Origin of the sequence: Pseudoalteromonas sp. SG45-3 (assembly GCF_014164075.1) — a bacterium.
Taxonomy (GTDB): Bacteria; Pseudomonadota; Gammaproteobacteria; order Enterobacterales; family Alteromonadaceae; genus Pseudoalteromonas; species Pseudoalteromonas distincta.
Genome location: NZ_JACJEN010000027.1, coordinates 1 through 41,998, shown reverse-complemented (window position 1 = coordinate 41,998; position 41,998 = coordinate 1). Strand labels below are relative to the sequence as shown.

Below are 41,998 nucleotides of genomic sequence, written 5' to 3'. Positions count from 1 at the left end.
TTGCTTTTGCTTTTCGGCTTGCTTAGCTTTAGCACGCTCTTTTTGCTCAATGGCACGTGCTTTTTTAGCTTCTGCCTCGGCTTGCGCTTTTTCTTTCTCTTTAGCTTTACGCTCTTGCTCTAGCTTTTTAATATTACGTGCTTCTGATTCACGTTGTTTGCGTGCATTGGCCGCTCTGCGTTCTAAATCACGGATACGTTTATCTTCAGCACTTTTTTTATCTTTTTCTTTCTTTTGAAGTTCAGCAATTTTTTGCTCAACTTGTTTTTGATCAACTGTAACGGCTGATACCGCTTTATCTGGCGTAGGTATAGCCGAATTAAGCGTTACTTCCATTACTTTAGGTGTTGGCGGATGAATATTTGCAGAAGCATACAAAAATCCACCAATCCCTAAATGAAGTACTATTGATTTTACTACTGAACTATTCATACAGCTACTTCCCCTCAAAGGATTCAGTCATTAATCCTACTGATGGTACGCCTGCATTTTTCAAAAAATCCATTAGTAATAATACTTCTTGATACGACACCTTACCCGAGCCTTTAATCATTACCGGCACGTCAGGGTTTTTCATTAGCTGTAATTTTATAACCGCAGCCACATCAAGTGCTTCCATAGGCTCTTCTGGATCAGTACCTACACTCACGTAATATTTACCTTGTGCATCTATTGAGGCAATAATAGGCGGAGTATCTTTAGTATCAACTAAATCAGACTCTTCCATTTTAGGTAAATCAACTTTTACACCATGCGTAATAAGCGGTGCTGTAGCCATAAATATTATAAGTAGTACCAACATTACATCAATGTAAGGTACTACATTAATCTCTGCGACCGGACGGCGCTTTTTACGCTGATACATTCGCTTGTGCCTCTATTTGTGTAGCTGCTTGACGGTGTAAAATATTAGCAAACTCTTCCATAAAGTTAATATAGTGAGACTCAAGCTTTTCAACACTGTTTGAAAAACGGTTATAAGCAATAACAGCAGGGATCGCCGCAAATAAACCCATAGCAGTCGCAATAAGTGCCTCTGCAATACCTGGTGCTACCATTTGTAATGTAGCTTGCTTAACTTCACCTAGTGCAATAAAGGCATTCATTATACCCCACACTGTACCAAACAAACCGATGTACGGACTTATAGAACCTACTGTTGCTAAAAACGATAGGCTAGATTCCATTTTTTCAATTTCACGAGAAAGCGCAACACGCATAGAGCGGTGCGTTCCTTCCATAACAATACTCGCACTTTGAAATGTATTCTTTTTATGGCGAGCAAACTCTTTAAAGCCCGAAGTAAACAAAGCTTCAATGCCTTGAGACTGACCGCTGCGTGACGATATCTCGTTATATAATTTGCTTAAATCGATACCCGACCAAAACTTTTGCTCAAATTTCTTAGCATTTATTAGCGCATCCGATATTGCTTTTTTACGTTGAAATATAATTGTCCACGACATTACAGACATGGCAACTAGCCCTAACATTACTAATTGAACAAGCAAACTTGCTTCTAAAATTAGATCTAAAAAATTAAGCCCTGATCCCACGTTAAACTCCTAAATAATTTCAAAATACGGCAAATTGGTTAATTTGTGTAAATATGACCGCTTACACGGCCAAAAGTTGCATCTAGTGTATCTAGTCCATTTCAAGCTGACAACGGTATTGCTATGAATAGGCAACAAAAAACGTTAAAAAAACAGCTTTAGTTAGCATTTCCCTTTGCCTCAGTATTTTATTTAAACTTTAAAACAAACTCGCTAACTATAAATATGCGTAAATATATACATGAAACGTCATAAAATGCGCCGTTTATTCAAAATAAGAGCATAAACACTCAAAACCTATAAGTCTCACCTGCACGTAATAGTAAAACTAATACCGAGCTATAACGAAATAAATTACTTAAGTTATAAATTTCATAAACTTATAAATTTAACGATTAATTAACGCACAAGATTCAAACAACAATAAAATTCACTAAATTAGTTTTTCTAATCTGAAAATACAAATTTTCTAGTTTGAACAAAAAAGTAAACTTACGTATTATTCTCCCATACCGAGCTAGCGCACTGAATGAGATAGTTTCATTAAGCCAAGTTCTTAGTAATAGGATATTTTATCGTATTACATTGTTTTACTCTTTCTGGATAAAACCAAATTTAGTAAAACGTAGTTCCCCTGGATTACTTCCTTCAACTTGTTGTTTGCCCGCATTTTTTGCGGGCTTTTTTTTGCCTGCAATTTAGCGCGCTACATATTTTATTTATAAACTAATAATTGCCCTACCTAATTTACAATAAGTAATTCGCTTACTAGTTTGAATGGTACGCAGGATAGCCTCGCGAGTCTTAACGCCCTGTGAATTAACAGTTAACTATAAAGCGTATTAGTATTTTGAAATAACATTTGCAACAGTGTGTTGAGGTTTTGAGTATAATAATTTGAAACAAAGGGATACTGAAACAATTACCTGCTGCGCTATAAACCACAGCAAGTAAAGTATATAGGCTAGTCTTTTTTAGGAGGTAAACCAAAGTGATGGTATGCACTGTCAGACACTATGCGCCCGCGTGGAGTACGCTGAATAAATCCTTGCTGGATTAAAAATGGCTCTATTACATCTTCTATTGTTTCGCGCTCTTCACCAATAGCAGCCGCTACATTGTCGAGCCCTACTGGGCCGCCCATAAATTTTTCGATTATGGCGAGTAAATATTTGCGGTCCATATAATCAAAACCACTTTTATCTACGTCAATCATATCAAGGGCTTGCTTAGCTACATCGGCGTTTACTGTGCCGTCAGATTTTACTTGAGTGTAATCGCGTACACGGCGCAATAAGCGGTTTGCAATACGTGGTGTGCCGCGCGAGCGCTGGGCAATTTCGGTAGCGCCATCGTCACACATTTCTAAACCAAGATAATGTGCAGAGCGCCCTACTATGTGCGATAAATCTTCTACAGAATAAAACTCTAATCGCTGCACAATTCCAAAACGGTCACGCAGTGGCGATGTAAGCGATCCTGCTCGTGTGGTTGCACCAATGAGTGTAAATGCAGGTAAGTCTAATTTAATAGAACGCGCAGCTGGGCCTTCACCAATCATTATATCAAGCTGGTAGTCTTCCATTGCGGGATACAGTATTTCTTCAACTTGCGGGCTTAGCCTGTGTATTTCATCGATAAACAGTACATCGCCCTCTTCTAAATTAGTAAGTAGAGCAGCTAAATCGCCTGCTTTTTCAAGTACAGGGCCTGATGTTGTTTTAATACTTACGTGTAACTCATTGGCTACAATATTTGCAAGCGTGGTTTTACCAAGCCCAGGTGGGCCAAATATTAATAAATGATCAAGCGCTTCACCACGGGTTCGGGCAGCTTCAATAAAAATTTCCATTTGCTGCTTAACATGAGGCTGGCCTCTGTAGTCGGCTAAAAGTTTTGGTCTTATTGCACGATCTATAGAGTCTTCATTTGTTTTTTCAGTCGCATCAATTAAGCGATCCGCTTCAATCATGGGTTACTCACAACATAGATTTTAAAGATTCTCTAATAAGAACCTCAGTAGACATATCGGGTTTACTTATCGATTTTACTGCTTTTTGAGCTTGTGGCAATTTATAACCTAATGCAAGCAGTGCCGATACGGCATCATCCGCTGCATTATTAGCAATTGTCGTATCGCTCATTGGCTCTATTACTGCGCTGTCACTAAATGGCGTAAATAAATCATTACCCCAATCTTTTAGCCTGTCTTTCATTTCGAGTACTAAACGCTCGGCTGTTTTTTTACCTACACCGGGTAATTTAACAAGCGATGTTGAGTCTTCGTTATTTACACAACTTACAAATTGTTTTGCCGACATGCCCGATAAAATAGCTAAGCCAAGTTTTGGCCCTACGCCATTTGCTTTTAATAGCTCTCTAAACAAAGCACGTTCAACTTTATTATTAAAACCAAATAATAGTTGAGCATCTTCACGCACTACAAAGTGAGTGTAAACAATCGCATTTTCACCAATTTTTGGTAAATCGTAAAAACAGGTCATTGGCATTTGTACTTCGTAACCTACACCACTTACTTCGAGTAATATTTCTGGTGGCTGTTTTTCGACTAAAATACCATTTAAGCGGCCTATCATAATTATTTCCTTAAACGTCCTCTAACGGTTTTGCTTGCGCTGCCCGCTAGTTTAATTAAATTTTGTTCTGAGTGAGCGTGGCAAATCGCAATAGCGAGTGCATCAGCTGCATCGGCTTGTGGCGTACCAGGTAGTTTTAAAATATTTTTTACCATGTGTTGCACTTGAGTTTTATCAGCGCCACCGTTACCTACTACTGCTTGCTTAATTTGCCTAGCTGAATATTCAAATACGGGCAAGTCGGCCATTGCAGCACCTACAATAGCAGCGCCTCTAGCTTGGCCAAGTTTTAAAGCTGAATCGGGGTTGTGCGCCATAAATACTTTTTCAATGGCAAAGGTTTCTGGCGAAAACTGCTCAATAAGCTGTGTAATGCCTTGGTAGATCATTTTAAGCCTAACCGGAAAAGGATGATCGGCTAACTTAATACAGCCACTGCCTAAGTATGTAAATTTAGAACCTTGATGGGCAACAACACCATATCCGGTCAAACGTGAACCAGGATCGATCCCTAAAATGATGGCCAAACAGCGCTCCATTGTTATTATTTTTAAATTACGCTAATAATGCCAGAGTACTGTATAAATTACCAGTACAAAGAAAAACAAAAATGCCCACGTACTAGGTGGGCATTTACAGGAGCATGTTAGTTTAAGCTTACCCTAGGGTACGTACTAATCCTTGGGTGTTTTGTTTAAGTGTTCGGGCAATCATTAAATAACCTAAACCTGCCACAAATACGCCGCCAGCTACCGGTCCAATAATCCATATATGTGGGTGTAACTTACCTGCTAAATCAAACATTTGTTGCTGCACAATTAAAAGCGCTATATCACTAAAAAATGCGGCAACTAAGCCAGCTAAACCGCCGAGTAATAAAAACTCATACAGGGTCGCGTTTTTAATTAATCGGCTTTTAGCGCCAAGCGTTCTGAGTATTACAATTTCTTGCATACGCTCACCTAAACTAGCTTGCACTTGCGATATAAGTACAAGCGCGCCACACAGCACAACAATTGCAAGTACAAAGCCAATGGCGAGTGATACTTGCGAAATAGTAGTTTGTATTTGCTTAACAAAGTTATCAATATCAATGGCTGTAATAGTAGGGTAAGTACGTAATAACTGGCTAAAATCACGCTTTTGGTCTGGGTTTATACGTACCGACGAAATATACGTTGCGGGAAAATCTGCAAGTACATCTGGGCTTAAAATAATAAAAAAGTTAGGTTTAAGCGTGGCCCAATTTACTTTGCGCACACTGGTGATTTTAGCGTCGAACGACTGCGAACCAATTAAAAATGTGAGCGTGTCGCCTATCTCAACATCTAAACGCTCAAGCATCGACTCCTCTACTGAAGCTTCAGCCATCGCATTCTCACCAAACCACGTACCTTGTGTTACTTCATTTTGGTCAGGCACATCTTTAAGCCATGTAAGATTTAGCTCGCGGCCAATACCTGCACGTGCTTCTTCGTCTTTTTTCTCGTTGTCTTGCAGCGATACTGAACGTGCTACCAACTCGCCATTCACCGCATTTACGCGCCCACGAATAGTGGGATAAAACTCTGATACTTGAATATCTTTTTGAGCTAAATATTCGTTAATTGGCTCAAGCTCATTTTGCGTAATATTAACTAAAAACGCATTAGGCGCGTCGCTTGGAAGTTGCGACTGCCAATCAGATATCATGTCGTTTTTAAGTACCACTAAAAACAGCAGTAATTTAATCGCTAACGAAAAACTAATTAACTGTACCGCGTTCACATTTGCACGCTTTTGAATAGATGCAATTGCAAGCGACCAACTGTTACCTGGCTTTAATCCTAGTTTTCGACCACCACCAAATATTAATTTAGATACTAAAAACAGCACACCAATTAGCGCAAGTGTTGATATAAACAAAATAAGCGTTATTTTTATGTTGTTACTAAATAACCACATTAATAAAAACACAGTTAGCGCACTCATACCTAAATGCACACGACTTACAGCCAACTTGTCGCCTAAGTTACGGCGCAGAACTCTAAGCGGTGGAATATCAAATAAATCAAATAACGGTTTGATAGAAAACATAACTGCACAAATTACGCCAGTGCTTATAGCCACCAGCCAAGGTTTAAAGCCACCCAAGGGTAGCTCTGTGCCCATACTTTTTGATAAGTAACTTGTTGCTATTTCTTGCAAGCCATAACCAATTAACAGCCCTATACTTACTGCCATTGCACATACAAGCAATAAATGAAGCATGTATATTTTGCGGATCATTGAGCGGCTACCGCCGAGCGTTTTCATCATCGCTACTGGGTCGTATTGGCGTTCACAATAACGTTTTGCTGAAACAGCTATAGCCACTGCGGCTAAAATAATACCTAATAGACCGGCTAGTAATAAAAAGCTCTCTGCGCGGTTTAAACTATTTGAAATAGGTGATTGACGGTCTTTAACGCCGTACCATTGTTGGTTTTCTTTCATTTGTGGTTTAAGCCACTCGTAAAAGCTATTTATATCGGCCTCACTACCTGCATAAAGTTGGCGATAATAAACACGACTACCCGGCTGCACAACTTCGGTCTTTGCCACATCGTCAATATTAATAAGCACACGACGGCTACTTGAAAATACATTAAATGGCGCGTCAGGCTCTTCTACAATAACTTTTGAAACATTAAATAATGCAGCGCCAAGCTCTACTTGCGCGCCTATATCAATATTTAAACTGTAAAATACCGATTCACTTAGCCACACATTACCAGGCGTTGGTCCGCTATTAGCAACTTTAGTTTCACCGGTTAGGGTATCTTTAACTTTTAACTGCCCTTTTAGCGGGTACGCATTAGATGCTGCTTTTACTGAGCTAAACTGCATTTCATCATCGGCAAACAACATAGTGTCGAAATACACCATTTGCGCCGTTTTTAAATTTTGGCTCTGAGCTTGAGTAATAAAAGCGGTGTCCAGAACATGGTCGCTTGCAAGTACACGGTCTGCTGCAATAAAAGCACTGCTTTTTTGCGCAATACTTTGCCCTATTCGCTCAGTAACCATCGACAGTGTAAGCACGGTTAACACAGCAAGAGCGATAGCTGCGCTTATAACCGTGAGCTCACCACGGCGAAATTCTCGCGAAAATAATTTAAGCGCTAACTTAACCCACATTAGCAACGTCCTCTACTTGGCTTTTTACCAGTAAACCCGCTTCTATTTGAATAATGTGCTCACATTTTTGTGCAAGCCCTTCATCGTGAGTAACCAAAATAAGCGTAGTGCCGTGTTGCGTGTTTAAATCAAATAATAAGGATTCAATCATTTTACCGTTTTTGCTGTCTAAATTAGCCGAAGGCTCATCAGCAAACAGTATTTTAGGTGTACCAATAAATGCTCGCGCAATAGCAACACGTTGCTGTTCACCGCCAGAGAGTTGCGACGGGTAATGATCAATTCGATGGCTCAAGCCTACTTTATCAAGCAAAGCAATTGCTTGCTCTTTCGCATCACTTTCACCAGCAAGCTCTGCTGGTAGCATAACGTTTTCTAGTGCAGTTAAGCTTTGTACTAACATAAACGATTGAAACACAAATCCAATTTTAGCCGCGCGCAGTGCAGCACGCTCTTCTTCATCTAAATTGTGTAATGGCTCCCCATCTAAAAATATTTCACCGTTGCTTGCGGTATCCAGCCCTGCTAATAAACTGAGTAACGTAGATTTACCTGAGCCCGATGTGCCAACTATAGCAACAGACTCACCATGCTTGACATTAAAGCTGATGTCGCTGAGGATGGGCAGCTCACCTTCAAAGGTAGAGACTATTTTAGACAAACCATTAACCTGAATTATATTTAATTGAGAAAGCGCTGACATATGACTCATTCAATCCTTCGTTTAGTATTCATTTTATTTTTAGTTATCAAACCGCTGAGCGCAGCAGCCGACAACACGATTTTAATACTCGGTGACAGTTTAAGCGCAGCCTACGGACTTCAACAAGAAGAAGGCTGGGTAAAATTGTTACAAGATAAATACGATGACGAACAAGCCGACATTGAACTTATCAACGCCAGTATTAGTGGCGAAACATCTGGTGGAGCCCTACGCCGTTTAGATGCATTGCTTGAGCAATACGAACCCACTCATGTACTTATTGAGCTAGGTGCTAATGACGGTTTACGTGGTTTTCCAGTCAAAAAAATGCAAACTAACTTAACGTCTCTTATTCAAAAAAGCCAAGCCGCTAATGCCATGACCGCCTTAATGGAGATTTACATTCCCCCTAATTACGGCCCGCGTTACAGTAAAATGTTTACTGACACTTTTTCGCGCGTTAGCGAAGAAACAAATGCGCATTTAATGAACTTTTTTATGCTCGATATTGCCGGCCAACCTGAGCTAATGCAAAACGATAGTTTACACCCTAACAAAAAAGCTCAGCCATTAATACGAGATGAGATGTATGACTCGATCAAAAAGTGGCTAAATAAAGACTAGCTAATTAATACACCGCAAGGGCGCCTTTTTAGGCCTCTTGCGTAATAAACACCCAAACAAACAATCGCTTATTGATTTTTAAAAAAATACACGTACTATTGCAAACAACGTCGGTATGTAGCGCAGCTTGGTAGCGCACTGTCATGGGGTGGCAGGGGTCGAGAGTTCGAATCTCTCCATACCGACCATTAATACCAATCCGCAATAATACTTAATCATTTTGCGGGGCTAAACGTGTCGCTACCTGTGTTAAAAAATTCTCATTTAGAACAACTAAAAAGCGAATTTTTTGCCTAGCTGTCAACACGTTTTTCCATCCTAAAAATAGATCACTTAATTAAGCGAATTGGTATAAACTCCCTCTATATCAATAAGTTAAACTTCTCTTCAAAATATAGCCAAAATTCATCTGTTTTGATTCTACAATTTATCCGTAGCACTATCTTATTTATCAAAACACACTTAATAAAACGAATTTACCTAGTAAGTCTTGTAGTTTTTGAGTGGGTTGTATTTAAATGTTATTAACTTGAAGTGGCCTTTGTGGAATCTATATGAAGGCATTTTATTTCAATTTATTGAAATAAAAATAAAAAAGCGCTCTAAGCGCTTTTTTATTAAAGTACTAGTGCTTGCGCCCTACACCATTACGTACCATATCTTGCCCTGTTTGGAATACATCTTCTGTAATACTGCGCGCTAAAAGTAATTTTTGATTATCGTCAAACACGGCTACAAAACGACTACCATCACTATTGTTTGTTGCCATACCAACGCCCGAAACACCTTTAAGGCCAAGACCGCCGTTTTCTACATTTAATAAAAAGCTTTCTAATTCGGCTAGACTAGAAATTACATCATTTTCTTTATTCATTTTAACACTCTTTTAGTAAGGCTTTTAAATCATTATGGTGGCTATTTTATAGAGAAGAGCCAAAAACTTAAACCCTTGGCTCAGGTTAGTCACTAAATCGACTTTATAGCTAACTCTAAATTGCTTAGCGCACAACCAAACTCTTTTGCATTGATGCGATGATACTGTGTGTCACTCGTTGCTGTAAGGCTAATTATAAACTCGTCTTGTTGGGCTACCGCACTTTGCTCTTGGCTTAAACACATAGCTTGAGTAAGTGAACGCAGTTTTGAATTTGTTAAAATTGAGCCAAAACGCTGCACTGGCAGTGGAGGTATTTTTATAGCGGGTAACGCTTCATCTATTGTGCGTGCGCTTAAGGTAAACGTGTTATTGGTAATTTCAATTACACTGCTTGTAGGCCAGTACGAATAGCTATAATCTTTAACATTTGGCTGTACTTTATCTTTATTAGCTAAATGCACTACACCACTTTTACCTATTACGGTTATTAAACTACCTTCTGATGATTTAATAACAACCAAAGCCGTATTTTCGTCAATACCAAAACCATGTTGAATCTCTGTTTTAGTATTTTTTACTTCGTTTTTATTTAACGCTGCTGTAAGCCTAAATGTTCGGTTTTGTTCGCTAAATTGAGTATCTAGTACACCAAAATTAAAGCTGCCAAGTCCGCCAGCATTAGTGTTATTTTCACCTTTACGAAGTGCCTCAAGGCTTGTCGTATTTGTAAGCATACCCGTCACTTTACTTTGGATTGCTGCGCCCGCGCCTTCACCTACAATTACTGGGCGAGTTTGCAATGCTTGCGTCCACGGGTATGGATTATTGTTTTGATCAAATAATACCTTGTGAGTTAATGCTGCATTACCGCTATTAAACATCACACCGGTACTATTTTTAATAAGTGATACAAGTGCATTAGTGCCATTTTTACATAAAGCGTATTCGGCCTTTGTGCGATCGGGATAAATCACTTCACGGTTATACACATTCATTAATGTATTTCTAAGCGCTGGTAATTCATCGCACGAGTTACTCGTAATCGCTTTAGCAAGCGCTGGCGTTAGTGCTAACCATTGAGTGTTTATATTTGATTGTGCCAAAAGACTTTGCGCTACATCTGCCGACTCATAAGGGTCGCGGCTCGAAGCCGTAATAGCAAGCATGGTTGGTTTTGCGTTATTAACTTTTAAACTGCCCGACACAAATTGTAAAATATTATTAGTCGCAACCTCATTATTAAAATCGGTATTTACTTGCTCTTTTAAACGCTCACCGTTTTTATTAAGTAGCGGTACTTCTAGCATATCAAATACAAAGTTGTACTCTTGCTGAGTTAGACTTTCTAATTGCTGATTATTTATATCGCGCCACTGCCAGAGTAAATCAGTTTTTGATACGCTATTTGACGATTTACTTTGTATGGCTTTAAGTGTTTTTAATACAGCCGTTTTTGCCTCAACATTATTATTAGGCCAATGCTGCGCGATGTTTTTTATTTGAGAGCTGCTAAGTGTATATAAATTATGTGACTTACCATCAATAACAGCCTCTTTTTGGCAATTATTAAGCTTGGCGCTAGTACAGGTAGTAAGCTCTGACCCCACTAAAATTAAAGTTTGGCTTTGCTCTTGAGCCACTGCATTTATTGAAAATCCTGCACCGAACAATGCCACTACCATACCCAGTAACTTCGGCTGTTGATCACGTAAAAATGCACATATCATAATGTAAACTCTAATATAAATAATAAAACTAATGTGTTGTAGTTTAACAGCTAGCCACTTGCGCCTAAATATATTTTTATAAATGTTAAATAATTCAAGTCTCTGAAAAACGATAGGATTAAGCACTGCATTTAAATACATTGTTTAGTTTGCCCCTCTGTCTTTGTAAATATTATCTAAACAAATTTAAACGGAGCATTTATTGACCAATTTCATTGTTTAAATTACGGTGGTGAATTATTTTATGTAACTGGGGTGAAATATGGACTTTTCTAATGAAGAGATAAATTTTTTTGCTGAGTTATTTAAGCCTAATACAAAGTCACATGCTCACAACAGTCACGTTTTAACATTACAAAGTTCAGTACCAGCCAATATTGCTCACTTACTTAGTAGCGCTAATTTAACTCTGCTCGCAGAGGTTGCACATTATCAGTTATGGTTTCCGTTGGACTTAAAAATTGATAGCGCCGGTATAATCAAACCTATTTTAAACGCCCCCGAAGTAATAGACACACAAGGCACACTGCGCAGTTGGCGCTGGAGTGAGCTAAATATTAAAAGCCAAGGGTTTAAAATTGAATCAATATCAAACACGGGGATGTTTTTAAAACCCCTCCAAAAAGGTAACCATTTAAATAAATCGCAGCACATGGAATTTATTTTGCCTAACAAACAAAGTATTTCGATGGAAATAGAACCCGTAAGGCAAAGCACACAAGGTATAGCCGCTAAAATAACGCAAATCCATAGCGGTCAAGAGCAACTAAGAGCTTACCTATTTGAAGAACATAAACGTCAACATGCTAAATTATACGAGAATGGCCAATTAGTTGAGCAGCTAATTTAATAGGTGTTTACCCCGCTATACTTGCATTTAGTTGGCTTTATTTAACCCCCTCTCAATGTTAATCTGTACCCTTATTAATAAATCATAAGGATATGACAATGCCAGGTGCTTTTGCGCACATCACTGCCGTTAATATTGCAACGCAAATCAAGTCACTCGCTAAAATGGATATGCCTAAAAAAGCAAAGCTTATTTTAAGCCAACGCCAAGCATACCTTGAACTAGGCTGTGTAGCCCCCGATTATCCTTACTTAGCTGTAGCGCAGCCTAGCCAAAATGCGTGGGCCGACCTAATGCACTATGAGCACACAGGCGATTTACTTAAAGCAATGATTGAATACTGTAAAACACTTGAAGGTGAAGCATTTGAAAAGTGTTTTGCCTGGTTATGCGGTTATATGGCCCATGTTGCTGCAGATATAACGGTGCATCCGGTTGTTGAATTAAAAGTAGGCCCGTATGAGCAAAATCAAACGGCGCACCGTACCTGCGAAATGAACCAAGACGCATTTATTTGGCAGCGTTTAAATTTAGGTGAGTTAGGTTATGCTGACCGCGTGCAGCAAAATATTGGATCTTGTACTAACAAAGACGATAATTTTGATACCGATATTGCAAAAATTTGGCAACATGCTTTATTGACGGTTCACCCAAGCTACGCTGCACAACACGCTCCTAACTTTAATTCATGGCATAACGGTTTTCAGCTTGTAGTAAATAATGTTGAAGAAAGCTATCGATTATTTGCCTGTGCACGCCATGTTGCTGCTGATTTAGGCTTGTTTTATCCTCGCCCAAACGAAGTAGACCCCACTTTTATTGAACATCTAAAAACGCCGCACGAGCCTATGCATTACAACGATATTTTTGACTTTGCCGTTAGTAACATTCAGCACTACATAACCATTATTGCCAATGCCGTATTTTTAGATACTGATTACAGTGCAATTAAAAATTGGAACCTAGATACAGGCTACGATGAACACAACACGATGACGGTATGGAGCAAATAAAATGAAACACTTACTTTATATAAGCCTCATAGTATTACTTAGCGGTTGCTACACTCCTAAAAAAAACAATCCAGAAGTGATGGCCGACTTAGCCTCACAATTAAAAGATATTGCTACAGCCGTTGATGGCACACTAAAATTTAGTGAAACATCCTATTCAACAACTGATGAGTTATTAAAAGCCGCTGTTAATAACGATTTAAGCAAACTTGCACCTTTTGGGGAATACACGCTTATTGTAAACGTACAAGATGATAGCGCAGTGCTACTTTTATGTGATGCCAATACGGCTTTAATTGAAGATGCAGGCTGTACTGCTCAATCAGATATACAGCATTGGGGAGCAGGAGTTATTCATCAGTGCGAAATAACTATAAACGCCCAACAACTCTGTAACTAGGTAATAAAATACCTGCTATACATTTAAAGTTGAGCCGTCATCTCTTTGGGGTTAAACACTAAGCCATGGCGGCTAACATGCTCTGCAAAATTTTCGGCTGACATTGGTTTCGCAAAGTAAAAGCCCTGAAATTCTTTACACCCCATTTGCGCCATTATTGCTACTTGCTCTTGGGTTTCTACTCCTTCGGCTACACACTTAATATCAAGCTCTTCACACATAACGTGCACCGCTTTAACTAAACTTTTTTGACGCGTAGAGCTTGTTACTTGGCTTATTAATGAGCGATCTAACTTGAGCTTGTTAATAGGGTAATCGGCAAGGCGTGCAATATTAGAATACCCCACTCCAAAATCATCAACCGAAATAGTAAAACCCCACGATTGCAGTGTTTGCATAAGCTTTAGCGAATGCGCTTGGTTTGCCTCAAGAGAGGTTTCAGTCAGTTCTAACTCTATTTGAGGTGGCTTTACGTTGAAGTCGGCAAGGTATTTAACCAGTTTTGACATGAAATCGGTTTGGCTAAAATCAATTAGAGATATATTTATTGCCACCGGCACACTCGGTAAACCCGCCTTAGTCCAATTGGCAATTTGAGCGCAGACTTTTTGAATAATCAAATCGGTTAATCTACTGACCATTCTGTATTCTTCGGCAATAGGAATAAATACCACTGGCGACACATTACCTAGTATGGGACTGTTCCAACGCGCTAAAGCTTCAAGCCCTATACATTGACCCTTTGCATCTACTTTAGGTTGATAGTGTACCGACAAATCGCCCTGCTGAAGCGCTTCGTCTAGCAACATCGAAATTTCGTATTTTTCGATAAAAGCTTGTGATTGTTTTTCGTTATAACCACTTAGAGGCATATTACAGTTTGCAACTTTAAGTGCTTCGCACGCATTGCTAAGTACTGTTGTGCTGCTTTTTCCGTGATCAGGATGCTTTGCAAAACCAAATAAAAATGATTGCTGACACTTAGTGCCAAACACATTATAAGTTTTATCTAATGTATTTTTTATTTGCATTAATAGCTTATCTTCAAGCTCGTTTTGCGAGTTTGCGCCAATTATAAAAGCAAGCTTTCCTACTCCTATATGAGCACACAAAAGAGGCCCATCTGGCATCGCTTTTAAACGCTTGTACGCGTTAATAAGTAATGCTTGAGAGTCGGCTTTAGTGAGCTTCAAATTTAAGTATTCACTATTTGCACTTTGGGTAACAACGATAAAAAAACCTTTTTGGTATTTGCTTGTTAATCTGTCGCATTGCAGCTCAAACCATTCTCTATTAGGTAGTTTTGTTTGCGAGTCTCTAAAGCGTAAACGTTTATTTTCTTGTTCCATCATCGATAAATTTTGTTTAATGAGCTGCTCTTGCGTGCAATCGTAAAAGTCGTATACACGGTAGTTAGTACTCATTGTTATTTGCTGGTAGCAGGCTTTAAAATAGCTTTTTTTGTACTTCACAATTTTATTTTGAGCATTAGGGGCGTCAAAAACTAAAGTAGGAAATAAATGAGAAAGGTTAACGCATTCTTCTTTTAATTCTTTTTTTATACCAAACATATCAATAGCGTGTTGATTAAAATCAGTAATGACAAGGTTTTCGTCAACAATAATTTTGGCTTTATTTGATTCGGTGAACAGGCTTCGATAAAGCTCATTTTTATCTTTAAGGTGTGTATTAGCGCTTATCATTGTTTTGTTTAAACGCTTAGCAGCCACAATTGTGCGTGCCACAGCAAGAGGAATACAAATGTTAAAAAATAAGAATATTAGCCCTGTAATGTATAAGCTGGCATCGGGAAGTTGTTGAGCAATGCCGGTTAAGCCCGATACATCAACGTTATTGATGATCATATAAAACGGCGCAATATTTAATACGCCATAAGCAAGGGCTGTTCTATAACCAAGTAGCATAAGTGCGATTATTGGGCAGGAATACATATACATAGAGCCCACTTTAGCAAGCTCTAGGTCTGTTAAAAATAAGTTCATTGACACGCTAGCAGCTACAATGGCTATTAAAAGTGCATGAGCGCTAAAGTGATAAAAACGCTTACTTGCTATAAGTAAACCACATGCAGTAACAAGAAAACTGCTTGTTAATACAACAATATAAATTAAGTTAAATTCAATAGCGCTTGTGTACGTGTGGCACGCCACAGCAAAACATAACACCATTACTAATGATAGAATAATGCGCAGTGCACTTACTCGCCAATTAGCAACCTGACCAGGGGCTGAATAGTGATCGTTTAATAAAAAGAATCTATTGAAAAAATGCATAATAAACAACAGTTAAAGCTCATTATTCTATTAGACATTGATAACTTGTTAAAATCAATCAAATGAATATAATTTCTATTTACATTGTTCTATAAAATAGACAGGTGTAAACCTACTCGTTAGCCGTTAAACATTCATTTTTCGAGTGTTTTTACAGTTATCCTCTTTAAGCGCGAAACCACTGCATCCTAAAAATTCACCGTGCTTAGATTTACGTTTACGCATTTCGCGACCACACTTTTCACAAATTGGATGCTGCGTTTTACACTCTGTATTCACACATTGTGAATACGTGCTTTTATCAACCGATGGGCTACTACAGCTTTTACACACTCGTAGTTTAGTTTCGCAAATTTGCGTATTAGTACAGCTATAATAATCACGATACTGACCCGTTTTTGGCACAATTAATCCGTCGCTGCACGTATTACACTCTCTTTGCTTTAGTTGCGACTTGTTAAACAACCTGGAGCCGATTTGAATAGGATAATCGTCATTTACTAGTTCTTTTACAAACGCTGAGCATGCATAAGGGTCTGCAATTAAATACGCTTTATGTTTTGCGCGCGTAATACCTACATAAAGCAAACGCCTTTCTTCTGAGTGAGTGAATTCATCTTGCTCTGGTAATAACGACTCCACCAGCACGTTATTTTGATTATCGCTAGGAAACCCTAATTTACCTTGTTCAAAACCAATAATAATACAGTAATCGGCTTCAAGCCCCTTAGCGCTATGCAATGTCCAAAAATAAAGAGGGTTTGTATGCTTTTTATCTTTTAAATGCTGCTGCACGCTATTTAACATGTATCGGTATCGACTAAGTATGGCAATGCTCGCTGATGCATCGTTTTTTTGAATAGTGCTTATGCTCTGCTGTACTTTTATTTCTATCGATTTAGTGCCTTGGTATAAATCGTCTAACAAAATAACTTGTGGTGTAGTTACTTGTGTATGTGTGCTGATCTGCTTTTTATATTGCTCAGGGTTTTGCATTACAAAGCGCTCCGCTACATCACTAATACTATTGTTATATCTAAATGTTTTTTGCAACATAGTAAGTGAGTGGCTGCCCACTAATTCATTAAAGCGTGTAGTAAGCGCTAAATTACCACCCGAGAACCGATAAATTGCTTGCCAGTCATCACCTACCGCAGTAAAGCGTATTCCGTTACCATATTTTAATATCGCATTTAAAAAGCCCATACGCGCACTTGATATATCTTGAAACTCATCAACTAAAATGTGGCTCCATGGAATATTAAAATCTCCGCTTACTATCGCCTTTGTTGCTTGAATAATCATGTCGTCAAAATCAATGGCACTTTGCGTGCTTAGTTCATTTATATAAGCGTCATGAATTTGCACTAACAAGTTTGCATATTGTTGATAGTTTTTAATACCACTTTGCTTGATGCGCTGCGCTATTTGCGTATTACTTAATTGCTCTACACGAATAGCTTGTAAGCATTTTATGTACTTATCAATGCCTTGCTGTAACTGTCCTGAGTTATTTAAAGTATGAAATATTTCGTCGTTACTTAAAGGTGTTAATTCAACATTATGCTGCTTTAATTGCTTTGCGAGAGTTTGCTCAAGCTTTCCTTCTACCCAGTTGTAATGAAAGGTTTCGAGTAAAGTAGTGCCATTTTGTTTATGTAATTTACGCTTAAATGCAATTTGCTCGTTATAGTGTTTTTTATCTATATCGGCACGAGTATTCCCTTGCCTATCAATGCCAAAGTGCTCTAAGTAAATATCGTATTGAGGTATATAAAAGTCTGGTTGGTATTGCCCACTTAGCTCTGCGCCTTGATTAAAGTGATAATTCACCTCATAACTGTGCGCCACGCAATTCAAATGTAGCCAGTTTGAAATAAGCACTTCCTGATAACTTTTTACTTTATGACCCGCAAGGCTACGGTATTCGTTATTGCGTACGTACCGCTCGTACTGTGCATTATCTTTAAAGCTAAATATATCAATCGGCTCATGGAGTAAATCTACAAATGCTTTTAAAAACTGTGGCTCGGTTTGTATTTTTTTACTTACCCACCCAGTTAACCAACTATTTAATTGAACTGGGTCGGTTGCAAATTTTGACAACTCGATTGGCTTTTTAGCACTTTGTAATAATTTAAGCCCAAGCGCATGAAACGTTAAAATAGTGGGTACTTTGGTATGCAAGTTTGAATGCGTGGCGCGTTTAATAAAGCGCTCTTTAAGCTCATTTGCTGCTGTTTTATTATAGGCCAGCACCAAAATTTGCTCAGGCTTGGCAATATCATACGCTATTAAATCTAACGATTTTGCGACCATCACAGATGTTTTACCTGTGCCTGCTGCCGCTAATACTAGGTTTTTATCGTTATCGCGTATAACCGCTAAGCGCTGCTCTGTTGTTAATGGATTTGACTCTACTTGATTAAAAAAGTCATTTTTAAGAGTTAGTTGTTTTTTTTCATATTTATGGCGCAGCTGTGCGATTGCATCGTGAGTATTGGGTGTGGAGCTCAGTATATTTAAAAATTTAATACTGCTTGGCGATAAGTGTTGTTGCCATGTATTTATACTTTGAGCGTATTGTTTAGCAAGTAAAAATACTTCGTTATTAAGTATTTTCATGGAACTATCACGTAAAAACTCATCTAAAGCATAACGCTTTAGCAAAGCCTTGGCGTTATTTACTTTTTGCTCAAGCATGGCTGAAAATTGCGTATTAAGGGCGGTATTTAAAGACTTAGCTTGTGCTTTGTTTAAAAAGCTAATTGATGTATTGCTACTATCGCACAAATTAATTTTGGCGCTAAATAAACGATTTTTAAGTATTGAGTAATTATAAAAGTCTTTAATTAAAAATGTCCGTGCGGGAGCACTTCTAAAATGCACAACAAGGCGCTCTTGTTCAATAGTTACGTGTTTAATACGGGTAAAAAAACGGCCTAGCCAACTTGGAGTAGCAATATACAGCGCCATAATACTCAATATGAAGATATGCTTTGACTTGATTGTAACATACTCTTTTATATTACATTTAACGCTAAATAGTAGTCATTTATCAAGCAACCTCTTAGCAGGCTGACTTTTAAAACTTAATATTATCATTTTACTCACAACCATTAACAATTTTAAACATTTACAGATAGCGTGTTGTGTAACAATGCACAAATACACTTAATATATTTACTAGGTATATCCGCAATTAAACAATTATTTATAGCTAATTCAGTGGTTAAAAGGAGCTAACATGCTTAAAAAGTGCATTACCACAAGTGCTTTAATTTTATCATTATGCGCCTGTACATCAGAAACAGAGTCTAATTTAGTAAAAACAAAAGGAATTTGGGCAGGCTTTGAGCTGGTTTCTGACGGTAACCGCACGCGTGTTAACGCAGAACTAAATGCGGGAGATGCTAATGGCTCAAACATTGTTTTAAGCGATAGCGACTCATTACAAGCTGTTGTTAATAACACTGCTATTGAACTTACAAAAGATACCGACTTTTTAGACGTTGATTACCAAGCGTATATAAATGCTACTGATGATAACCAACAGTTTGATATAAAATTTAAACGAGACGATGGCATAAATGCGAATTCAGGTGTGGAACTACCTTTAAATTTTATTATTTTAACCCCGAGTAACAACCAAACTTTTAGTATTAATAGTCCCCTTACAGTTCAGTTAGATGGCACTGATCCCAATAGTACTAGTCAAGTAGAACTTAGCAGTAGCTGCACTAACAATAATAATGAAACACTTTTACAATCAATGCTTTTTGCGCTTAGTACTTCGCGCCTTGAAATAGATTTGCAAAGCTTAGATATGTTTAGCAGCTCGCAAGTAGATCAAAGTAAAACGTGTAGTTTAACAGTTAGTGTAAAGCGTGAACGACTAGGTAGTATTTCGGGTGAGTTCGCAAACCAAAGTTATATTAAAGCCCAGCAATCACGCGCTATTAAAAATATGACTTTAACGTTTTAATTTGCACGCTAATTTACTCAGCGTTAAGCTACGCCTTTATTAAGTAATTTTACCAATTGTAATTGCCCTCCTTATTTATAGGAGAACAAATAACAGTTGATATAAAGGTTTATTATGACTAACAGCACATACCCTATTGGCACACCAGGCAAAAAATGGAATAACAACGATAAAGCCCAGTGGTTAGCACGCCAAAACATTAAACGCAGTTACCAAAAAGAAGTCGTAACGCTAATTAATGACCTTAAAAGCACCTTAGATATAGAGCAATACGGCGAGCTTAATTACGCCGCTGGTACTTACCCATTATATATATTAAAAACGCCTAACTTTAATGCCAATAAACCAACTGTTTTAATCACAGGTGGTGTACATGGCTACGAAACCAGTGGCGTACATGGCGCACTTAGATTTGCTAAAACATCCGCTATGCAACACTCAGAGCAGTTTAATATTGTTGTTGCGCCCTGCATTAGCCCTTGGGGATATGAAACTATAAACCGCTGGAACCCTGATGCTATTGATCCTAACCGCTCATTTTACGAAGGCAGCCCAGCACAAGAGTCAGCAGCTATTATGGCGTTTGTAAAATCACTCAATGTAGACTTAGTTGCTCATATTGATTTACACGAAACAACCGACAGCGATAACAGTGAATTTAGACCCGCACTTGCTGCCCGTGAAGGCACAACAAACACTAATTGGAACATACCTGATGGGTTTTATTTAGTGGCCGATACCAATAAGCCTGAGCCTGAATTTCAAAAAGTAATTATCGAAGATGTAGCAAAGGTCACGCACATTGCACCGAGTGATGAAAATAACCAGTTAATAGGCGTCCCTCAAGAGCAATTTGGCGTTATTAATTACGCAGCACGCGATTTAGGTTTGTGTATGGGCTTTACAGATGCACCCTATGTAACCACAACAGAGGTATACCCTGATAGTCCAACAGCCACAGATGAAGAATGTATTTTGGCGCAAGTAGCGGTTATTAAAAGCGCCCTTAGCTATATTAAAGCACTTTAATAAGTTTGCAGCCGCTTGTACCCTCTTGGCTGCTAAACTAAATTTAGATAAAAAGCTAATTTAGGAGGTATTAATGGAATACAAAAATAAAAACGGACACGTTAATTTATCGCTTGAAAATAATATAGTTATTGCACAATTTAGCGGAAACCTAGAACTTGAGCTTTTAAGTAATTTTAAAACAGCGCTTTTTGAAACCATTCAATCATTTAAAGGCGAGAAATGGGGTTATATAAGTGACTCATCAAACGTTGTAGCAGCAACCCCACAGGCCGAGCAAGAAATGGTAGCCATAAGCCACAGCATGCAGCAGAATAACTGTTTAATTAGCGCGTTTGTGCTTACATCACCTATTGCAATAAGCCAAATGCAACGAATAATGCAAAACGCCAAAAGAGACGTTTCTTTCAAAGATTGTCTTTTTGATAATCTAGAATCGGCAAAGCATTTTATTTTAAATGAATTAAACAATGACTTGAGCTAGGTAAAGCTCAAGTCGTTGTTTATATAGAGCTTATTACTGGACTAATTTTTATAAAATTGGCTGTCTTTGGTTATAGTAATGCTGGCATCTTCTTGCGCTGTTACTACAAATTGTAACTTACTCACTTTGTGCGCAATATTGTAACCATCGGCTGTTACAGTAACGGGGACTCTTTTCATTGCACCTGACTGTATAAGTGTAGAACTTGGACTTGAGAGTGTTGCTTCTGGCAAGCCCTCTATGGCAACACTGTAATGCAGTGCTTGCTGCGTTTTATTAATAATAGTAAGTGTATAAGGGTTTTCTACCAGGCCCTCGTAGTTCACTCTATAAAGCGCGTTCCTATCGCGTAGTACTGAGGCTTCTATTGGTGTGCGTTGCAGCATCCATGCAAACATAGAAATTATTAACAAAGCCGTTAATGCGCCGTAACCTATTAGTTTTAATCTAAATGGATTGGTTTTTTTGCCTTCCATTTGTTTTTCACTGGCGTATTTAATTAAGCCTTTTTGATAACCAAATTTCTCCATGGTATCGTCGCAAGCATCAATACATAAGCCACAGTTTATACATTCATATTGTAAGCCATTTCGAATGTCTATTCCTGCAGGGCATACCTCTACACACAAGTTACAGTCTACACAGTCACCTAAGTTAAGCTCTTTTGTATCAGCTTTGCGTTTACGTGGCCCTCGGCTTTCACCGCGCGTGCTATCATAGGTTACAAGCAACGTATCTTTATCAAACATAACAGCCTGAAAACGAGAATACGGGCAAGCAATCGTGCACATTTTTTCGCGTAAAAACCCTGCATTACCGTAAGTGCAAAAAGCGAATAAAAACACCCAAAAGCTCGTAATACCTGACCATTCAAATGTAAGCATTTCCATATACAAACTTTTTGCTGGAATAAAATACGCCATAAACGAGGTGGCGGTTAAAACTGAAATAATAATCCACGCACTGTGCTTAGTTATTTTTTTGCGCCAAGTACTTAGCGTCCACTGAGATTTATCTAATTTAATTCGCTGATTTCGCGTGCCTTCTATGCGCTGCTCTACCCACGAAAACATGAGCATCCATATTGTTTGCGGGCACGTGTATCCACACCAAACCCGACCAAGCCAGTTGGTTACAAAAAATAACGCAAAAGCCCCCACCATGAATAGCAGGGCTAAAATCATAAAATCTTGAGGAAGGAGTGTTAAACCAAAAATAGTAAAGGTTTGGGTTGCCACATCAAGCAGCACAGCTTGTTGACCGTTATATTGGATCCACGGTATTGCAATAAAAGTTAGCATTAGCAGCCAACCTAAATTACGGCGTATGCGCTGAAAAAATCCTTTTTGCTCGCGGATATAAATTGGCCCTTCGGTGTTATAGGGCTTAATGATCATGTCTTCTTCTTTAATATCAAACTTCATAGTACTTGCTTCATAATGACGGGTATTACGCAAGCATTTGCAACTTTCAGACCAAGCTGAGAATTTATTTACATCATTGATATTAAACGGTTTATTTCAAAGCAATAAAATAAAATTCGCGACATTAAACGCACTTCGCGATATATCACGAATCTCTAGTAATCCCTAACTTTCGCATTTTTGAGCGTAGTGTACTCTCAGGTAAGCCCAATTTAACTGCCGCTCCTTTATCACCCGATATTTGCCAGTGCGATAACACAAGAACAGAGGTTATATGCTGCTTTTGCGCTTCATCGAGCGTAAGTGAAGGATTAATAACGACTTCACCACCCGCTAGCAAAGGCTGACTTAACTGAAGTACCGCTTGATTAGATAAAATAGCTTCGCGTTCAAGTACATTTTGCAGCTCTCTAATATTGCCTGGCCAATCGTAAGCCTGCAGCTGCGTAATTGCTTTTTTACTTAGCCCTTTTAAATTTTTCCCGAGCCGTTTATTTAGCTGCGCAATCAAATTAGCGCATAAATAAGGAATATCTTCTTTTCGATCTTTAAGGGCGGGTACTTTTATAGGAAATACATTGAGCCGATAATACAAATCAATTCTAAACGTGCCTTTTTGTACCATTTCCCACAAGTCGCGATTAGTCGCTGCAATTACTCTAATGTTTACTTTTAGCGTGTTGCTGCCACCCACGCGTTCAAACTCTTGTTCTTGCAGGACTCTCAGTAATTTACTTTGCGCCTCAAGTGGAAGCTCTGCTATCTCATCTAAAAACAAGGTGCCTTTATCAGCAAGTTCAAAGCGCCCTTTACGACGCTCATTGGCACCTGTAAACGCGCCCTTTTCATGGCCAAACAATTCCGACTCTAGCAAGCTCGGGGTAAATGCAGCGCAATTTACTTTTATAAAGGCCTGTTCGCTACGTTTGCTCAACCTATACAAGTTACGGGCTACCAACTCTTTACCCGTGCCATTTTCGCCAAGTATAAGCACTGTGCTGTCGGTTTCACTTACCAGTTTTATTTGATCTAACATGGTTTGAAATATATGGCTTTGTCCAACTAGCCCTGAGTCTTGCCAGTCTTCGTTGAGCTCTGCAATTAAGTAGTTGTTTTCATCTTTTAGCTGCTCACTTAAGTGCTTTACTTGAGTAAGTGCCTCTTGCAGTGCATTTTGTGTTTGCTGTTGCAGTGATATATCGCGAAATACCGCTACAGCACCAATTAACTTATCATTTTGATAAACCGGTGTTGAGGTGTACTCTACTGCAAATGAGCTACCGTCTTTACGCCAAAAAACTTCATTTTTAACTTCACGACGCTTTCCGTCAAACATGGTACAGTAAATTTGGCATTCATCAGCGGGATAAGGTGTGCCATCAGCATGAGTATGGTGATGATATTGGTGTATTTTTTTACCTAATAGTTCCTCAGCGCACCAACCTGTCATGCGCTCAGCGGCAGGATTAACAAATACCGCATTACCCGATAGGTCAAAACCGTATATGCCCTCACCTACTGCGTTTAGCAATAATTTAGGATCGTTTAAAAATTGTTTTATCATAAAATACACCTCGCGAAATATCGCGAGCATTATGGCAATTTTATACGCTAAGTGCACTCATTACTTAAAGTGCACTTACGCGTAAATTAAAACGCTATAAATAGTGCTTAAATAACGTTTTTACATCTATTTTTGCACCTAGCCTTGCGGCTATTAAATAAAGTCCTGCAAGTTTTCGGTGAATAAATAACGCATCAACGGGCGGTGTATGCCATTGCTGAAATTGCGCACTAAGGGCAAGCCCTGCATTTTTAATTTTGAGCGCGAGTTCACTATTTTTAAAATCAAATTCCCCTTCTGCTCTCAGTGGCTCGCACGCCATTAAGAATAAATCAATGACGTTGTTTTTATACTCATCAACTAAGTCATTTTTAAAATAACCAATGTGTGAAGCCGCTTTAAGTACACCTTCTCGGTTGTTTTCACTACCCGCTTCAAATAAGGCTAAGTACGCTAAGCTAAGCTCGGTTGATATTTCTCGCGTTGCACCAAAATCAAATAAAACAATTTTTTGTGTATCAAGCTGATAATGAAAGTTGGCAAAGTTAGGGTCGGTTTGAATCAATTTAAATTCAAACATTTCTTTAAAAAACAAATCAATAAGTTGCTCTGCAACAAAGCTTTTTTGACTATCAGGTAGCTCTGTAATGCTCTCAATAGGTTCTGCTTTTATATACTCCATAGTTAGCACTTGTTGTGTGCTGTGCTCTGGATATACGTTGGGTACTTTAAAGTGGGGATTAGTTGCTAATGCATTTTTATAACGTATTAAGTACTGAGCCTCACGTTTATAATCAGCCTCAGCTAATAACTGTGCCTTAGCCTCATTAATAAGTGGTTTAATATTAAGATCTTTTGGCAATAAACGAGAAATCGTTAATAACGAAATAACGTTATCGACATCACTTACTACACTTTTTGCAATACCAGGGTATTGAATTTTAACAGCAAGCTGCTCGCCATTTTCTTTATAAGCCAAATGAACTTGCCCTATAGAAGCCGCTGCAAAAGGTCTTAGCTCAATGTGAGAAAAACGCGCTAGCCACTCATCCCCCCATTGCTCTTTTAACACTTCAACAAGCTGCTTATGAGGCATTGGGTTCGCGTCTGAGCGAAGTAAAGCAAGTAACTGAGCTAATTCAGGACTAAGTAGATCACCGGCATCCATTGAAAGCAATTGCCCCAGTTTCATTGCTGCACCACGTAAATGTGATAGCTGGGTGGCTAGTTTTTCAATGTTTTTAGGTTGTAGTAGTAAGCTTTTATTATCCCAACCTTTACCAGTTAGCGCGCTCTTAGCACCATCAACTAACATGTTGGTAGCAACACCTGTGGCAAGTGAGCCTAATTTTGCAAAACGGGAAAGCCGAGAAGTGGGAACAGTACGAGGAGCCGCCATAATATTAAAACCTAATTAGCCTGAAAGTCAGGCTAATCAATACGTATATTGTAAGTAGGTAGATCTACTTATAGACGAGGTACTAGCTTAATTGCGCCTTCAACCACTTTCATATCAAGTGGAAGTTTACTAAGTAGCATCATTTTAGGGTCATCCATGTTTAGAGTATAAACTGGGTTAACCGCTAAAAAAGCATTAATAACATCCATTGCTTGGCTATCAAGCGCACCTAAATTACCTTTGAAACCACCGGCATCAACACTCGAATCAAGTAATTTAATATTACGTAAAAACACTGCTTTTTTCTCACTGTCGTAAAATGGGCTACCTTCAATTTGCAGCTTTAAACGCACAGGGTATTTAAGTGCGAATGCATTAATTTTAGCGCTTGAATCGGCACCAAGCACAACAACATCGCGGTTATCAGGTCCAATGTTAACACTTAAGTCGTTTACATCAAACTGAACGGGTAAACCCATTAAGCTTACTTTTTCACTTAACTTTGGTAATTGCTTGCCCAGTACAGATTCAACCTCTGAGTTAGTAAATGAATATACTGATATGCCTTGCGTGGTATTACAGGCAGTTAAAAATAACGCTGCAATAATAACTAAAATTCTCATGAGAACCCTTTTGTTTATGAATTAGTGATACATAAAAAAGCCGCTATTAAAGCGGCTTAGTAAAATAGTAACCAGCACATATTATGCTGGTTTTATTAAGCTGCAAGTGTCGCTTTAAGTCGCGTTAGTGTGTCAGGTTCAACTGAACCGTCACTGAGCGCTAATAACTGTTTTAAATAATAGTTTAAATCAGCATGTTCGCCACGATGTTTGTCATCTAGCATGGCTACTTGCTCTGCCATTCTAAGTGACTTATCGGTTGAACTTACGTTCGCTAGTATTTCCATGCGCGTAATAAGCTGCTCGGTATTTAATGCTGTTTTAAGCGGTGCTTGATACTGACTTGGTAACGCTTCATTATTCTCAAGTGCAGTAATTAATGCATCTAAATTAGCTTGCTCAGATTTACTTGTAAGCAATGCAAGTTTATCGTCAATAGCAGCTAGTAACTTAGTAACCCTTGGCGCTAACGCTCTAAATTGCGTGTATCCTTTCACTTTTGTTTCTAGGTCGTGCAACTGTGCTCTTTGATTAACATCACTAAGTGCTGCTTCAAGCTCAGCAAGTTCTGCAATTGCTTGTTTATCTGACTCGTTTTGCTCGAGTTTTTGCTGCTCAAACTCACTACTACGCTTAGTAAATGTTTCATCGTTATACTGACGAAACTTCTGCCATAACGCATTTTCAGCCTTTAAACCAGCAAAGCCGATGGTTTGCCATTGCTGCTGCATTTGCTTCAACTCTTGGCATGCAGCGGCTAAATCTTCACTTTGTGATAATTGCTGCGCTTTTTCAACTAGTTCATTTTTAAGTGCTGCATTACTTTTATGAAATGCGTTTAATAAAGCCAGTACTTGTTGTTGTTCATTTTTATAACGATCGTTTAGTGTACGGTATGTTTTAGGGTCAACTTTACCCACACTGCGCCACGCTTTATTTAAACGATTGTATTGGCTTTCATATTGCTTCCAATCAAAGTCATCCTCAGCCGTAGGCTGTAAGTGAAGTGCATGCATGTCGTTAATAATACTTTCACGCTGTGCTTTAGATGCTTCTCGTTGTACTTCTTGCTCTGCGAAGTAACTACGGCAAGGCGCAAATAACAGCTCGATTTGTTCATCAAACTGCACGCCTTGTTGCTTTTCTTCATCTGTATCTAAACGACCTAACTCATTCCAACGTTTACGTAGCGCTTTTACTTGCTCTGCGCGTTGTTGTGGGTCTGTACACTCTTCGCTTACTAATGCACTTACTTCTTCTAATAAAGCTTTACGCTTTGGTGCTGCAGCGTATTTTTGCCAATCTTTCGCATCTGCAAGTTGCGCTTCAAGATCTGCTTTTATGTTTACAAGTGGCTGCTGATATTGCTCAGTAAGTGTATTAAATAACTCTTCAAAGCCTTTAAACACGCCAAAAGCAACATTAAAACGACCCTCTTCAATTAGGCGCTTAACATCACGAGCTTTGCGCTTTGCTTGGCTTTGGTTTTTTTCAAGTGGCTTAACTAGCTCATTCATTGGTGCTAAAAATTGCTTTTTATGCCCATTTAACTGTGTTTTAAAGGTACTTTGCAGTGCGCCATCTAATATATTCAAATGATTACGCGCTGCTTTAAAGCCATTATTAAATTCAGTTAGAGTTGCATCGTATTGTGCTAAATCCTCTGCTGGCTTAATTTCGCATAATGCTGCAAAAGCGAGTTTGTACTCTTTAATAGCCGTTGTTAGCTCGGGTAACTTAGCAACTTGAGTAAATAGTTTTTCTAACTTGCTTACAGCGAGTTTTGATTGTGCATTATTAGCAAGTTCTGTTTCGCTAATAGCTTGCTTAGCTTGCGCTACTTTTGCATCAAGCCAATCTTGTTGAATTTGCTCTGGAGTTTCAAGACCAAGCTGTAAGGCATTTTCAATTTCTTCACCCAAAGCTTCAAGTGTTGCAAGTGCTAATAATTGACGCTGTTGTTGCGCTAATTGCTGCTGCTCTTTGTCATGTACCGCTTTTATCTGTTCAATGTGTGCATCTAACTTAGTGGTAATCGAAGTATATTTTTCATCAAGAAGCTTTACACGTTCATCACTTAACCATTTAAGCTCAAGTGCTTGCCACTGGGCCATTAATTCGCCGGCTTGTGAATTTACAACACCAAAATCTGTTTTTTCACGTAAAGCATTTAACTTAGCTAAAATAACACGTGTTGAACTTTCAACCTGAAGTGGCATTTCAATTGCTAAACGCTCATTTTCAATATGCGTTTCAAGAGCTGTTTTTGCATCACCTTTTGCATGTTTTACTAATGGCTTAATTAGTTGATGGGTAATAACAAGTTCAACTAACTGAGTTTGTAGCTCTTCGCTACCTTCTTTAAATGCTTTTTCTACTAATTTTGGATTTGCTAAACGTTTTAATAATTTAACGCGTACTTGCAGTTCTTTTTCTGCAAATGCTAACTTTTCGAGTGTTTTAACAGGTGCAAAACGCTCTATGTATTCACTTTTGATTTGCGCTGTTAGTGTACTTTCGCTATTTAAAACAGCATTAGATATTTGCAGCTCTGCTATATCTTTTAATGCTTGATCTTGTTTATACGCTTTCCACCATAGCGGCAAATTGTTTACCTTTTGCAGCGCTTTACGGCGAATTTCAGCTGAGCTATCTTCAAGTGCTAACGTGTTTAATATGGTTGCATCACGTTCAATGTCTAATTTTTCGATAGCATCAAGACGTACTTGTTGCTTTGGGTGTTTCCACTTAGGTGTAAAAAGGTGCTTAAAGATCATGTTCACTAAACCTAGCTATTTCGTTGTCTGATTTGAATTCTTTTTGTAGTTGAGCTTTTGTCTTTTGGATCATTTCACCATTAGCACCAATCGTAAATTGCTCGTTTGATTGAGCCACCTTTGCTTGATACAACATAACCAACTGCACTGTTTGTTGCTTTTGTTCATCTGATAAAACGGTACCGTCTGGCCACTTGCCAGTAGAAGCACCGTATTGTAAGCGTTCGAATAATTCGGGAGTAATATTTTGTACAAGATTGTCGATGTTCATGTCATTTTTTCTTTTTTAGAGTCACTAAAATAATACGATTTATAAGGTACCAGATACAGCCTATGCCTATTGCGGCAGTGTAAGCATACCACTGAAGTGTTTCTTCTTGCGGTTGTAAAAAGTACAAGCAGAAAAAACCACCTAAAAATAAGATAAGCGCCAAAAAGGAGTGATTTATAAACATCTGCTTTTTTTTAATTCGCTGTTCGCGCTGAAGTTGTAAAACTTGCTCGTCGTTTAGCTCTGCAATGTTGCTTTCGCAATGCGGACATTGCTTATGTTTATCTGAAATTGATTTTGCACATTTTGGGCAACGAATAATCGCCATACTTCTCTCCATACTACGCATAAAAAAAGCGCCTTTCGGCGCCTTTATTGTACTTGTTTTATTTCTCGTTGTCTTTTTTGAATTCAAACCAACAACTGATTTAGGGGCTATAATTTTCTAAGTTGCCCACTAAGTTTAATTACTCAGCGTCTTTTGACTGTTTCTCTAAACGCTTTTCCCAAAACGAGGCGTTTTTAATCCCTAATTTAACTGGGTCAAATGTGATTTTTCCGCCTTTTTTCTTCTGATCCTCATAATCGCTCAAACATAACAAAGCTGGCTTAGCTACAAAGAAAATAGCTAAAATACCCAATATGTTAATCCAAGCCATTAAGCCAACGCCAATATCTCCAATAGTCCAGATATAACCTGAATTATTAACCATACCGTATGCAACCATGAACATAATCACAAATTTCACAAGGACAAGCGGGATATTGCCTTTAAAGTAACGATTTAAGTAAGCAATATTTGTCTCTGCAATGAAGTAATAAGCAAGTATTGTGGTAAAGGCAAAGAAGAATAATGCAATACCGACAAATGCTTGTCCAAAGCTGCCAAATACACTAAATAAAGCCATTTGAGTAAAGGCTGCTGAGCCAACTTCAGTCGCTGCATCGACATTTTGTACAATAAACTGTCCTGCTGGTAAATCACCCACAACATTATATTGCTGCGTTATTAAAATCATTAATGCTGTTGCAGTACACACAAAAATGGTATCAACATAAACCGAAAAAGCTTGTACTAAACCCTGTTGAGCTGGGTGATCAACCTCTGCAGCGGCTGCAGCATGAGGCCCACTACCTTGGCCAGCTTCATTAGAATATATACCACGCTTTACGCCCCAACCAATAGCGGCACCAAAACCAGCCTGTGCAGTAAATGCATCACTAATAATTAAATAGAATATATCAGCTACTTTATCTAAATTTAAAAATACCACGATTAATGCCAGTACTATGTAACCCAGTGCCATAAATGGCACTACTACTTGCGTAAAGTTTGCAATACGCTTTATACCGCCAAAAATAATAAACGCTAAAACAATAAGGATGATTGCTAAAGCGACTAACTTAAAGCTACCTACGTCACCAAAGCTAGTAGTAACCATGTTGCCACTGCCAAACACTTGGGTAAACGCATTACCTACTGCATTTGCTTGTACACCAGGTAGAAAAACACCACAGGCAATAATCGCCGAAACAGCAAATAAAACAGCTAGCCACTTTTGCCCTAAACAACGGTCAAAATAGTACGCTGGGCCACCACGGTATTGCCCATCTTCTTCTGTTTTATAAATTTGGCCTAAAGTAGACTCTGCGTATGCAGTGCTTGCACCTAAAAATGCAACAACCCACATCCAAAAAATTGCGCCTGGCCCACCAAAGCCGATAGCGGCAGCAACGCCAGCGATATTACCAACGCCTACTCGTCCAGACAACGATACTGCAAGGGCTTGAAAAGATGAGATACCTTTATCAGACGTGTTAGGACTAAATAATAACTTACACATTTCTTTAAAATGTCTAACTTGAGCAAATCGAGTTAATACTGAATAAAACAAGCCTGCGCCTAGGCATAAATAGATGAGTGCATTACTCCAAACAACATCATTAACAGCACTTACAAAAGCTTCCATGGATATCCTCTATAGTTATATTTATTATTTTTAATTACGAGACTCTGCTTTAGCTACTACGCTACATAAGCTTTACGAAATAAGGTTTTACCTCTCCCGTCCCGACTCATGATTTAATTAATCTTAACTTAAGTAACCTAACTTTGTTAACACTTAATTTTCAAAATATATAATTACACGCTTGGCGAAAGGCACTACATCTGTAGTATTTAAATGAAAGTAGATTGATTTGTACCGATACGGTGATGATACGCAGCGAAGAAGCGTTGAAAACGTTTTAAGAATAAAGCTGCTATATGATTATTATTTTTTTATACAAGGGGTTTTATTAAAAGCAAAAAGGGTATCAAAACATTGATACCCTTTTAGATAAACGTTTTATCTTAAATCATCAACAACATTAACAATAGCCGCTAATGTATCTTGACCAAATTGATACGAACGACGATCTGACCAGCCGTAATCTGGATCAGGTAAATCGTTGTTGTCTTTAAATGGCATTTCAATTGTGTACGTTAATGCTTTGAATTCTTCAGCCGTAGCTGATGAACCTACCGTTAGGTTAGCTTGACCTGGCTCATCTTTTGGATAGCCATGCTCATCTTGAAACTCAGGTGTAATAGTTAAAAGCGCAGCTTTAAAGCTATCTTCTAAACCTTTTAAGCGTTCATCGTAACTTGGAATACCTTCACTGCCTGCCACAAAGTTATATGGGATAGCTTCATCGCCGTGTATGTCTAAGTGCATATCTAAGCCAGCTTCGCGCATTTTATTAAGCACTAAGTAAACCTCAGGGCTATTTTCCATGCTTGGTGTTTGCCATTCACGGTTTAAGTTAACACCTTTAGCGTTAGTACGAAGATGTCCGCGTGCGCTACCGTCTGGATTCATATTAGGCACAACGTAAAAAACTGCTTTTGATAGAAGCGCAGCTGCATGTGGGTCTTCGTCATCAAGAAGTTTGTGCAGTAGACCTTCAACATACCACTGCGCCATTGTTTCACCTGGGTGTTGACGTGCTGTGATCCAAATGGTTTTCTTGTCTTCACTTGGCTCACCAATTTTAAGCACACTCATATCGCGGCCATCGAGTGTTTCACCAAGCGTTATTAATTGGCAAGCGCCTTGGCTTTGTGCCCAAGATAATAAATCTAAATGGCGGTCGTAACTGTATGGCGCAAAGTAAGCAAAATATACGCTGCCGCACTCTGGTTCAATTTCAAAGCTTAATGTGCCATTTTCATAGCTTGATGGTACACGAAACCATGTTTGGCGGTCATATGATGCAACGGCTTGGTACCCTTCCCAACCATCTGGGTAAGCTGATTTATCAAGCTCATTAATATTTAACTTATGCAATTGGTAAGGTGTTGTTTCAAGACGAAAGTGAAACCACTGATAAAATTCAGACTGGTGATCTTTATTAATTTCTAATTGAATATTTAAAGGATCGGTGGCTTCAATAACTTTGATATTACCACTGTCGAAATTGCTGCTGATTTTCATGAAAAAACCTTTAGGTTGAATAAGTTTATCTGCTTATTAATTCACAGAACTGACATTATTTTATAAATAGTAAAACGAATGTGCATCTTCTTAATTAAAGCCTATCACAAGGCATACGCTTTAAAAATAATACACGACCAAAAAAGCCAGCAACATGCTGGCTTTTAAGTCACTGCAAATAAATTAGCGAGGTAAGCTTGGGAATGACACTTCGGCCATATCGCGCATACAACGAACTACTTGGCAGCTGTAACCAAACTCATTGTCGTACCATACATATAAAACAATACGGTTATCTTCAACAATTGTTGCTTGTGAATCAACAACACCTGCGTAACGGCTACCTACTAAATCGGTAGATACAATTTCCGTTGATGCAGTGTAATCAATTTGATCACGTAAGTCTGAATGAAGTGCTGTATCGCGTAAAAATGCGTTTAGCTCTTCAACTGATGTGCTTGTTGCTAAGTTAAGATTTAAAATAGCTAGCGACACATTAGGTGTAGGTACGCGGATTGCGTTACCTGTTAACTTGCCTTCAAGCTCTGGTAATGCTTTTGAAACCGCTTTTGCAGCACCTGTTTCAGTAATTACCATATTGAGTGCTGCGGCACGGCCACGGCGCTCTGCTTTGTGGTAGTTATCAATAAGGTTTTGATCGTTCGTGTACGAGTGTACAGTTTCAACATGGCCATTATTGATACCAAACTTATCGTTTAATGCTTTAAGCGTTGGTGTAATTGCATTGGTTGTACAGCTTGCTGCACAAACAATTTTATCTTCAGGTAAAATATCTTTGTTATTAACACCATATACGATGTTTTTGATATTGCCTTTTGCAGGAGCTGTTAATAATACTTTTGCAGCGCCCTTACACTCTAGGTGCTGGCCAAGGCCCGCTTCGTCTTTCCAAATACCGGTGTTATCAACAATTAATGCATTGTCGATACCGTATTGAGTGTAATCAATTTCGCTAGGAGAGTTAGCGTAAATAACTTGAATGTAGCTACCGTTAGCTTTAATTGCATTGCGTTCTTTATCAATCGTGATTGAGCCATTGAATGGACCGTGAATTGAATCACGACGCAGTAAGCTTGCACGCTTTTCAAGATCCCCATCTTTACCACCACGCACAACAATAGCGCGCAAACGTAAATCTGAATATGGACCTGATTTTTCAATTAATAAACGCGCTAATAAACGACCGATTCGACCAAAACCATACAATACTACATCGCGTGGCTCTTTCGCTGGTGAGTCTGTTATTTCTGCAAGTTCATCTTTTACAAACTCTTCTACTGAACGACCTTTTGCGGCTTCAGTGAACAAATAACTATATGCAAGCTTACCAATATCAATACGTGCTGAGTTTAATTCCATTTTGCTGATAGCTTCTAAAAATGGGAAGCTTTCGCGCAAACGTAATTTAGTGCCTTCAAACTGAGCAACGGTTTTGTGAGATTTGATAATATCGATAGTACTGGCATTTACGAGAGGACGGCCATATACAGCGATTTCGATACCACGATTACGGTAAAGCTTACCAATAATTGGTTGCATGCTTTCTGCGTAATCTTGGCGCTCTTGCCAACTATTTGTGTATTCTAACTCGTGAGATGAGGTCATTTTATTTACCTAAGTTTATCATTTTGAACGGATAGCCTTTAAAAATGCACTATATTTTGAGAGTAATGCACTTCAGGCAGGGCTATTCTAATTTAAACTGAAGTTATTCTCTACTGTTAGGCATTAAATGATTGCGTTAGAATAACAAAGTAAATATTCATTTGGGGTTAAGGAATGCTTAAAAAAGCAAGTGTACTATTGGGTTTGCTAACATTGGCAGGGTGTGAAGAGCCGTTAACACTCGCACAAGTGTGCAAAGAAACACCTGGCTTTTGTAGCGACTTAAACAAAGACAGTCACTGCAAGGATGAGCGTTCTGATGTAATTATCAAACGCTACATAGAATACAAAGACCCTACTGATGAAAATAAATACCAATTACTCAAGGACTTTGAATCTTATAACCAATGCATAACTTTGGCCTCTAAAATTGAACATATTAAGTTAAAAGCTAAAAAAACGTCACGTATTGATGGTCAATTAACGAGTATTAAAGAAATGACTCGGTTATATCAAGATACCCAAAATACAAACCACCCAGGTTTGCTCTACTACCAATGGTCACGAAATAACAACCAAAGTGCGTTGACTAAATTATTGGCTATAGAAAATGATAAAAGTGTAACGCAAAGTGCCGAAATGCAATTTTTTTTAGCATCGTACTATATTAAATTTGATGATGAAAAAACCATTGATTTACTTTATAAAACTCTAGAGCTCAATAAAAAAGACAACATACCGAATCCGGAAGTGTATACATCACTTATTAGTCTTTTTTATAAACATGATAAGTTTAAGCACGCATATATATTTTCTAAAGTAGCGCAAATGTCGGGGATTGAAAATATTGATGTATTTGAAATTGAGCAGAAATTAGTCGCAAATGGTAAAAGCTTAGATAGCCTAGATGTACTTGCAGAGCAAACATTTCAGCAAATAATGGCAGGTGATTTTGTATCTCCTCGAGAGTTTTAATTTATAATCGCAAAAATAACCTAATACCAATCTGCTTATGTATGGGGTCTATTTAACGTTAAGGAAATTACGCTAGAACTAGGCAAAAATTTTGTATCTAGTTGTTCTAGATAAAAATATTTTAACGACGTTATAGTGTTATGTAATTCGTTAAATTGATCAAAGATTTATGCAGGTTGGTATAATTTAATAACTAGGTTATTCAGGCAAATAAAAAGGCAGCTTACGCTGCCTTTTTTTATTTTGCTTTGCTTGTGCCCACTTCTACGCGGGTTTTAAGCTTTTGACCTGGTCGAAAAGTCACCACGCGACGTGCCGAAATAGGAATATCTTCGCCTGTTTTCGGGTTGCGGCCTGGTCTTTCTTTTTTGTCTCGAAGATCAAAGTTACCAAATCCAGAGAGCTTAACTTGCTCGCCTTTTTCTAGCGCTGAGCGGATTTCTTCAAAAAACGCTTCAACTAAATCTTTGGCATCTTTTTTATTGATCCCGAGCTTTTCAAATAGGTGTTCAGCTATGTCGGCTTTAGTAAGCGCCATATCTAGTCCCTCAACGATGCATTAAACTGTTCGGCCAATTCGGCCACCACGTTATCAACTACTAGATTGATATCTTTCTCTTCGAGTGTTCTATCAACCGCTTGCAGTGTTAGAGCAATCGCCAAACTCTTATAATTTGGCTCAATACCTTTGCCCTTATACACATCGAATAAGTTTAGGTCAACCAATTGATTTCCGCCAACTTTTTCGATCACGCTTAAAATGTCGCCAGATTTAACGCTGTCTGCCACTAAAATCGCGATGTCGCGGCGATTTGAAGGGAATTTAGACACCCCTTCGGCTTGCGGTAAATTTCTTTTTTCTATTGCTGACATTTCAATTTCAAAAACAAAAGTTGCGTTGTTGATATCTAACGACTTTTGAGCTTGAGGATGTAAAGCACCAAAAAAACCAACCTTTTTACCATCAACATATATTACTGCTGATTGACCAGGGTGAAGTCCATCTGACTGCTCGGCTTTAATTTCAAAGCGAGTAATGTCATTGGTAATTGCAAGTAAGGCTTCAACATCACCTTTTAAATCGTAAAAATCAACATTGCGTTTTTCTTCAACCCAATGTTCACCATTTACAAGACCCGTAATAACACCGCCAATAACCGGTACTTGGTAAACACCATTTTCTGCACTTTCGTCGCTTATAAATTTAAGACCATGTTCGAATAAACGAATACGAGGCTGTTGGCGATTTTGGTTATACGCTACAGACGCTAATAAACCCGGCATTAAACTTACACGCATTGCTGACATTTCAATTGAAATAGGATGCGGTAATACCATTGCTTTACACTCTGGGTGTAAAATAGCTTGTGCTTTAGGGTCTACAAAGCTGTACGTAATTGCTTCTTGGTAACCACGAGTCACTAACGTATTGCGGAACTTGCTAAGCGCAATAGTTGCTTCGTTATGTGTCGTCATTTTAAGTTTTGCAGTTGGTGCAACATTTGGAATGCTGTTGTAACCGTAAACACGTGCTACTTCTTCAATTAAATCTTCTTCGATGCGAATATCAAAACGGTAGCTTGGTACGTCCGCACTCCAGCTTTCATTTTCTACTTTAACATCAAGACCTAAACGCGTAAGAATATCTGTTACTTTAGCATCTTCAATATGATGACCAATAACACGGTCTAAACGTGCACGACGAAGACGTACTTCAGTCACTTTTGGTAGTTTATCAGCCGCAACAGCTTCAACTACTGGACCTGCTTGACCACCCACAATTTCAAGAAGAAGTGCTGTTGCACGTTCCATTGCATCGTGTTGTAGAGCAAAATCAACACCGCGCTCATAACGGTGTGAAGCATCAGTGTGTAAACCGTAGCTACGTGCTTGTCCTGCAATTGCTACAGGATTAAAAAATGCGCTTTCAAGTAATATATCAGATGTTTTATCTGTAACACCTGATTGCTCCCCACCAAAAATACCCGCAATTGCAAGTGCCTTATTATGATCGGCTATCACAAGTGTTGTGTCGTTTAATTTAGCGGTATTACCGTCTAATAAAACAAGTTCTTCGCCTGCGTTTGCACTACGAACTTTAATACCACCTTCAATCGCATTTAAATCAAACGCGTGCATTGGGTGACCAAGTTCAAGTAATACATAGTTAGTAACATCAACTACAGGATCGATAGAACGTACGCCACTACGACGTAATTTTTCAACCATCCAAAGTGGTGTTTCAGCATCAAGGTTAATGCCCTTTATCACACGGCCAAGGTAACGAGGACATGCATCTTCGTTAACTAGCTCAATTGATACTTTGTCATCAATTGTTGGCGTAACCGCTGGGATATCTAATACATTTACGTCAATGCTATTTAAAACACCTACTTCACGAGCAAGGCCTTTAATACCTAAACAATCACCACGATTTGGTGTTAAGTCAACATCTATAATATTGTCATCAAGACCTAGGTAGTCACGTAAATCAGTGCCTACTGGTGCATCGCTTGGCAATTCCATAATGCCGTCGCCTTCTTCGCTAATACCTAGCTCAACAAAAGCACATAGCATTCCGTTTGAAGGTTGGCCGCGTAGTTTGGCTTTTTTAATTTTAAAGTCACCAGGAAGTACAGCGCCCACAGTTGCAACAGCAACTTTAATACCTAAACGACAATTTGGTGCACCACACACGATATCAAGTAGCTCATCGCCACCTACGTTAATTTTGGTAACACGAAGTTTATCTGCATCAGGGTGTTGACCACATTCAACAACTTCACCAACAACTACGCCATTAAATTTGGCAGCAGCAGGCTCAACACCATCAACTTCTAGACCAGCCATTGAAAGCTGTTCCGAAAGAGCTTGCGTATCAATAGCAGGATTAACCCACTCTCTTAACCACTTTTCACTAAATTTCATTTTATTGTTTCACTCTTAACGGAACTGGTTCAGGAATTTTAAGTCATTTTCGAAAAATGCACGCAAATCGTTTACGCCATAGCGCAACATTGTTAAACGCTCTACACCCATGCCAAAGGCAAAGCCGGTGTATTTTTCTGGGTCAATGCCCACAGACTTAAGTACATTGGGATGTACCATGCCGCAGCCTAGTACTTCTAACCACTTACCGTCTTTACCCATAACATCTACTTCAGCTGAAGGTTCTGTAAATGGGAAGAATGAAGGACGGAAACGAATTTCCATATCCTCTTCAAAGAAGTTACGTAAAAAATCATGCAAAATACCTTTTAACTCCGTAAAGCTAACATCGGTATCAACCATTAAACCTTCAACCTGGTGGAACATTGGTGTATGTGTTTGGTCGTAATCGTTACGGTATACACGTCCAGGTGAAATAATGCGCAGTGGTGGCTGCTCAGTTTCCATAGTACGAATTTGCACGCCACTAGTTTGTGTGCGTAGTACTAATTTAGGATTGAAATAAAAGGTATCATGATCAGCACGTGCTGGATGGTGCTCAGGGATATTTAGCGCATCAAAGTTATGAAAATCGTCTTCGATTTCTGGACCAGATTTAACTTCAAAACCTAACTCACCAAAAAAGCTTTCTATACGCTCAATAGTGCGCGTAACTGGGTGTAAACCGCCGGTAGGCATAACACGTCCTGGCAGAGTTACATCTATAGTTTCAGCAGCTAGCTTTTCTTCAAGTGCTTTACTTGCAAGCAATTCACGCTTTTCGTTAATAGCAGCTTGCACATCCTGTTTAGCTTGGTTTATAACTTGGCCTGCTTCTTTACGTTCTTCAGGTGCTATTTTACCTAACGTTTTAAGTAAGCTAGTGATTTCGCCTTTTTTACCAAGGTAATTAACCCTGATATCTTCTAACTGCGCTATTTCACTGGCACTGGCTACCGCCTCAAGTGCTTGCGCTAATATATTTTCTAAGTTCATTCGATACCTGATCTTTCACAGAAGGTGATTGCTTAAGAGCGTGTTGGCCTTTCAAGATTGCTTCTCAACTGTGTGGTTGGCTATTAAATAAGGTTAAGCATTGGGCTGTAGTTTCCTACATAAGTCATGCAATAACCCTAAATAAAGACCAAACGCATGTTGTTCGAAGTGTTTATCTTGTGGCTACTCTCTTTGTTGTTCGGGTATTGCATATAAAAACTATGCTAATGTCCTCACGACGCGATTAAAGCACCCTTAAGTTAAACAAATTCCAATCAGGAAAGGTAAACACGCTCTGATAATAGCTTATGATAACTGAAAGCAGGGTCTAGATTCTAGACCTACTACAGCTTTAACGTTGATTTTATAAAAGGAATAGTTAATTTTCGCTGTGCAGCCATAGATGCATGATCTAATTTGTCGAGTACATCTAATAAAGCTCGCATATCACGGCTTAAGCGGGTTAATAAAAAGCGTGCACACTCATCACTTAATTCAAGGCCGCGCATGTGAGCGCGCTTAACAAGTGCTTGTGCTTTATCGTCATCACTCATAGAACGAATTTGAAAGGTTGTTCCCCACGTTAAACGAGACTCTAAATCAGGCAGAGATATATTGAGCATGCTAGGAAGTAAATCAGCAGTTACTACTAACATTTTGCCGGGTTCGTTAAACCGGTTAAAAAAGTTAAATAGTGCTTTTTCCCACGCATCATTCCCTGCAACTAAATGCACGTCATCAATACATAGAACATCAAGCGCTTCTAAACCGTCTAATACCATAGGTCCAAAGTCAATTACTTCGCGCATAGACAGTAGCATATTAGATAAGCCACGCTCTTGTGCTTTTATGCAGGTTGCATATAAAAGATGAGACTTGCCCGAATCACCTAAACCACATAGGTATGTATACTGAAACGTTTTTGCTAATTTGGAAAAGCTATCTTTTAGGTGATTAACCTCCAAAGAGTCTTCTCCCCCAAAATACGATGCAAATGTTTCGTCATCCGGTAAAGTAACCGGTAGTGCCATTTGCATCGGCTCAGACATTAGCATTATGGTGTTACCCATTGATACTCTAAGCTATTTTTATCAACAACATGATAAAATGCGCGTGGATCCTCATAATCTTTAAATGAAGAGTCTAGCCCTAACCCTTTTTTAAGATCACTCAAGTTACCAGTATGGTTTAGTTTAAATTCAACAAATTCCGGTGTTTTACGAACAATTTTGACTTGCGTAACAACACTCAGGCTCAATAATCTTCGTTTCGCTAATTCTATATCAACAAAACTTTGTGTACCCTTTAGCGTGAGCGTAGCAGTTGCTTGTTCATAATAAGCATTTGGATCAATTGCATACTCGCTTGCAAGGCCTCGCGCTAAGGTGTCAATCATCTGGCTCACTATTTGCTGTTTATCACCAGTTAATCGATTTGAATCAAATTGATCATCATTAGTAAAACGCCAATCTAAAATCCAATTTTCGCTATCTGGTTCTTTATACATTCTAGCTGTAATACTTCGCTCAGCGCTGTAGCGTCTAGAGGCCTCTTCTACTGGTTCTGAAAAGTTACCCCACACCTCAGGAATACCTACTAGACGTCGATCTTGTAAATCAAGTAATGGAACAACAACAGGTAAACCACGACGCCCTGCTTTGTCATAAATTAACTGCTCTAACTGCGGGTAACTTTCTTGTGTTACCAATTCTCTGCGCCAATTGTCTTCAATACCTAACCATATTGCGACTAATGGACGTTGTACTCCCCATAAAGGTAAGTTTAACTCTTTGATTAGCGCGTTGATCTTTCGAGCTTCAAATTTAACAACGAGTTTCAATTGTCCATTTGCTCTCTCGTCATATTCAAACTTAAGCATATAATCAGAAATATCTTTAGTACGTTGCTGCGCTAATTTATTTTGATCCGCAGTTTCATCACCGCTTACTTTCACTAAAACATTAAGCAAAGCTTTACGACTCGCAGCTAATCGAGTATCTCGTGTTTTGTCATCCACTTTTAAAATATCTTGATATAGATCAGTTACTTCAACTGCCGACACAGAAAAACAAAATAAAATGGATATGGCGCTAATCAATAATCTATACACAGGCTGTTAGTTCTTGGTTTTAAACTGATTTGATCCTAAATCAAAGACAGTAACAAAGCAAAATTAAATTTGTTATCTAAGGAAATGAAAGTAATTAGCTTTTATAAAAAATAAAAAATTAAATTAACATCAGAAGTCGCTGCGCTTGCCTGACCTACGTGATGGGTGATGCTGTGAATGAATGTTAATTACGTGTATTTCACTTTTCTGCAGACGTAAAAAAGCCCGACTATTTCTAGTCGGGCTCTCTACAATTTGAAGTCGGTGCGCTACGCAGTAGGATGTCGTAGTGCCTACAGTGGTAGAAAGTCACATAGCAAATGCTACACTCTCTTTGTGTCGGGAGTCGCTACGCTCGCCCGGCCTACGAGATGGGGGTTGCTGTGAGTGTGTGTTAATTGCGCACATTTTACTTTTCTGCAGACGTAAAAAAGCCCGACTATTTCTAGTCGGGCTCTCTACAATTTGAAGCCTGGTAATGTCCTACTTTCACATAGCAAATGCTACACTATCATCGGCGCTGTTTCGTTT

The 41,998-nt window shown here is 38.7% G+C and carries 35 protein-coding genes and 1 tRNA gene; 9 read left to right on the top strand and 27 right to left on the bottom strand.

Going from position 1 to position 41,998, the window contains the following annotated elements:
• From tolA to H5126_RS19740, 8 genes are all read right to left on the bottom strand, one after another.
• On the bottom strand, nucleotides 1–432 hold a 432-nt coding region (gene tolA, locus H5126_RS19775; protein WP_182738847.1), incomplete at its 3' end, for a cell envelope integrity protein TolA.
• A 4-nt stretch (nucleotides 433–436) separates the two neighbouring features.
• On the bottom strand, nucleotides 437–865 hold the full coding sequence (gene tolR / locus H5126_RS19770) for a protein TolR (protein WP_002960641.1): 429 nt from the start codon (nucleotides 863–865) through the stop codon (nucleotides 437–439).
• Entirely contained in the window at nucleotides 852–1,556 is a 705-nt protein-coding gene (gene tolQ / locus H5126_RS19765; protein WP_002960643.1) for a protein TolQ, read from the bottom strand. Before tolQ ends, tolR begins: the two co-directional genes overlap by 14 nt.
• Nucleotides 1,557–2,520: 964 nt before the next feature.
• Nucleotides 2,521–3,528, bottom strand: coding sequence for a Holliday junction branch migration DNA helicase RuvB (gene ruvB, locus H5126_RS19760; RefSeq protein WP_182721056.1), 1,008 nt, complete (start codon nucleotides 3,526–3,528; stop codon nucleotides 2,521–2,523).
• A 7-nt stretch (nucleotides 3,529–3,535) separates the two neighbouring features.
• Complete coding sequence (gene ruvA / locus H5126_RS19755; RefSeq protein WP_182721057.1) at nucleotides 3,536–4,153, bottom strand: Holliday junction branch migration protein RuvA; 618 nt, start codon at nucleotides 4,151–4,153, stop codon at nucleotides 3,536–3,538.
• Nucleotides 4,154–4,155: 2 nt separating this feature from the next.
• The gene (gene ruvC / locus H5126_RS19750) at nucleotides 4,156–4,680 is read right to left on the bottom strand and encodes a crossover junction endodeoxyribonuclease RuvC (RefSeq protein WP_002960649.1); all 525 of its coding nucleotides are present in this window, start codon (nucleotides 4,678–4,680) and stop codon (nucleotides 4,156–4,158) included.
• Between the two features lie 130 nt (nucleotides 4,681–4,810).
• A complete protein-coding gene (locus tag H5126_RS19745; RefSeq protein ID WP_182721058.1) occupies nucleotides 4,811–7,312 on the bottom strand; it encodes an ABC transporter permease in 2,502 nt (833 codons plus the stop codon).
• Entirely contained in the window at nucleotides 7,302–8,015 is a 714-nt protein-coding gene (locus tag H5126_RS19740; protein ID WP_182721071.1) for an ABC transporter ATP-binding protein, read from the bottom strand. The genes H5126_RS19745 and H5126_RS19740 overlap by 11 nt, the downstream gene beginning before the upstream one ends.
• Between H5126_RS19740 and H5126_RS19735 the strand changes: the two genes are divergently transcribed.
• Together H5126_RS19735 and H5126_RS19730 are read left to right on the top strand one after the other, a co-directional pair.
• A complete protein-coding gene (locus H5126_RS19735) occupies nucleotides 8,016–8,639 on the top strand; it encodes an arylesterase (protein ID WP_182675730.1) in 624 nt (207 codons plus the stop codon).
• A 111-nt stretch (nucleotides 8,640–8,750) separates the two neighbouring features.
• A tRNA-Pro gene (locus tag H5126_RS19730) sits at nucleotides 8,751–8,827 on the top strand.
• A gap of 437 nt (nucleotides 8,828–9,264) precedes the next feature.
• On the opposite strand, the gene H5126_RS19725 is transcribed toward H5126_RS19730, so the two are convergent.
• Nucleotides 9,265–9,513, bottom strand: a complete 249-nt coding sequence (locus tag H5126_RS19725; protein ID WP_138488835.1) for a hypothetical protein — start codon at nucleotides 9,511–9,513, stop codon at nucleotides 9,265–9,267.
• Nucleotides 9,514–9,605: 92 nt separating this feature from the next.
• Nucleotides 9,606–11,243 (bottom strand): cyanophycinase, encoded by a 1,638-nt coding sequence (locus H5126_RS19720; RefSeq protein WP_182721059.1) that lies wholly within the window; start codon nucleotides 11,241–11,243, stop codon nucleotides 9,606–9,608.
• 262 nt (nucleotides 11,244–11,505) lie between these two features.
• Here H5126_RS19720 and H5126_RS19715 point away from each other — a divergent pair, with 262 nt between their 5' ends.
• The 3 genes from H5126_RS19715 (at nucleotide 11,506) to H5126_RS19705 (ending at nucleotide 13,506) form a co-directional block, all read left to right on the top strand.
• Complete coding sequence (locus H5126_RS19715; protein ID WP_182671826.1) at nucleotides 11,506–12,093, top strand: hypothetical protein; 588 nt, start codon at nucleotides 11,506–11,508, stop codon at nucleotides 12,091–12,093.
• A 98-nt stretch (nucleotides 12,094–12,191) separates the two neighbouring features.
• Complete coding sequence (locus tag H5126_RS19710) at nucleotides 12,192–13,106, top strand: zinc dependent phospholipase C family protein (protein WP_182721060.1); 915 nt, start codon at nucleotides 12,192–12,194, stop codon at nucleotides 13,104–13,106.
• A gap of 1 nt (nucleotide 13,107) precedes the next feature.
• Nucleotides 13,108–13,506: a hypothetical protein gene (locus H5126_RS19705; protein WP_182721061.1), complete on the top strand. Its 399-nt coding sequence runs from the start codon at nucleotides 13,108–13,110 to the stop codon at nucleotides 13,504–13,506.
• A gap of 23 nt (nucleotides 13,507–13,529) precedes the next feature.
• Here H5126_RS19705 and H5126_RS19700 read toward each other — a convergent pair whose 3' ends face one another.
• Both H5126_RS19700 and H5126_RS19695 read right to left on the bottom strand, forming a co-directional pair.
• Nucleotides 13,530–15,800, bottom strand: a complete 2,271-nt coding sequence (locus H5126_RS19700; RefSeq protein ID WP_182721062.1) for an EAL domain-containing protein — start codon at nucleotides 15,798–15,800, stop codon at nucleotides 13,530–13,532.
• 126 nt (nucleotides 15,801–15,926) lie between these two features.
• Nucleotides 15,927–18,776 carry a UvrD-helicase domain-containing protein gene (locus H5126_RS19695; RefSeq protein ID WP_182721063.1) on the bottom strand — a complete coding sequence of 950 codons (2,850 nt, stop codon included), beginning with the start codon at nucleotides 18,774–18,776 and terminating at the stop codon, nucleotides 15,927–15,929.
• A 271-nt stretch (nucleotides 18,777–19,047) separates the two neighbouring features.
• On the opposite strand from H5126_RS19695, the gene H5126_RS19690 reads away from it, so the two are divergent.
• From H5126_RS19690 to H5126_RS19680, 3 genes are all read left to right on the top strand, one after another.
• Entirely contained in the window at nucleotides 19,048–19,785 is a 738-nt protein-coding gene (locus H5126_RS19690; protein WP_182682950.1) for a hypothetical protein, read from the top strand.
• A 114-nt stretch (nucleotides 19,786–19,899) separates the two neighbouring features.
• Nucleotides 19,900–20,814, top strand: coding sequence for a M14 family metallocarboxypeptidase (locus H5126_RS19685; RefSeq protein WP_182721064.1), 915 nt, complete (start codon nucleotides 19,900–19,902; stop codon nucleotides 20,812–20,814).
• A 73-nt stretch (nucleotides 20,815–20,887) separates the two neighbouring features.
• Entirely contained in the window at nucleotides 20,888–21,298 is a 411-nt protein-coding gene (locus H5126_RS19680; RefSeq protein ID WP_182682951.1) for a hypothetical protein, read from the top strand.
• Nucleotides 21,299–21,339: 41 nt separating this feature from the next.
• Here H5126_RS19680 and ccoG read toward each other — a convergent pair whose 3' ends face one another.
• From ccoG to H5126_RS19630, 10 genes are all read right to left on the bottom strand, one after another.
• Nucleotides 21,340–22,722 carry a cytochrome c oxidase accessory protein CcoG gene (ccoG, locus tag H5126_RS19675; protein ID WP_182721065.1) on the bottom strand — a complete coding sequence of 461 codons (1,383 nt, stop codon included), beginning with the start codon at nucleotides 22,720–22,722 and terminating at the stop codon, nucleotides 21,340–21,342.
• A gap of 145 nt (nucleotides 22,723–22,867) precedes the next feature.
• Nucleotides 22,868–24,286, bottom strand: coding sequence for a sigma-54-dependent Fis family transcriptional regulator (locus H5126_RS19670; protein ID WP_182721066.1), 1,419 nt, complete (start codon nucleotides 24,284–24,286; stop codon nucleotides 22,868–22,870).
• 94 nt (nucleotides 24,287–24,380) lie between these two features.
• Nucleotides 24,381–25,685 (bottom strand): AarF/ABC1/UbiB kinase family protein, encoded by a 1,305-nt coding sequence (locus tag H5126_RS19665; protein WP_182721067.1) that lies wholly within the window; start codon nucleotides 25,683–25,685, stop codon nucleotides 24,381–24,383.
• A 68-nt stretch (nucleotides 25,686–25,753) separates the two neighbouring features.
• Nucleotides 25,754–26,308 carry a DUF1439 domain-containing protein gene (locus tag H5126_RS19660; RefSeq protein ID WP_182721068.1) on the bottom strand — a complete coding sequence of 185 codons (555 nt, stop codon included), beginning with the start codon at nucleotides 26,306–26,308 and terminating at the stop codon, nucleotides 25,754–25,756.
• A 95-nt stretch (nucleotides 26,309–26,403) separates the two neighbouring features.
• Nucleotides 26,404–29,085: a DUF349 domain-containing protein gene (locus H5126_RS19655; RefSeq protein WP_182721069.1), complete on the bottom strand. Its 2,682-nt coding sequence runs from the start codon at nucleotides 29,083–29,085 to the stop codon at nucleotides 26,404–26,406.
• Nucleotides 29,075–29,356, bottom strand: coding sequence for a YeaC family protein (locus tag H5126_RS19650; RefSeq protein WP_007378333.1), 282 nt, complete (start codon nucleotides 29,354–29,356; stop codon nucleotides 29,075–29,077). Before H5126_RS19650 ends, H5126_RS19655 begins: the two co-directional genes overlap by 11 nt.
• Before the next feature lies 1 nt (nucleotide 29,357).
• On the bottom strand, nucleotides 29,358–29,684 hold the full coding sequence (locus H5126_RS19645) for a hypothetical protein (RefSeq protein ID WP_002960680.1): 327 nt from the start codon (nucleotides 29,682–29,684) through the stop codon (nucleotides 29,358–29,360).
• A gap of 139 nt (nucleotides 29,685–29,823) precedes the next feature.
• Nucleotides 29,824–31,326: a sodium:alanine symporter family protein gene (locus H5126_RS19640; RefSeq protein WP_002960681.1), complete on the bottom strand. Its 1,503-nt coding sequence runs from the start codon at nucleotides 31,324–31,326 to the stop codon at nucleotides 29,824–29,826.
• A gap of 378 nt (nucleotides 31,327–31,704) precedes the next feature.
• Complete coding sequence (locus H5126_RS19635; RefSeq protein WP_002960683.1) at nucleotides 31,705–32,832, bottom strand: M14-type cytosolic carboxypeptidase; 1,128 nt, start codon at nucleotides 32,830–32,832, stop codon at nucleotides 31,705–31,707.
• Nucleotides 32,833–33,015: 183 nt separating this feature from the next.
• Nucleotides 33,016–34,458 (bottom strand): glyceraldehyde-3-phosphate dehydrogenase, encoded by a 1,443-nt coding sequence (locus H5126_RS19630; RefSeq protein ID WP_002960684.1) that lies wholly within the window; start codon nucleotides 34,456–34,458, stop codon nucleotides 33,016–33,018.
• Nucleotides 34,459–34,632: 174 nt separating this feature from the next.
• On the opposite strand from H5126_RS19630, the gene H5126_RS19625 reads away from it, so the two are divergent.
• Complete coding sequence (locus tag H5126_RS19625; protein WP_182721070.1) at nucleotides 34,633–35,433, top strand: DUF2989 domain-containing protein; 801 nt, start codon at nucleotides 34,633–34,635, stop codon at nucleotides 35,431–35,433.
• A 238-nt stretch (nucleotides 35,434–35,671) separates the two neighbouring features.
• Here the strand turns inward: H5126_RS19625 and ihfA are convergent, their stop codons facing one another.
• The 5 genes from ihfA to H5126_RS19600 all read right to left on the bottom strand — a co-directional run bounded on the left by ihfA (nucleotide 35,672) and on the right by H5126_RS19600 (nucleotide 41,467).
• On the bottom strand, nucleotides 35,672–35,971 hold the full coding sequence (gene ihfA, locus H5126_RS19620; protein WP_002960690.1) for an integration host factor subunit alpha: 300 nt from the start codon (nucleotides 35,969–35,971) through the stop codon (nucleotides 35,672–35,674).
• A gap of 2 nt (nucleotides 35,972–35,973) precedes the next feature.
• Entirely contained in the window at nucleotides 35,974–38,361 is a 2,388-nt protein-coding gene (pheT, locus tag H5126_RS19615; protein WP_002960691.1) for a phenylalanine--tRNA ligase subunit beta, read from the bottom strand.
• 15 nt (nucleotides 38,362–38,376) lie between these two features.
• Nucleotides 38,377–39,357 (bottom strand): phenylalanine--tRNA ligase subunit alpha, encoded by a 981-nt coding sequence (gene pheS, locus H5126_RS19610; protein ID WP_002960692.1) that lies wholly within the window; start codon nucleotides 39,355–39,357, stop codon nucleotides 38,377–38,379.
• Between the two features lie 344 nt (nucleotides 39,358–39,701).
• A complete protein-coding gene (hda, locus tag H5126_RS19605) occupies nucleotides 39,702–40,412 on the bottom strand; it encodes a DnaA regulatory inactivator Hda (RefSeq protein WP_002960693.1) in 711 nt (236 codons plus the stop codon).
• On the bottom strand, nucleotides 40,412–41,467 hold the full coding sequence (locus H5126_RS19600; protein WP_182721504.1) for a DUF2066 domain-containing protein: 1,056 nt from the start codon (nucleotides 41,465–41,467) through the stop codon (nucleotides 40,412–40,414). Before H5126_RS19600 ends, hda begins: the two co-directional genes overlap by 1 nt.
• Nucleotides 41,468–41,998 lie beyond the last annotated feature (531 nt).

Coding starts and splice junctions, on each gene's coding strand:
- H5126_RS19630 (WP_002960684.1), bottom strand. CDS start 34,458: ATGACCTCATCTCACGAGTTAGAATACACAAATAGTTGGCAAGAGCGC.
- H5126_RS19655 (WP_182721069.1), bottom strand. CDS start 29,085: ATGATCTTTAAGCACCTTTTTACACCTAAGTGGAAACACCCAAAGCAA.
- H5126_RS19640 (WP_002960681.1), bottom strand. CDS start 31,326: ATGGAAGCTTTTGTAAGTGCTGTTAATGATGTTGTTTGGAGTAATGCA.
- H5126_RS19680 (WP_182682951.1), top strand. CDS start 20,888: ATGGAATACAAAAATAAAAACGGACACGTTAATTTATCGCTTGAAAAT.
- H5126_RS19705 (WP_182721061.1), top strand. CDS start 13,108: ATGAAACACTTACTTTATATAAGCCTCATAGTATTACTTAGCGGTTGC.
- ruvA (WP_182721057.1), bottom strand. CDS start 4,153: ATGATAGGCCGCTTAAATGGTATTTTAGTCGAAAAACAGCCACCAGAA.
- H5126_RS19635 (WP_002960683.1), bottom strand. CDS start 32,832: ATGAAAATCAGCAGCAATTTCGACAGTGGTAATATCAAAGTTATTGAA.
- H5126_RS19700 (WP_182721062.1), bottom strand. CDS start 15,800: ATGCATTTTTTCAATAGATTCTTTTTATTAAACGATCACTATTCAGCC.
- H5126_RS19720 (WP_182721059.1), bottom strand. CDS start 11,243: ATGATATGTGCATTTTTACGTGATCAACAGCCGAAGTTACTGGGTATG.
- H5126_RS19695 (WP_182721063.1), bottom strand. CDS start 18,776: ATGGCGCTGTATATTGCTACTCCAAGTTGGCTAGGCCGTTTTTTTACC.
- H5126_RS19745 (WP_182721058.1), bottom strand. CDS start 7,312: ATGTGGGTTAAGTTAGCGCTTAAATTATTTTCGCGAGAATTTCGCCGT.
- H5126_RS19715 (WP_182671826.1), top strand. CDS start 11,506: ATGGACTTTTCTAATGAAGAGATAAATTTTTTTGCTGAGTTATTTAAG.
- hda (WP_002960693.1), bottom strand. CDS start 40,412: ATGCTAATGTCTGAGCCGATGCAAATGGCACTACCGGTTACTTTACCG.
- pheS (WP_002960692.1), bottom strand. CDS start 39,357: ATGAACTTAGAAAATATATTAGCGCAAGCACTTGAGGCGGTAGCCAGT.
- ihfA (WP_002960690.1), bottom strand. CDS start 35,971: ATGGCGCTTACTAAAGCCGACATAGCTGAACACCTATTTGAAAAGCTC.
- tolR (WP_002960641.1), bottom strand. CDS start 865: ATGTATCAGCGTAAAAAGCGCCGTCCGGTCGCAGAGATTAATGTAGTA.
- H5126_RS19735 (WP_182675730.1), top strand. CDS start 8,016: ATGACTCATTCAATCCTTCGTTTAGTATTCATTTTATTTTTAGTTATC.
- H5126_RS19645 (WP_002960680.1), bottom strand. CDS start 29,684: ATGGCGATTATTCGTTGCCCAAAATGTGCAAAATCAATTTCAGATAAA.
- H5126_RS19650 (WP_007378333.1), bottom strand. CDS start 29,356: ATGAACATCGACAATCTTGTACAAAATATTACTCCCGAATTATTCGAA.
- H5126_RS19665 (WP_182721067.1), bottom strand. CDS start 25,685: ATGGCGGCTCCTCGTACTGTTCCCACTTCTCGGCTTTCCCGTTTTGCA.
- H5126_RS19670 (WP_182721066.1), bottom strand. CDS start 24,286: ATGATAAAACAATTTTTAAACGATCCTAAATTATTGCTAAACGCAGTA.
- H5126_RS19725 (WP_138488835.1), bottom strand. CDS start 9,513: ATGAATAAAGAAAATGATGTAATTTCTAGTCTAGCCGAATTAGAAAGC.
- H5126_RS19625 (WP_182721070.1), top strand. CDS start 34,633: ATGCTTAAAAAAGCAAGTGTACTATTGGGTTTGCTAACATTGGCAGGG.
- H5126_RS19660 (WP_182721068.1), bottom strand. CDS start 26,308: ATGAGAATTTTAGTTATTATTGCAGCGTTATTTTTAACTGCCTGTAAT.
- ruvB (WP_182721056.1), bottom strand. CDS start 3,528: ATGATTGAAGCGGATCGCTTAATTGATGCGACTGAAAAAACAAATGAA.
- H5126_RS19690 (WP_182682950.1), top strand. CDS start 19,048: ATGCTTAAAAAGTGCATTACCACAAGTGCTTTAATTTTATCATTATGC.
- H5126_RS19740 (WP_182721071.1), bottom strand. CDS start 8,015: ATGTCAGCGCTTTCTCAATTAAATATAATTCAGGTTAATGGTTTGTCT.
- ccoG (WP_182721065.1), bottom strand. CDS start 22,722: ATGAAGTTTGATATTAAAGAAGAAGACATGATCATTAAGCCCTATAAC.
- H5126_RS19685 (WP_182721064.1), top strand. CDS start 19,900: ATGACTAACAGCACATACCCTATTGGCACACCAGGCAAAAAATGGAAT.
- pheT (WP_002960691.1), bottom strand. CDS start 38,361: ATGAAATTTAGTGAAAAGTGGTTAAGAGAGTGGGTTAATCCTGCTATT.
- H5126_RS19710 (WP_182721060.1), top strand. CDS start 12,192: ATGCCAGGTGCTTTTGCGCACATCACTGCCGTTAATATTGCAACGCAA.